Raw genomic sequence first — 55,727 nt, 5'->3', positions numbered from 1 at the left:
GCATTGGCGCCGGTCAGCGGCTTCAGGTAGCCCATCGAGGTGCCGGCCCGCCCCCAGCAGAGGTGGGTCTCCACCTGCTCTGTCGGGCCAGCATCGCCCTGCCCCGCGCCATTGGACTGCCCGGCATTGACGATGGCCACCAGGTCGTGCGGCAGGTTCGCCCGGCCCTTGCGCGTCACCGTCGCATCAAAGGTGAGGCGAATGGCAGACCCCGAACTGGTCCAGGTGGTGTTCGGCGTCACGACGCTGTTGTCGTTGGAGACATAGCCCCACTGGAAGTCCGTCGGTGCGGAGCCGGCCGTGTCCGTGGCAATAACGTCCTTGCCATAGAACCCGATGTAATCGGAGGGCGTGACGGCCAGCGCCAGATCCTCGAATACGTTGTATCCCGCGACCGCCTCCAGAACGAGGTAGTCCTGCCGGTAGAAATACCCGTCGGAAGCCGCCAGCGCATAGCGGCTGATGTAGATCTGTCCGGCCGCGACACAGTAGGCCTCGACCTTCTCGAGGGTGCCGCCGTACTCCATGGGCGTGCCGACCATGAGGGTCTGTCGGTCCATGGCCGTCGTCACGGCGAGGCTTTCGAGATCGGTATCGGTGGCGCCCATCACGTAGGTCGTGTTGCTGGCCTCCTGGAAGTAGCGGTTGGCCTTGGGCGACTGCCGACTGTCGACATCTTCCACCAGCGCGTCGGTCACGCCGAGGACGTAGCTCTTGATGCCGAAGCCCACCAGCAGAGCGCCCGTGACGCTGCTGACCGAGGTGACTGCGCCCCAGGACTTGAGCGAGCCGCTGAACCAGGACGTGCTCGAGGCATTGGCATCGAGGGCGAGCGTCCCTGTCGGTACGGTGACACCGAGATAGAGCCCGGCCGCCACCTCCATGTCGATCACGTAGTCGGTGATGCCTGCCGTGGCCTCGATCTCGATCACGGTCTCGCCCTGATCGAAGTTGTTCGAGTCGCCATCGCGCACGAAGGTCGCCACAGAGATCGTGGCATCGGCATTGAGCAGGATCCTGAAGAGGCTGAAGGTGGTGTCCTCCGCCACCGCCCTATTGAGGATCACCGTGGTCACCGCGGCCCCGTCGGACGTATAGCCAGCCGCCATGTCCGGCTCACCGTAGTAGGTGAAGGTCGTCTCGGTGAAGTCGGCGAGGGTCTTGTTAAAGACCTCCAGCGGGACGTAGGCCTCGCCATCATCGCCGCCGCTGTCATACTCGCTCGCCAGCACGAACTCCGAGGCATCCATGGCGGCCGCCGTCCCGAGGTCCGCCGCATTGGCCTTGAGGCCGACGGTCTCCGCGAGCGCGGCGAGCGCCGCATCCACCTCGGTGGCGACGGCGGCGGCATCGGCCTTTGCGCCCTGCGCAGCAGTGGCGAAGGCCTCGGCGTTCTCGCCCGCCGCCGTGCCCAGATCCACGATCTTGCCGGAGGTGTCGGTGTAGGTGTGGAAGGCCTTGATGGCATAGATCAGGGCCACGTTGCGCGGCCGGGTCTCGGCGTCGCCGGTCGCCTCGATGATCGCGGGATCGCCGGCGAAGTAGCCGGAGATATTGTCCATGCCGGCGAGGTTGTTGACCACGGCCGGCGCATCGGTGGTGCCGCCATCCTGCCCGCCGAGAATGCGGTGGCTGTGCGCCTTCAGCGTATCGTCCTGCGCGGAGCCAAAGGTGCGGCCCGCGTCCACGCCCCGGCCGTCATCCCAGCCCCGGATGAACTCGCCGCGCAGATCGGCCAGCAGCGGATCGCCATTGCCATCCGTTCCCCAGACCGAGCCGCCCTCGATCAGCAGCTGCCGCAGGTCGGGCATGTCGCTGGTCACCGCCCGGCCATCCATGGGCAGCCAGCCCTCGGGCACGGCGGTCGAGGCAAAGGGCATCACCGCCCCCACCGGCACCAGCGCCCCGCCCATGTCCTGCTGCAGCGCATGCACCGCCTCCAGCGCGGTGGCGCTCTCGCCGAGCGCCTCGTCGAGGAAAGTGGAGAGCGCCGCCAGCTGCGGCGCGCCGGACTGGGTAAACCAGCTGAAGAGCGCCTGCGCCCGGGTGGAGAAGGTGGCCGGATCGCCCGCCGTGGGCAGGAGCCCCGCATAGGGCGTGAAGTCAGGCACGGACATCAGGAGACTCCCATGATGGTGAAGGAATATTCGTATTCGTCGGGGAGATCCTCGGCCCAGCGGACCGGGCCCAGGATCCCGTAGTGGATACTGCTGGCGCGGCTGAGTGATCCCACGCCCGCCACCAGCGAGCCCGAGAGCCGGTCCAGCTCGGGCTTCACCCGGTTCCAGTCGCTGAGCGGCGTGACCACGCGGTAGTCCATCTCGACCCGCGTGGGCCCCTTCGCCAGCGTCAGGGTACCGTAGTCGTTGAAGCTGTAGCGCGAGCCCGCGATCGAGCGGCCCTCGGTGCTGCCCACCTGCGCGTCCCCGATGTAGATGCGCTCGCCCAGGAAGACCTCGCCCAGCGAGACCGAGGCCCCCTGCAGCGCAATGACCATGCGCCGGGTCGAGCCCGGGATCTCCAGGTTCACCAGCTTGTCTGCGGCCCCGGTGGTCGCGGCAAAGAACCAGGCCCACCAGTCGGCCACCTCGCGGCCGGACATGTTGGTCTCCGCGTCGAGCAGGATATTGCCCGCGACATCGAAGCAGATCAGCCGCACCGCGATGGCCGAGACCCCGAAGAGGATCAGCGTGTCGATCCCCTCCACCCCGCCGATGTCGAGGATCACAGGGTTCACCGCGGCATCGATGCCGAGCACCGGGTCGAGCCAGTCGGCCGTGGCCTCGGGGTCCTCCTCCGCCGTCGTCGGATTGCTCAGCACCCCATCGAAGCAGGCAAAGGCATTGGTGTAGCGGTCGAAGATCCAGCGCGCCGAGACCACCGACTGGTCTTCCTCCAGCGGGTCGATCCCGAGATTGTCGGCGATGGCCGACTGATAGATCCGGTGATCCCGGATCACCCGGGCGTTCAGGGCGTATGTCGTGGCCGCGTCCCAGGCCTCCGCCTCATCCTCGGGCAGCGAGGTGGTGACCTGGTCGAGGGCGGGGGCGTATTCCCGTGCGATGTACATGGCTCAGAACTCCCGCACCGTGGGCGTGCCATAGGCGTCCCATTGCTCCATCAGCGTCACCAGCCGGCGCAGGGCCGAGGTCTGGGCAGTGTCGCCCTGGCTCAGCTGGCGCACCGCCGTGGCCAGCGTCACGCCGGCATCCCCCCGCGCCAGCAGTTCGGCGCCATAGCCCCGGGCCTCGGCCACCGCCGCCAGCCGGGCATCGAACTCCGAGGCGTAATAGCTGCCGAGATCGAAGGCCCCGGTCAGATCGGAGATCCCGCCCTCGACCTCGGCGAAGAGATCCGAGAGCGAGAGCAGCGCGGCATAGGTCTCCCGCCCGCTCTCGGTCATCAGGTCCTGCCCCATGACCAGCTCGCGGAAGGCCTTGGCCGTTGCCGGCACCGCGAGGCCCAGATCGGCAAAGGCGCTCTCCAGCGCGTCGCTCGCCATGTCGAGCCGCTCGGCATCGCTGTAGAAGGTGGCGAGGAAGCTGCTCAGCTGGCTGGAGAGCGTCTCCACCCCGCCGGAGATCTCGGTGAGGCTCTCGGCCGCCGCGGCCATCTCGGCCACGGTACCGGTGAAGCTCTGCCCCAGCGGCTCCAGCATCGCCTTCAGCGTCGCCAGCCCCTGCAGTTCCTCGAAGCTGACGTCGGCCATGGCGCCGGCCACGGCATCGGCATAGCCTTCGAACCAGGCGGACACCTGTTCGGCGATCTCCTCCTCGGTCATGTCCCGGGTGTCGATCTGCGCGAGCCCGTAATCCACGCCCGCGATCATCGCCTCGGAGACATCGAGGCCCACGGCGGCGAAGGTGTCCCGCAGGCTCTCCTGCACGGTGGCGAGCTGCTCCTCGAGCGCCGCCTGCAGCTCCGCATCGAGCGCCTGGACCGAGGTGCTGGTGCTGCTGATCAGCCCCCAGAAGGAAGACTTGCGGATCGTCTCGAAGCTGCCGGCCGAGAGCCCGCCGTCCTCCACCCCGAGCTGCAGGCCGGCGCCCAGCAGCTTCTTCGAGGAGAAGCCCTTGAGCAGGCTGGTGACGGCCGTGACCGCGCCGAGGATCGGCATGGCCGCCGTCACCGCGCCGCCGATGCCGGCGAGCAGCCCACCCGAGGAGATCCCCGAGAGCGCCGAGGTGATGCCCGAGACCGAGCTGGCCAGCCCGCCGGTGATGGCCGCCACCCCGCCGCCGCTGGCGCTGAGCGCGCCGGTGATCAGGCTGCTGAAGCTGTTGCCGGCAGTACGGGCAATGCCCGAGGTCAGGCTCGACAGGGCGCCGGCGGCATCGCCGGAGCCAAGCGTGGCCAGCGCGGTCTCGAAGCTCGCGCCCAGCCCCTGCGCCACCTTGTCCACCTCCTCGGCGGCCGTCTTCACCTGCTTCAGCGCCGAGCTGCCGCCCTTGCCGAGACTGTCGAGATCGCTCTCCAGCTCCGTCACCGCGCCGCCGGTGTCCTCCAGCGCGGCGGTCACCCCGGCGGTGGCGTCCTGTGCCCCCTCGGCGCTGTCGGCCCCCTCGTCGAAGGTCTGCGTCATCGCCGCGCGCAGCTCGGTGACCGCCGCAATCGGGGCGGTCAGCCCCCGGGCCAGCGCGGCGTTCCGATCCTGCAACCCGGCGATCCCATCCTGCACCGCCGTGAGCGCCGCCTCGGTCTCGTAGACCGAAGCCCCGGCCGTGATCGCGGCATTGCTGATCTTCACGAAGGTCCCTTCGAGCGCCGGGATGCCGCGCATCTCCTCGGCCACGCCGTGCAGGAAGTCCGCCCAGGTGCGCTGCAGCGCCAGGATCATCTTCATGAAGCCGGCCTGGATGCCGGTGAAGGTGATCGTCATCTTGTTCTTCAGGATCTCGCCGGCATCGCCGATGCGCGCGAAGACCTCCGAGCCCACCTCCTTCGCGAGATCCATCGCTTCGCCAAAGCCGCCCAGCCGGTTGATCACGCCCTTCAGCTTAATCCCGATATAGACGGCACCGGCCGCCAGGGCGGCAAAGCCCGCCACCGTCAGCCCGATGGGCGAGGCAATGGCAACGATCACCGGCAGCAGCGTCGAGACGGCGCTCGCCATGCCGGCCACCGCCAGCAGCGCCGGGCCGAGGGCCGCGGCCACCGCCGCCCCGATCACCGCAAAGCGCTTCACCTCGGGCGAGAGGCCCTGGAAGGCCAGCGCCAGCTCCGAGACATGGGTGGCAATCCCGGCCATGACCGGCAGCACGATGGCACCCACCTGTTCCATGGCATCGCCTATGTCCATCATCGCCGCCTGGATCTGGCCCGAGGGCAGATCCCGCAGCGCCTGCGCCTGCCCGCCGTATTGCTTCTCCAGCTCGGCCAGCATCAGCTCCTGGGCGCCGGCGGCATCGCCGACCTTCACCATGGCCTTGATCTGGTCCTGCTGCTGTTTGGTGAAGCTCACCCCCACCCGGGTCAGCGCCGAGAGTCCCTCGGCCGGCGCGTTCAGCGCCTTGCCCAGCATCACCGTGGCGCTCTGCAGGTCCTGCCCAAGGGCCGCCGACATGTCGAGCGCCATGGCCTGGGTCCGCGCAAAGACATCGCCGGAGATATTGCCGAAGGTCAGCAGGTTCGAGGTGACCTTGCCGAGGATCTCCTCGTCGCCGAAGAGCGAGGTCCCCTGCAGCTGGCTCGCCATGGCCTGCAGCTCGGCCGAGGTGTAGCCCGCCGCCGTGCCCATCGAGGCCAGCGCCGCATCCACCTGCGCCACCGCCTCCGCCTGCACCTTCTGCAGGTCCATGGCCTGCTTGCCGAGTGCCACCAGCGGCGCGGTGAGCACCAGCGACATGCGGGCGCCCACCTTGCCGAGGTCCCGCGCCATGGACCGGAAGTCCTTCTGCATCTCCCGCATCCGCAGGGTGGCATCATCCGCGCCCTTCTGCAGCTGCGCGGAGTTCATGCCGAGATCGATGCGCAGCGCGCCGATGAGACCGGAGAACATGGCCTAGAGGCTCCTTGAAGTCGAAGGGGATTGGCCCGGGCGCCCTGTCGCGGGCGCCCGGCTCCTTGCAATCCGGTGTCGGAAGTAGGCGCGGATCTCGGCATCGCTGGAGCCGCGCGGGGCCCGGCCCCGCAGGAAAGCCTCGGGCTTGGGGAAGGCCTTCGGGCTGTTGACCGCCAGCAGCACCAGCTGGCCGAGGCTGTAGGTCGCCGCCCGCTGCTGACGCAGCGCCCGCTCCTGCCCGAGCAGCACCCCCGAGAGCACCAGGTCGATCTGGCGCAGGGTCAGGTGGCCGAAGCGGTCATGGTCCTGACCGGCGGCCACCCATTGGCGGATCAGCTCTTGCCAGTCGTGCTGGCGGTCGGAGCGGCGGCCTGCGCCGCTGCGGCGTTTCCCGCCGTTTCCTTTGCCGTCTCCTTTGCTTCGGGGAAGGCCAGTTTGATGGCCGCGGCGATCTGCTGGCCCACGGCCTGGAAGCCGCAGGCATCCATCGCCCGCCCCGCCTCGCGCAGGGTGGCGCCCTCCTGGTGCTCGATCAGCCCGGCCCAGAGGATCGTGCGCAGCACCCGCATCGAGAGCCGCCCCGTCTCCGCGCCCTGCAGCGCCTCGGCCACCGAGGTGAAGGGCTTCTGCGTCTCCTCCTCGTAGGCACACATGGCATTCGTCGTGAAGGCCAGCTTCCAGCGTTCTGCGCCGTCCTTCGAGGTCAGCGTCACGTGGTTCATCGTCGTCATGTCGGGATCCTTCCTGCAGATCAGGCGGCGGCGGTGAACTCGGTCTCGCCCGAGGTCTTGCCGGAGATGGTGAAGGTGGCGTCGCTGTCGATCTGATCGAGGCCCGCGACCTCGACCACCGGCGTGATCACCAGGCAGTCGAAGGCGTCGCCGTTCTCCAGCGTGATGCGGTAATGGGTGCCGCCCGCCCGCGCCTCGTCTTCCTTCGCCGCCGCGAACCCGGCCGAGGTATAAAGGCAGGAGATCGACAGATCCCCGGTGTCGGCAAAACCCTCGCCGTACTCGTGGATCTTCGACGGGCTGTCGAGCGTCGTGCGCTGCCGCGTCGACTTGCTCAGCGTCGGCACGGAAACACCCGTCACCTTCGCAACGGGGGTATAGCTCACACCGTCCGCAGAACGCGCGACGGTGCCACCATAAAGCTCGGTCTCACCGGCCATGGGGTATCCTTTCTCTCAGGTATGACTGTCACCGCGCCTGTCGCGCGGCCTTGCGCCGGGCCCGCGCCACGGCCTTCTCCACCTCGACCGACATCTCGTCCTGGATCTGGTCGAAGATCTCCTGTTGCGTCTCGTCCCACGCCGGCCGCGCATGCGGCTGCGGGCCATGGTGCGCGTTGCCAAACTCCTGTTGCAGCCCGGCGGGGTCATCCGTGCCGGCATAGACATAGACGTCATCCCGACCCGCCTTCCGCGCCCGGCGCGCCTGGCGCTTCGTCAGCCGCGTGCCGACGCCGTAGCTCGTCTCCAGCTCACCACGGGAGCCACGCGGGGCCAGGTCATTGGCCCGGTCGGCAAAGATCTGGGCCGCCCGCTTCAGCACCCGGCGCAGGATCGCCCGGCGCCCGGTGTACCTGGGCAGCGCCTTCAGGGCCTCTTCAATCTCCCTGCCGCCCTTGAACTCCATCTTGATCATGGCGCCCGCCACCGGGTCCGGAAGTCGGCCGAGATCCGGATCGGCATGCCCTCCGACTGGGTGTCCCGGGTGCTGCGATGCGACAGCTGCAGGATCGCCAGGAAGCCGCCGCCGCGATAGCCATGCAGCAGCCCGTGGATGCCCTCCGCGATCACCTTGGCTTGCGCATAGGTTGCCGCATAGACATCCACCTGCACCCGCCCCGTCACCACCTGCGCCGCCCCGTCGAGCGTCATCGCCGCCACACCATCGATCCGGGTCAGCACCACCCCAGGCCAGTCCCGGCCTTGCGGGTGCGTGCCCCAGTTCACGTTCTCTGTCGGCAAGAGGTCGAGGCTCTGGATCAGGGCCCGCAGCTCAGTCTCCATCCGTCCCCTCCAGATCCATCCGGGCCACGGCGGTGACTTCCAGCTCCCGCGCCCCCAGTTCCCTGATCCCGGTGATGTGGAAGAGACGCCCCCGCTCCAGCAGCCGGTCCTTCGGGGTGATCCCCCGCGTGAAGCCGGTGGCCCGGACCACGAAGCGCGCCACGGTGCTGGCCTCGGTGAAGCCGGTGCTCGCCCGCTCCTGGTCGCCGACATCCCGCCGGCGGCCCCGGATCGGTGCGCCGTGATCCTGCCAGACCCGTTCCAGCTCCAGGCCATTGTCGATCTCGACCGCCCGCCGGATCTGCAGGATGCGATCGAGATGCCCCAGCCCCACCATCAGCCGAGATCCCGATGCGGGGCGAGCAGGCTGACCACACCGAGCGGCAGCGGGCGCTGCGTGATCTCGCTCACCGCCTCGCGGTTGCGATACCAATGCGCCACCAGCAGCTTCACCGCCATGAGGCAGCCCTCCGGCCAGGCGCCCGGCAGCTCTGCGTCGAGATTCCGACGCAGGTGATCCTGGACATGCGCCTCGGCCACCCGCTGCAGATCGCCAAGGAGCAGATCATCGTCGGCGAACTCGACCGCCTGGCAGTGGCGCTTCACCTCCGCGAGGGTCAGCTGGCTCACGTCTTGGCGGCCTTCTTGTCCTCGCCGTCAGTGGGAGCAGCCGCAGCCTGCAGCTCGGCCACCTGGGCCTGCAGCGCGGTGAACTCCACCTCTCGCGCCGCGGCCTCCGTGTCGGCCATGTCCAGCGCCTCCTGCAGCGCAAGCGCCCGCGCCTCCGCCACCGCCACCGGGTCTACCGGAGCGGGCATCGAGGCCAGCGCCTCCATCTCCGCGGCCTCCTTCTCGATCGCCTCGCGCGTCGTCTCCACGGCAACGCCGCGCTGCTGCAGGGAGGCCGCCACCGTGCGGTGCGCCGCATTGCTGTCGTCGAAGGCATAGGCCACGCCCATGCGCAGCGTGCCGAGCGCGGTCTTCTGGGTCCGGGTCAGTTTGAGGAACATTGTCCGTCCTTTCTCAAAGAAAAAGCGGCCCCGAAGGGCCGCCCATGTCTGCGCATCCGATCCCGGATCAGGCGAAGGTGAAGTCGCCGGTGACCAGCGCCGAGGGCCGCTTCACCGCCAGCGCCAGCCGCTTCGAGCCCTTCATGGTCTTCATCCCGTCCACGAAGTTCGTGCCGTGCTCGCTGGAGATCAGCACCTCGTTGTCCTGGCGGTCATAGATCGTGGCCGCCATCAGGAAGTTGCCGGTCATCCATTCCCCCGCCGAGTGCGACAACGTCGGCACCACGTCGAGGCCCCAGAGCCGCGGCGTCGCCTGCTCGTTGGGATTGCCGAAGATGTAGCGGCCCTGCGTGTCCTTCAGCAGCTCGATCGCCGCCCAGTCGATCGGGTGCAGCGTGATGCCGTTGGCCGCGTAGTTCGCCAGCGCCACCTGCAGCAGCCCGAGCCGCAGCCGGTCGATGCGGGTGGTGTTCGGCAGGCCGGCGGCTGCGGCGAAGGCCGTGGCCGCGGTGATCAGGCCGGTCAGGTTCTGGCCCGTGCCATCGCCCGCCAGCACCTGCGCCTCCTCCTCCAGGTCGAGACCGTAGCGCAGCTCGCCGTCGATCTCCGCCTGCAGCTGGCCCGCGTCCGCCAGCGCCTCGTCGGAGATATGGGTGACATGGGTGATCTTGCGCACATTGGCCTCGGCCTGCGTCCAGCCATAGCTCGATTCCGGGGCCGCCGCGCCTTCCGCCGTCATGCCGGCGCCATTGGTCCGCGTGGTCTGGCGCGCGAACTTCACCACGTCGCTTTCCGTGCTGGCCTGCATCAGCAGGGCGCGGATCGGCAGCCGCTGGCGCGGCATGCTCACCACCGAACGGTCCTCGGTGGGCCAGATCAGCCCCCCGCCCGAGCCGGTCGCCGTGGTGATCGCATTGCTCGGACGCAGCAGCAGGTTGCCCTGCAGCCCGCCCGACACATAGGCCTTGAGGCTGTCGTGGCCGGCGATCTCCTGCCCCACGGTCTGCGCCGCCTGCGGCCCGCGTCGGCCGCTCTGCGCCACCTCCTGTTCCAGGTCGAGGTTGCGGGTCTCCAGCGCTTCCAGCTTGCCCTCCAGCTTGTTCACCGCCCCCGAGAGCTCGTGGAACTGCGACAGTGCCTTGTCGGCCGAGGCCTTGGTCTCGGCCGTCAGGTCGCCGGTGGTCTTCGCCTGCTGCAGCGCCTCCTCGGCGGTCTTGCGCACGTCACCGCCAATCCGCTCCAGCTCGGATTTGACCTGCTTCAGGAGGGCCTCGGTCGTGCCCGCCGCCTCCATCCGGGGGGCGCCAATCACGGCCGCCGGCACAGCGGCAGCCAGCGCGGCCAGCGAGGCCGCGTTCGTCAGATGTTTGCTCATGATGATATCCTCAGAGAGACTTTGCGTGATGCAGGAGGCTTTCCAGCTCCTGCGCGAGGTCGGCCGCACCCGGCGGGCCGTCCGGGGCAGCGCCAGGCTTGCCCGATTTGAGCGCGCGCAGCAGATCGCGCGACGCGGCATTGGAAAGGCCGGCCCGGCGGGCCAGCAGGTCGAACTTGCGCTCCGCCCGCATCGAGGCGGCCGCGCCCTCTTCCGGCATCTGGTCAACCAGGTCCGCCGGCAGGAGCGCATCGGCAAAGCCCTGGTCGACGGCGCCCTGCCCGCCGATCCAGGTCTCGCGGTCGAGCATCGCGGCAAGGCTCGCGCGGTCGAGACCGGTGCGGCTCGCGTAGATGTCCACCGCCATGTCATCGAAGGGGCCGAGCCAGTCCGCCACCTCGCGCAGCGCATTGCGATCGCCCGCCGCCAGGATCCAGGTGTTGTGGATCATCAGCCAGCCGGCCCGCGCCACCCGCACCTCGTCCCCCGCCATGGCGATGATCGAGGCCGCCGAGGCGGCGATGCCCAGCACGTTCACCGTCACCACCTGCCCGTGCTCGCGCAGCAGGTTGTAGATTGCCAGCCCCTCGAAGTAGTCGCCGCCCGGCGAGTTGATGTTCACCGTCACCGGCCGGTCGCCGATCGAGCGCAGCGCCGCCGCGATCCGCCGCGCCGTCACCCCGTCGCCCCAGAGGTCCGCGCCGATCGGATCGAGGATCGAGATCGAGGCCTCGCCCCCCTCGCCCGCCGCCCGCACATCCGGGCTCCAGCGCTGCAGCGCCCGGGGCGAGAGGTCGCTCTGCACCCCCGGTCGCGCGCCCATCTCCACCTTCGGCAGGCTCCGCTTGCTCATTGCTCTGTCTCCTTTCCAAGAGTGTCCAGCGGCGCCGTCGCGATCTGCGCCCGCAGCTCGTCCGCCGCCCCGCCCCGGCGCGGCAGGTTCAACTTGTCCCGGCCCTCGTCGCTCGACATGATCCCGGCCGCGACCATCTTCGACAGGAAGTCCCCCTTGGCCTTGCTGTCCATCTGCAGCATCGCCTCGCGGTTCCATTCCACGAACCACCGCCCGCGCTGCGCCGCCGGCACCAGGTCTTTCAGGATCCGGCTCTCCAGCCGGCGCAGCAGCGGATTGATGCCCGTGCGCAGCCAGGCCATCATGATCGCCTCCACCCCGGTGCCCCACATCGTTTGCCCCTGGCTCGCATGGCCGATCACCACCGGCGGCGTGCCGAACCAGCGGCAGACATCCTCGACCTGGAAGCGCCGCGTCTCCAGCAGTTGCGCATCCTCGGGGTTCATCTGCAGCTGGCGGTACTTGAGCCCCGCCTCCAACGCCATCGTCTTGCCCGCGCGGTCGCTCGACACATAGGTCTCCAGCATCGCGCCCAGCTGCTGGCGCTGCTCCGGCGTCAGCGTCTGATCACTCTCGATCACCCCCGAGGGCATCATGGCGTTGGAGAACACCCGCGCGGCCGTCTCGTCGGCCGCCAGCGCCGAGCCGAAGCTCTGCACCCCGAACTTGATCGCGCTCATGCCGATCCCGTCGCCGCCGCCGAAGCCCCGCACGTGGAAGACCTTCTCGGGCGGCAGCACATAGCTGCCCCCCTGCTCGCTCACGTGGTAGTCGAACCGGCCATCGGCCCGCCGCCGCGGCGAGACATTGAAGAGCGGCCGCAGCCCCACCAGGCGCGGCCCGATGAAGAGCCGTTCGGAATAGGCGTTGCCCTGCAGCAGCAGATGCGCCACCTGCGCCTCCCAGAACTCCATCGAGGTCAGCCCCGCGCAGGGCGAGACCGTCAGCACCTGGGCAAGATCCGCCTCGATCCGCGCCCGGCTGCCATTGGCCTGGCGCTCGTAAAGGCTGACCGGCAGCGCGCCGATCAGCTCGGAATTGCCCTTCACGCAGGCCCAGGCCGCCGAGAGCGAGAGCGTCGAGGTCGCCGAGACCAGCTTGCCGGCCTTGCTCGTCCGCCCGGCCCAGCTCCAGGGCTGCAGCGTCGACAGGCTCTCCCAGCCGGTCTCTCCCTCGGCCAGCGCCTGCCGCACCCCGCGCAGCGCGCCCCGCATGGCCAGTCCCAGCCGGCTCATACCGCCATCACCGGGCTCGACAGGAAGCCCGAGAGATCCCGGCGCACCGCCTCGGGGTTCAGGCTCATCAGGTAGGCGGCATCGAAGACCGCCATCAGCGGGTCGATCTTGCCCGCGCCCGAGACTGCTTTCGTCACGATCACCGCGTTTCCTCTCGCTTCCGTCTTTGCATTGCCCACGCTCCAGGCCAGCAGCGGCTGGTTGCAGTGGCGCAGCGATCCGTCGAAGAGCTTGCGCTCCACCCCCTTGATCGCCCCGTTCAGCTTGTAGCCCTGGGTGACGCTCGCCAGCGTGTCATGGGGCACGCCCGCCAGCTGCAGCGCGTCGACGATCGCCGCCACGCCCTCGGGGTCGAGCCCCACGCCGCCGCGCTCCGGCAGCAGCCCGGCCTCGTGCACCTTCACCACCAGGGCCACCAGCTCCTCGATGTCCTGCGTCGGCGCCGTGCAGATCGTCAGCGCATCCTCGCGCTCGAGATCCCTCAACCGCTCCGCGATGCTCTTGCGCCGCTCCAGCACAACCTCGTGCGCCCAGCCGGCCGCCCAGGCCTGCCAGCGCTTCGTCTCCCGATGCCGCCCGATGATCGCCATGCCCAGCAGGTCATCCATGCCGCCGCCGTCGATCCCGATCGTGCAGACCTCCGACGTCTCCAGCAGCCGGTCGAGATCCAGCTCCGGATCCGCCGCCTTCTGCCAGTAGTTCGCGCCCACCCAGCCGCCGAGGTGATGGCCGAGACCGATCTGGATGTTGAGGTGCTGACTGGCCCAGCGGGCCAGCTCCTCCGGCCCGGTCTCCACCGCCTTGCGGAACTCCGGGATCAGCCGCTCGATCGTGATCGACCGCCCGAGGTTCGGCAGCACCGCCGCCCAGGTCCCGGGATCCTTCCAGGGCTGGTGCTTCGCCCCCTGCAGCCGCTCCGGGAACTCGTAGAGCACCGGCAGCATGCGCACATCCTCGGTGATCACCCCGTCCCGCACCTTGCGCGCATACTCCAGCTCGGCCTTGAACACCCCCTGCGGCGGCACCTCGCTCTGCGTGGTGATGATCACCAGGAGAGACCCGGGGTTGGTGATCATCCCGCCCCGGATCTGGCCGATCACCCGCGTCGCATAGTGGCGTTCCGCCATCACGTGCAGCTCGTCCAGGATCGCGAAGGCCGGGATCCCGCCCGTGGTCACCGCCGGGTCGAAGCTCGTGACCTTGCAGCGCGCATTCAGCGGCCGCCCGGTCACCGGATCGGGGTAGATGTCCGTGATCTGCTTCTTGTGCTCATCCACCTTGAAGCGTTTCGAGAGCCACTCGTCCGCCTCGATCATCCCCTGCATCTGCCCGAAGCAAGTGTCGGCCACCGATTGCGTCGGGCCCACCACGATCCCGCGGATGTTCGGGGTCGTGTTCATCTGCAGCGCAATCAGCCCGATGCAGGCTGCCAGCGTCGTCTTCGTGTTCTTCTTCGGCACCAGGGTGAAGATCTCCCCCACCTGCCGCACCCCCGTCTCCCGATCAACGGAGCCGAAGGCCGCCCGCACGATGTCCCGGGCCCATTCGCCGGCCACCGCGCCCATGGTCGGCTGGCCCGGGATGTCCGGCACCACCAGCTTGTCGAAGAGCTCGACCGCCACCTCGCCCAGGTCCGCATCGAGCGCCAGCGCCGGGATCGGCGTTGCCCCCGCCTGCAGCTTCTCCCACCAGTCCGGGCAGGCTGCCCAGCTGAGATCGCTCACTGCCGCCGGCCCGGGCCGTGGATCCGGCTGTAGAGATCGCCGTACTCGGCCGCGGGCTTCGCCGCCTCCTGCAGCCGCTGTTCCTTCTTGCCGAGCGGCGCGCTCTTGCCGTCGCCCTCGGCCTCCTTGCCGGCCCCGCGCTTCGGCGCCGGCGGCGCCACCCGGTCGAGCCGCTCCTGCAGCTGCCGGATGCTCGGCGCATGGCCCTCGCGTACCCGCCGCAAGAGCACGTCCAGGCACATGCCCTCGATCATCAGCAGCCCCGCTTCCAGCTCACGGGAAAAATACTTCCGAAGCGTCTTCTCATCGCAGCCCAGGGCCTGGGCGATCATCGCCTGGGACCAGCCTGCCGCCGCACGGACGGCAACAAAGTCCTGATTTTCCTTGTCTTTCTTGAAGACCGGGCGGCCACGACGATCCCGCAGCGGCTGGATCGGATTGCCAAAGAGGTCCACCGCCGGGCGCTCGCCCGCGCTTTCGTCACTCATCGGGAAAAAAATCTCTCGCTGTAACTGACGCCGGTCTTCTCGCCCCGCGTCTCATGACTTTGAACCCACCCCCTCCCCCTTGCGGGGAGAGCCCGGGATTACCCGTGGCGGGCGCGCTCTTCGCGCTGCTTCACGCTGTCGTGCCAGGCCTTCGACACCGACTGCAGGTTCGCCGGATCCCAGAACAGCCGGGCATCGCCCCGGTGCGCCTCGATGTGATCGACCACCGGGCTGTCCGGCGCGCCCAGCGGCCCGACCAGCGCCACCCCCGTCTGTCGGCAGGTATAGCCATCCCGCGCCAACACCTGCAGCCGCAGCTCAGACCACCGTTTGGTGTTGTACCACCGGCGCCAGGGCATCAGCTGCGCCCGCACGCGGTTCTGCGCCCGCACATCCGACGGCGCAGGCCCCAGCTTCCGCCCCGCAGGTGCGAGGCGACCGGGAACGGTCTTCAAACGGGACATCGGGAAGGCTCCAAAAGAAAACGCCCGGCAGCGGGATCTCCGCTCCGGGCGCAATTGGGTCGAGGGCAATATGTCAACGGTTTGGTGTTCTCGTCAAGCCGGTTTCTTCCATGGCGTCGGTGGCGGCATGCGTTCGGTCACCTGGTGCGCCGTCAGACCGCCGTAGAGCCGGAAGGTATCGCGCAGCTCCAGAAGCGCGCCCCACCAGCGCAGGTAGCCCCGTCGCGCGGCGGCCACCTCGGCCGGCGTGTCGATCAGCACAATGGGACAATACCGCAGATCCGCCGACCGCTCCCGGCCCCGATGCAGGTACCGAACGACACCCGCGCTCGCCGTCCTGGCAAAGGCGCCGTACTGGCAGTTCCGCCACTCAAGCGGCTTGACCCGGGCCCGCGCCCCCTCGCGCCAGTCCGGCGCCCGACCGGCCCGCGCCAGCTCCGCGATCGTCAGGGCCATCTGACGGCCGCCATGCCCCACCGGCAGCGCCGCCAGCGCCGAGGCCACCGCATCCGCATCCGGGTGAGGCTCCGACCGTCCACCGCCATCGACGCGGCAGCCCAGCCGGGCCCGTTCGATCATCACGTATTCCATCCCGAACGACGGCCGCGCCGGCGCGCCCAGATCTGCCGCCTCGTCCAGATCGATCGAGGCGAACTCACGCTGGAAGGCCCATTCGATCAGCTCCAGGATCGAGACCTCACGCTGCGCGGGCCGCCCCTGCGGCAGGCGGATGGGTTGCTGCATGGTCATGCCCCTGCTCCCTTGGCGCCCGAGACCAGCCGATCGGCAAGGGCTTCATCCCGGCGGTACTCGGCCAACCAGCTTTCCTCCGCCGCGTCCAGGGCACGGCCGCGGTCCAGCCGGTCGCAGAGCCGCATCCGCCGGTCTTCGAGGTCCGTGGCCCGCAACGAAATCGCGCGCTTCTCGCCGTCGTTCATCGGCGGGCGATGCTTCTGCAGCCAGAACCGCAGCTCGGCCACCAGCCGCCCGGCCTCCTGGGCCCTGCGCCCGGCCTCGCTGCCGAACCAGCTCGCGATCCCCGGCATGTCCTCGATCGAGCGCGGCTGCGCCAGCTGGGCATAGGCGATGAATGTCGCATGCTCCGGCCAGAACCGCTTGCCACTGCCCTCGCCCTTCGTCCGCATCGTGGCCAGCATGCGACCGCTCAGGTTCGCGTCGCTCAGGTAGCTCAGCTCGTCCGCGATCCGGTCCAGCTTGCGCCGGCCCTCCTGCTCCGTGACGCCCCGCGGGAACCGGAACCCGATCTCGCTCAGCGGCTCCAGCAACAGGCGCCGGACGCGGTCCCGCTTCGTCTCAGCCTTCGCCCGCTCGGTGGTCTGCTCTTCCGTCATGGTTCACCCTTTTCTCAGCCCATTGCCGAACAGCTCCGTCCGGCAATTCCGTCTCAAGTTCAGGTGCCATCGGTGCAGGTAGGGTGTTTTGTATTTTCCTGTTTTTTCTTGTCTTGTCCTGTAGGGCAATGACACCAGAAGGACCAAAAAAACAGGTGTCATCACACCCATCATGACAGTCAGATGACTGTCATCATGACACCATATGACACTCTCTTCAGTCGCCCCTGGCACTGCCCCCGGAGGTCCCGAGGCGATGAACATTGCCTGCGAGCCCGGCCACCTCTTCCAGCGCCAGCCGCACGTTGTCCTCGGTCACGTAGAGATTGCTGGTGTCGAGATACTCGGCCACGCCATGCACGATCATGTCCGATTCCCGGATATGCTTGGCCACCTTGAGCGCCGCCAGCTTCTTCCGAACCCGGCTCCGCACCTGGGCCAGCCGTCCGGCCTCCCGCGCCTGGTCCCGGCCGGATTTCCGCCGGTGCATGTCTACCGCGATGTCGGCAATGACCGGGTGCCCCAGCCTGACATTCCTCGCCCGGCTCCGCCCACCATCATCATCAACCTCAACTGGCTGCCAACCATAGAGGGCCCCATCCCGCACCGCGCGCCATCCCGCAATGTCCGGGCCGAAGCGGGCCAGCTGCGCCAGCTGCACGTCGTCATCCGGCAAGGTTCCCGCCGGATCCTGCTTGAAGCTTTCCGACCACAGGATCAGCGCGGTTGCGATGTCGCCGCGCCGGCCCTCGGCAATAGCATGGGCCACGAACCCCGAAGTCAGCAGCCGGTTGATATAGAGTGGGATCCAGTCGTGGTTCGACAGCGTGTCGCCCCAATGCAGGGGATACCACCAGGTCTCGCTGACGGGCGTCGCCCCCGCGTTCAGGGTCATCCCTTCACCCGCTTGAGCACACGCGGGCCGACCGCCTGCTCAATCCCCGTCAGCCGTTTGCCGAACTGCTCGGCTCGTTCGATCTCGGCGGTCAGCGCAACCACCTGCTGCTCACAGGCCACCAGGGCCGCCCGGGCCGACGTCAAAAAGCCGCTCACCTCGCCGGAAAGCGCCGCCATGTCCTCGTTACCACCAGCAGCGCCGAAGAGCTCTTCGCGCAGTTCTGCGACCCAGCCCGGCATCACCCCCAACACATCTGCTACCGTGTCGTCGGTATCGCCGTGCCGGTAGCATTCGTGTTCCACGTCGTAGACATCGCGCAACAGGTCGATGATCTCGCGCTTCTGCTCCTTGCTGGCCACCCGCGGCTTCGCCGACGCGGCCTGCCCCGTCCTGGTCTTTACGTCGTTCATCTTGCCTGCCTTTCTTTTGGCCTCGCAGGTCGGGCAGCGCAGCCGTTTGCCGATGAAGCTCCAGCCAAGCCGCTGGAGTTTCACGACGGCTTGCCCCTGCCCGTCCACACCATGTTTGCCGTGCATCGCCGGGATGATCTCCTCACGGAGACACTCGTCGCAAATGCAGCTCAACCGCGACTGACCACGGTCGCCACGCACCGGGGTGAAGCTCATGGTCGCCCCCGTTCGGGCGTGGCGCCCTGGGGCCCCGGATGCATGCCGCTCCACCGGCAGGCATGGGCCAGACGCTGTTCCATCGCCTCCAGGGCCCCCGGCTCGCGTTTCGCGGCCTCGATCGCCTCAAGCGTGGCCGTCCCGTCGAAGCCCGCCAGCGCACAAATCATGTGGAAGTCGCGCCCGCCGATCCAATCGCCGCGGATCGGCGGCGGCGTCCAATTGGCGCCGCGCGTCACCGAACCGGGGCGCAGCAGATCGCCGACGGCCCCCCGAAGACAACTCGCCAGGACCGCCTGCCACAGCCGCGCGCAGGCATCGTCGTCCGCCGGGTCATGCCGGCCGTACCAATCGGACGGCCACGGCATGCGGGTGTTCTGTGGGTCACTGGGAGATACCTGATCAAGCATGGCGTGCCTCCTGCTGGAAGTGTCGGGAAGGGTTGGGAGCCGAGGTCATGCGGCGCCCCGCTTGAAACTCGTGGCCTCCGCGCGACCGCGCAGATGCACCAACGTGGAGCCGGTACGCTCATGAGCCTCTGCCAGTTCCTTGATCGCGCGTGCCAGGACAACAGGATCGTCCGCATTGGCCTCGAAGTCTGCCAGCGCGGCTACGGCCTCGGAGGACTCGATCATCACCTCGATATGGCCGACCAGTTCGGACCGGGCTGCGTGCCCGCTCAGCTCGCGGGACCGCATGTTGGCGAAGGGATAGTTGCCCGTCGCGTTCTCAAGGGCGCGGACCCAGGAATAGGGAGCCTCAGCATGCCCGTTCTGAACCTTCGACACAGTGCCACGCGACACCGCATGGCAGACAGAGGCCTCGATGGCCGCCGCAGCGGCATCAACGCCACCAACGGTCTTCACCAGCTCGGCAAACATGTGCGTCAAAAGCTGACCGTGCATCGGGAAACCCCTTTTCCTTATTGAGCGCCGCGTAGTGCGCTATGTTTTCAGCAGAAGAGCGATCTCCGCAGCCGGGCGCATATGAGCTCGTCCACAGAACAGGGTCATGATGCATCTCCGCTGGCCAAAGACTTCGCAGTACGCGAAGCACCGGAGCGTTCAGGGCGTGGTGCTTGGCGAAACAGGTGCTCAGGCACCACAGCTCCAATCTCTTCGCACCAGTCGCGACACGCGAAGTACCAATGGGCCGGAAACTGGTTCTTGGATACCGCTCGGGTCACAACCTGCGAAGTGTGCCCCAATTCACGTGCAAATCGGGCTCGTCCGACACGATCCAGAAATGATGAAACGGTTTCCAACTGCTCTTCCATACCCGCCATAACTACGCATTTTGCGTAGCGTGTAAATACGCAAAATGCGCAGTGAAGCCTCTTTCGAAAGGGGTACAATGCCCTCCATGCTAGAGGAACTCGAAGATAAACGTGAAGCAGTAGGGGCACGCCTGAAACGGGTGCGCCACATATTGGGCTATGAAAAAAAGGAGTTTGCCGAAAAGGCAGGCCTCACCATGCAAACATACGGGCCATTCGAGAATGGCTCTAGAGATCTCTCGCTGCAAAGCGCGAAGAAACTTCGCAAAACCTACGGCTTATCCCTTGAGTTCCTGTATTTTGGAAAGACCGACGATCTGCCCACCAGGATCTCCAAAGAACTCTGATCGAGCCCCTCGGTAAGTTCTTCCCAAAAGTCTAAACTCATACCTGATAGTCTGCGTGCTTCCTTCAGCAGCGCCAATCGCCTCGAATCGTCCATAGCTTTCGCATTCCCTTTGTGCTCGAGTCTTGAATGTTCTTATTATGTTCTCACTTCGTTCGATAGGGGGTTGCGCGCCTAACTACGCATTTTGCGAATTTTCCGGTTGAACTCCGCATTTTGCGTAGTAACATTTCCCCATCTCTATGATGGAGCAACCGATGCACTCACAAGTTCTTTTGCGCTGCCACGCGCAAATCCTGACCCCTGAAATCTTCGCGCGCTATCCGTCGGCCATGTTGGCGAATTGGGCGCACGCAAAAGAAGCGCATGGTCACCCCATCACGTCCGAGCGGCTACAGCGACTAAAGCCCAGACATGTCATAACGGGGCCGGGCCGCGTACACACGTTGGGCCAAGCCATGCCAGCCAGTATCACGCCGGCACAGCCCGAGGAGCACCTCCGGATCAAGCGCCTGATCGCTGATGCCTGCGCGCGGCGGCGTACATTCTGATCGAGGGTGCCCCCTATCACCGCAATGAAGCCCCCTTCCCGAAGCACACCAGCTACCTCAGGAGCCTATCGTGATGACATTCCTTTCGCACTGCAGCACCGAGGAGCCTGCACGGGTGGCAGAGCAGGAGGAAGCACGTTGACTGTAGTTCAAACGACGCCCTCGCGCATGACCCACACGGTTCCGACCGAAGTCGCGGTCGAGGCGCGTCCACTGGCATACGTCAGGGCCAGCACTCTTGCCGGCCTGCTTGATGTATCGGAGACAACAATCTGGGACTGGACCAGGCGCGGCATCCTTCCTAAACCCAAGAAGCTATCCGACGGCGCGACCAGGTGGAAATGGTCCGAGGTTGAAAAGCGGCTCGACAGAGGCCACGATCAGGCCGAAGATGCTGATCCCATTCTTAGGGCAAGCCGTGGCAGGTGACATCAGGCTCGAACGCTATGTTCAGCGCAAGCTGGCCAGAGGCAGGGAATACTTCTTCTTCCGCGTCGTCAGGAAAGGGAACGAGACCAGGCTTCCTCTGCCGCATCCGTTCGAACCCGAGTACCGTGCCGCCTACAATGCCGCGCACTACAAGATCTTTGGCACCACCCCCGGCGAGTTCGAAAGCCAAACGGCAATCACCCGGCTGATCCGGGACCATCGCGACAGCAAGCGCTACACCGGCCTCCCCAAGAACAGCCGTCTTTTGCGTGACTATGCGTTGGATCTCATGGCCGAACGCTGGGGCGCTTTTGACGCCACCCAGATCCGGCCGATCCATGTTCAGGCGGTCTATGACAGTCTCGCAGATCGCCCCGCCACGGCGAACCGACGCCTCGACGACATGAGCGCCGTCTTCTCCTGGGGGCGCACAAGGGGCTTCGCAGACGAGAACCCATGCCACGGTATCGAGCGCGTCCAGAGCGAAGAGAGTTATGAGCCGTGGCCCGCCGACAAGCTGGAGATCCTTTTCGAGAAGGGCAAGCGCGAGATCGTCAAGGTCGCAATCGTCGCCACTTACACCGGCCAACGGCGCGCCGACGTGCTTGGTATCTCCGACAGTCAGATCCAGGACGGCGTCTGGCACGTCACTCAGGGAAAGACCGGGAATGCCGTGCCAGTGCCTCTTCATCCTCTCGTTCTGGCTATTCTCGAGGACGAGCGGACCTCCAGGCGGACGGCTGGCATAGTCGACCCGCGCCGCCCGCTGCTCACCAACAGCCGCGGCAAGCCCTGGACCGCCAGCGGCTTCGGCGCCAGCTGGCGGACAGAGTTGATCCGCCTGCAGCTCAAACCGAAAAGAAAAGAGGACCTGGAGGCTGGAGAGTTCCGCGCCACGATGCATGGCCTGCGCCACACGAACGCCACGGCGATCGCAAACAGCGTCGCGCGCTCACCTGAAATTTTCGGGGGGATCGAGAGGGTCCAGGCGATGCTGGGCCACCTCTCCAAGCGCATGTCCGAGCACTATGCGCGGCGCGCTGAGGTAGAGCACATGAATCGCGAAACCATGTTGCTGTTGCCCGATTTTGGGAAACAACCTGCGTGGATTGGGAAACATCCAGATAGCGAAACTGCTAAGTAGTTGATAATGGTGGGTGATGAGAGACTCGAACTCCCGACATCTTCGGTGTAAACGAAGCGCTCTACCAACTGAGCTAATCACCCGCCGGTGGACCCTCTACCCCAAGGCGGGAACAGGACGCAAGAGTTGAAATGACGAATCCGCCCCTCATCGTCTTCACCGACCTCGACGGCACCCTGCTCGATCACGGCAGCTACAGCTATGACGCGGCGCTGCCCGCGCTCAACATCCTGAAATCCCACGATATCCCCGTTGTCCTCGCCTCGTCCAAGACCGGGCCCGAGGTCGCGGCATTGCGCGAGGAGCTGGGCCTCTCCGCCTCGCCCGCCATCGTCGAGAACGGCGCGGGATGGCTGGCCGCCGGGGCAGCGCCCGAGACCGAGGGCGAGGATTACCGCCGCCTTCGCGCCGCCCTGGGCCAGCTGCCCGCGGATCTGCGCACGGCCTTCACCGGCTTCGGCGACATGGGCCCCGAAGGTGTGATGGAGAATGCGGGCCTGCCCGAGGCCAGCGCCCGCATGGCCTGTCAGCGGGCCTTTTCCGAGCCGGGGATCTGGTCCGGCAGCGACACCCAGCTCGAGGCCTTTCTGGCCGCCCTTACCGCCCGGGGCATCACCGCCCGTCGCGGCGGGCGCTATCTCACGCTCTCCTTCGGGGGCACCAAGGCCGACCGGATGGACGAGATCGCCGCACTTTTCGGCAGCCCCGATACCGTGGCCCTGGGCGATGCGCCCAACGATGTGGAGATGCTGGAGAATGCCACACATGGCGTCATCATCGCCAATCCGCATGCGACGCCCCTGCCCGACCTGCCCGGCGAGGCCGCGGGCCGCATCGCACGCAGCAGGAAAATCGGCCCCGAAGGGTGGAATGAAATGATGCTGGCGTTACTATCAAGGTACGGACTTACCTAGAACAGGAGTTTCAGGTGGCAGACTTTCACCAGAACGGCAATATCGCCACCATCCACAATCTTCGCACCCGCTCGTCCGAGGATCTCGGCCGCGAGCTGGCCACCTTTGCCTCCAGCCGCAAGATCAGCCTGGTGCTGCCCTCGCTCTATTCCGAGCTCGAGGGCGACGCCCTGCCCAACATCCTGAACGAGCTGAAGGATGTGCCCTATCTCCACCGCATCGTCATCGGCCTCGACCAGGCCAACGAGGAACAATACCGCCACGCGCGCAAGTTCTTCTCGGTGCTGCCGCAGAACCACGTGGTGATCTGGAACGACAGCCCCCGGATGCTCGAGATCCAGAAGCGGCTGGAAGAGCTGCGCCTTGGCCCGATCGAGCCCGGCAAGGGCAAGAACGTCTGGGGCTGCCTCGGCTTCCTGATCGCCTGCGCCGACAGCTCGGTGGTGGCGATCCACGATTGCGACATCGTCACCTACGAGAAGGACCTGCTGGCGCGGCTGGTCTATCCGGTGGCCAACCCGAATTTCTCCTACCAGCTCTCCAAGGGCTATTACGCCCGGGTCGGCGGCAACAGGATCAACGGCCGGGTCAGCCGCATGCTGGTCTCGCCGCTGCTGATCGCGCTGAAACGCACCATCGGCGACCGCGATTACCTCGATTACCTGCGCGCCTTCCGCTACCCGCTCTCGGGCGAGATGGCGATGCGCATGTCGGTGCTGCCCGACCTGCGCATTCCCTCCGACTGGGGGCTGGAAATCGGCGTCCTGTCCGAGGCCTGGCGCAACCTGGCACCGAAATCCGTCTGCCAGACCGAGATCGCCGACAACTACGACCACAAGCACCAGGACCTCTCTGCCGAGGACAAGACCAAGGGCCTCAGCCGGATGTCCATCGACATCTGCAAGGCGATCTTCCGCAAGCTGGCCGCCGATGGCACCACCTTCAACGAGGAGATGTTCCGCACGCTGAAGGCCACCTACTACCGCTCGGCGCTGGACCTGCTGGAAAGCTATTACGACGACGCCAAGGCCAATGGCCTCTACGTCGACCGCCACACCGAGGAAACCGCGGTGGAGCTCTTTGCCGAGAACATCATCGAGGCCGGGCACATCTTCCTCGACAAGCCCTCCGAGACGCCCTTCATCCCGACCTGGAACCGGGTGCATTCGGCCGATCCCGACATCATGCCGAACATGCTCAAGGCGGTGGCCGAAGACCTGAAGGAATATACCTGAGCGCCGGGCGGCCCGCTCTTTCCGCCGCGTCTTTCTGAAGGAAGATGAGTATTTGGGGAAAGATGAAGAAGCAGCGCGAGAGGCCGGAGCGAAGGCGTGAGGCCCGCGCCTCGCCACCCGTACTTGAAGAAAGATGAAGAAAGGGCGCCGCGGGATCCTCTCCCGGGGCGCCCTTTTCCCTTGCACGCGATCTCCGACCGGGCTCTTGTCCGCCCCGGTTTCAGCCCCGGTTGGTGATCCAGCGGCACTGGTAGGGCGCAAAGGGGATCGGGCCGCCATCGGGGCTGATCGGCTCGCCGCTCAGCAGGTCCACCCAATCCTCGCCGTCGATCAGGTTGATCTGCATCGGCTCGATCTCCAGTTCGGTGGCCGAGACATTGTGCAGGGCAAAGATCGACTGGTCGCGGTCGAGGCTCTGCCGCCAGAGCCCGAAGATCCGGTCGTCGAGCTGCAGGGTGAACTGGGTCGCATTGGGGTGGAAGCCGCGCTGGCGGCGGCGGATCCCGATGCGGCGGCGCATCTCGCCCAGCACCACGTGCTGGTCCGTCTCCGGATCTTCCAGCAGGCCCAGCAGGGTGTCGTAATCCCAGCGGTGGCGATTGATCGCCCGGTTGTGGCCGGATTTCTCCACGCCGTCCTGGTCGTTCGGGCTGGCCAGCAGCGAGTGGATGTAGAAGGCCGGGATGCCCTCCAGCGCCATGACGAGCGTCTGCGAGGCCAGGAAACGCGCCACCTGGTACTCGTCCGGGCCCTCGAATGTGCCCTTCATGGCCTCGAACCAGGTGATGTTCAGCTCATAGGGCGCCTCGCCCCCACCGGGCAGCGCGCGCATGCTGACGCGACCGCCGAAATCGCGCATGCATTGCACCACGTGGTCGGTGTCTTCCTGGGTCAGGATGCCCTCGGCGGGGCGCATGCCGATGCCGTCGTGCGAGGCGGTGAAGTTCAGGTAGGCACAGCCCAGCTGCGCCGGTGGCATGGATCCCTGCCAGCGGATCAGGTTGCGCGCCGTGCCCGAGAGCATCGCGTGCAGCACCAGCGGCGGCAGCGAGAAATTGTAGACCGCATGGGCCTCGTTGCGGTTGCCGAAATAACTCAGGTTCTCCTGGTTCGGCACGTTGGTCTCGGTCAGCAGGATGATCGGCTCGGCGGCGAAATCGGCAAACAGCCGCATCAGCCGCACGATGGCATGGGTCTGCGGCATGTGGATCGACTTGGTGCCGATCTCCTTCCAGATGAAGGCCACCGCATCGAGGCGCACGATCCGCACGCCGTTGTCCACGTGCAGGCGCATCACCCGCAGGAATTCCGCCAGCACCTCGGGGTTGCGGAAGTCGAGGTCGACCTGGTCATGACTGAAGGTGCACCAGACGTGGCGCTCGCCATTGGCGGTGTCGACCTTGCGCAGCAGCGGATGGGTGCGCGGGCGCACCACCTCGCTCAGGTCGTCCTCGGGCGAGGCCTCGAAGAAGAACTTGTCGTAGGGCGGATGCCCCTGCCGGTAGGCATTGAACCAGGACGAGGAACTCGAGACATGGTTCAGCACCAGGTCCGACATCAGCAGGAATTCCGAGCCGATCCGCCGGATGTCCGACCAGTCGCCCAGGATCGGGTTCACCGCGCGGTAGTCCGTCACGGCAAAACCGTCGTCGGAGGTATAGGGAAAGAACGGCAGGATATGCACGCCGTTGATCGTGCCCGAGAGCTGGTTCGTCAGGAAATCCCGCAGCAGGTCGAGCGGCTTGTGCACGCCGTCGATGATCGAGTTGCCATAGGTGATCACGAGGGAATCGCGCTCCGACCACTGCCGGTTGCCCGGCACCCGGCCGCGCTTGCGCCGGGTGGCCCCCTCTGGCCAGAAGGCCTCGGCCAGCAACCGGGAAACGGTTTCGGTGTCGTGATCCGGGTAGATCTGCCTGACCAGCGAATCCAGCTTGTTTTGGAAGGTCGAGGATAGCTCTTGCGACATGAGGAAAGTGCTCCGGTCAGGTACAACCGACTTTCCAGAATATGGGCCGAGTTTCAAGCGCCCGATCCCGCAGGCGCCCAGGATTGATCCGCTTCGCCTCTTCTTGTTGGCGTAAGTGGCATATCCGTGTCACCCGTCGCCGGCAGAAACGGCCCCGAAAGGCCCCGATGCCCCCCAATAGTGCCAAATCCTGCCTGCCGAGCGCAGGCCATGCCGCAAAAATCCGCGCCGCGCCATGCGTGGTGCCTGCCCCGGATCGGCGCCCCACTCGGCCCCTCGCCCGCGGTCTACGGCTCAGACGGCCTCGTAGAAACTCGTCAGCAGCGCCATGGCCGCGGGCAGGCTGTCGCGTTGCGCCCTCGCCCAGAAGGCATCGGAGCCGAGATCCTCGAACCCCTCGAAGCCGCTCAGCGCGGCCTCCTCGACATTGCGGAACCCCATGGTCCAGCCGGGGAACATCCGCCGCTCGCTCGGCCCCTCCTCCAGCACGATCACCGAATGATGCCGCCGGTCCGTGCTGATCCGGTACCAGACATTCTCCAGCGCCGCGTCAGGCCCTTCCAGGATCTGCAGGAAATTGCCCCGCCCCTGCTCCGGCAGCAGCCGGTAGACCAGCAGCCCCGAGATGCCGTCGCGGGCATTGCAGGCCCGGCTGTGCGACAGCAGCGACGACAGTTCCTCCTCGGTCATCGGCGCCCGCGCCTGGCTGACGTAAATCAGATGTTTCATCCGCATTCCTCCTTGTTGCGGCCACAGGCCTTTTGCCCCGTTCCTTTTGCTCCGTTCCTCTTGCCCTGCCGAAACGGAAAATAGCGAGACCGGCGCGACATCCGCAGATGCCGCGCCGGGGCGCCCGCCCGGTGTCTTGCAGGGTGGTCCGGGCAGCGCATGGGCGGGCGCGGGTCCTCCTCCGCGCCCGGTCCCGCCGGCAGCTCAGGCCACCTTGGCCAGAAGTTGGTCGAGCGAGGATTTCGCGTCGCCATAGAACATCCGGGTATTGTCCTTGTAGAACAGCGGGTTCTCGATCCCGGAGTAGCCTGTGCCCTGGCCCCGCTTCGACACGAAGACCTGTTTCGCCTTCCAGACCTCCAGCACCGGCATCCCCGCGATCGGACTGCCCGGATCCTCCTGCGCGGCGGGGTTCACGATGTCGTTCGAGCCGATCACGATCACCACGTCGGTGTCGGGGAAATCCTCGTTGATCTCCTCCATCTCCAGCACGATGTCATAGGGCACCCTTGCCTCGGCCAGCAGCACGTTCATGTGCCCCGGCAACCGCCCGGCCACCGGGTGGATGGCGAACCGCACGTCCTTGCCCGCCGCCCGCAGCTTGCGCGTCAGCTCGCTCACCGCCTGCTGCGCCTGGGCCACCGCCATGCCATAGCCCGGCACGATGACGATGCGGTCGGCCTCTTCCAGCGCCGCCGCCACGCCATCGGCATCGATGGCGATCTGTTCGCCCTCGATGGCCGCCGCCGCAGCCCCCGCGCCGCCGAAGCCCCCCAGGATCACCGACAGGAAATGCCGGTTCATCGCCTTGCACATGATATAGCTCAGGATCGCCCCGGAAGAGCCCACCAGCGCCCCCACCACGATCAGCAGGTCATTGCCCAGCATGAAGCCCGTCGCCGCCGCCGCCCAGCCCGAGTAGCTGTTCAGCATCGAGACCACCACCGGCATGTCCGCGCCCCCGATCGCCAGCACCAGGTGCGCGCCCAGGACGAAGGCCACCACCGTCATCAGGTAGAGTGCCCAGTGCACCTCCGGCGCGCCATGCCCGCCCAGGTAGACGAACATCAGCAGCACCGAGGCCAGCAGCATGCCACCGTTCAGCAGGTGCCGCCCCGGCAGCACCAGCGCCTTGCCGTCAAGCCGCCCGGCCAGCTTGCCATAGGCCACGATCGAGCCGGTAAAGGTCACCGCCCCGATGAAGACCCCGAGGAAGATCTCCACCTCGTGGATCGTCCGCTCTGCCGCCGGCAGCCCCTCGGGCGGCACCAGTGCCGAATTGATCCCGATCAGGACCGCCGCAAGGCCCACGAAGCTGTGCAGCGCCGCCACCAGCTGTGGCATGCCCGTCATCTCGACCCTCAGCGCCACCACGGCCCCGATCACCGTGCCCACGATCAGCGCGATCGCCAGCGCCAGGTCCAGCGTCACGCCGGGCCCCGCGATGGTCGCCCCCACCGCAAGCGCCATGCCGATGATGCCGTACCACACGGCAGTCTTGGCGCTCTCCTGGTTCTTCAGCCCGCCCAGCGACAGGATGAACAGAACCACCGCTGCAATATACGCAGCCGTCTGGAATTCAGATGTCATGTGTCATCCCCCCTCAGGATTTCCGGAACATGGCCAGCATCCGGCGGGTCACCATGAAACCGCCGACGATGTTGATCGTGGCGATGCTCACCGCCACGAGGGCCAGGATCCGCGCCAGCGGCAGGTCAAACCCCACCTGCAGCAGCGCGCCCAGCACGATGATCCCCGAGATCGCGTTGGTCACCGCCATCAGCGGCGTGTGCAGCGAATGCGCCACCCCCCAGATCACCTGGAATCCGACAAAGACCGCCAGGACGAAGACGATGAAATGCTGCATGAAGGCCGAGGGGGCGAATTGCCCCACCGCCGCCATCAGCAGCGCCCCCGCCCCCAGCAGCAGCCATTGCCGCCGGCCCGCAGCCTTGCGCGCGGCCAGCTCCTCGGCGGCCTTTTCCTCGGGCGTCTTCTCCGGTGCGCGCGGCTTGCTGGCGGCAATCGCCTGCACCTTCAGCGGCGGCGGCGGAAAGGTCACCGCGCCCGCATGGGCCACGGTGGCGCCGCGGATCACGTCATCTTCCATGTCGTGATGCGCCACCCCGTCCTTCTCCGGCGTCAGGTCGCTCAGCAGGTGGCGGATGTTCGTGGCATAGAGCTCCGAACTCTGCGCCGCCATGCGCGAGGGAAAATCGGTATAGCCGATCACCACCACGCCATTGTCGGTCTCGATGCGCGCATCGGCCTCGGTCAGGGCGCAATTGCCGCCCCGTTCCGCCGCCAGGTCCACGATCACCGATCCCGGCTTCATCGCCGCCACCATGTCCTCGGTCCAGAGCTCCGGCGCCGGCCGCCCCGGGATCAGCGCGGTGGTGATCACGATGTCCACCTCCGGCGCCAGCTCGCGGAACCGCGCCAGCTGCGCCTCGCGGAACTCCGGGCTGGACGGCTTGGCATAGCCGCCGCTCTCGGCCCCGTCCCCCTGCGCCTCCTCGAAATCGAGATAGACGAACTCGGCGCCCATGCTCTCGATCTGCTCGGCCACCTCCGGCCGCACGTCAAAGGCCAGGGTGATCGCGCCCAGCGAGGTCGCCGCCCCGATCGCGGCCAGCCCCGCGACACCGGCGCCCACCACCAGCACCTTTGCCGGCGGCACCTTGCCCGCGGCGGTGACCTGCCCGGTAAAGAACCGGCCGAAATTGTTGCCCGCCTCGATCACCGCGCGATAGCCCGCGATATTCGCCATGGAAGAGAGCGCGTCCATCTTCTGTGCCCGGCTGATCCGCGGCACCATGTCCATCGCCACAACCGTCGCGCCCCGCGCCGTCAGCCGCTCCAGCTGGGCCTCGTTCTGCGCCGGATAGAAAAAGCTCACCACCGTCTGGCCACGCCGCACCTGGCCTTCCTCCAGGTCGGTCAGCGGCCGCACCTTGGCCACGATATCCGCCTCCGCCCAGAGGCTCGCGGCATCGGGCAACACCGTCACCCCCACCGCGCGATAATCGTCGTCAGAGAACCGCGCCCGCGCGCCGGCCCCGCTCTCGATCAGCACCTCGTACCCCAGTTTCGCGATGTCCTTCGCGGACTTCGGGGTCAAGGCGACCCTGGCCTCGCCCGGCGAGACCTCTCTCGGCACACCGAATTTCATCGGATCTGCCCTCCCTGATTGTTGCGTTGATTCAGCTTGTTACTGGTTTCATGAAGGCGAAATCACAGCCCTCGTCGGCCTGCATCACCTCGGTCGCATAGAGCCTGTCATAGCCGCGCCGCCGGTCGGCCGGTACATTGGTCGTCACCCAGTCCGCGCGCCGCCGCTCCAGCTCGCCTTCCGCCACCAGGAGCTCGATCCGGCGCTCCTTCACCGACAGGCGGATCCGGTCGCCATCCCGCACCAGGCCGATCACGCCCCCCACCGAGGCCTCCGGCGTGACATGCAGCACGATGGTCCCGAAGGCCGTGCCCGACATCCGCGCATCCGAGATCCGCACCATGTCCTTCACGCCCTTTTCCGCGATCTTGCGCGGGATCGGCAGGTAACCCGCCTCGGGCATGCCGCTGGCGCTGCGCGGGCCGGCATTCTGCAGCACCATGAAATCGTCCTCGGTGATGTCCAGGTCCGGGTCGTCCACCCGCGCGGCCAGGTCCTCCAGCGAGGAGAAGACCACCGCCCGCCCCTCCTTCTCGAAGAGCGTCGGATCGGCGGCCGAGCGCTTCAGGATTGCCCCCCGCGGCGCCAGGTTGCCGAACAGCGCCACCAGCCCACCCTGCGGCTCCAGCGGCTCTTCCGCCCGCGCGATCACCCGGTGATCCACCCAGCCCTCGTCGCGTTCCAGCCGGTCGCCCAGGCTCTCGCCCGTCACCGTCAGCGTGTCGAAGTGCAGCAGCGGCTTCAGCTCGCGCAGCACCGCGCCCACGCCGCCCGCAAAGAAGAAATCCTCCATGTAATTCTGGCCCACCGGCTTCAGGTTCACCAGCACCGGCGTGGTGTCCGACAGCTCGTTCAGCCGCTGCAGCGACACCGGGATGCCAAGGCGCCCCGCCACCGCCGTCAGGTGGATGATCGCATTGGTGGACCCGCCCAGGGCCAGCAGCACCCGGATCGCGTTCTCCACCGATTTCCGGGTGATCACCTGGCTCGGCCGGATCGGGTTGGCGATCATCCGTGCTGCCACCCGGCCGGATTCCTCGCCCGCCCTCAGGCGGTCCGCATGCACCGCCGGGATCGCCGCCGTGCCCGGCAGCGACATGCCCAGCGTCTCGGCGATACAGGCCATGGTCGAGGCCGTGCCCATCACCGCGCAGGTGCCCGCCGTGGTGGCCAGCCGCCCCTCGATGTCGTTGATCTGCTCGGTCGTAACCTCCTTGGCGCGGTACTTCGACCAGAACCGCCGGCAGTCCGTGCAGGCCCCCAGCCGTTCCTCCTGGTAGCGCGAGGTCATCATCGGCCCCGCCACCAGCTGCACCGCCGGCAGGTCGGCCGAGGCCGCGCCCATCAGCTGCGCCGGTACCGTCTTGTCACAGCCCCCCAGCAGTACCACCGCATCCATCGGCTGCGCCCGCACCATCTCCTCGGTGTCCATCGACATCAGGTTGCGGAACTTCAGCGAGGTCGGCGACAGGAAGACCTCGCCCAGCGAGATCGTCGGAAACTCGATCGGCAAACCGCCTTCGAGCAGCACGCCGCGCTTCACCGCCTCGACCAGCTCGGGGAAATGCCGGTGGCAGTTGTTGAACCCCGAGAAGCTGTTGGCGATGCCGACGATGGGCTTTTTCAGCACCTCGCGCGAATAGCCCATCGAGGAGGCAAAGGAGTTGCGCAGGTAGACCGAGAAATCCCGGTCGCCGTAATTCGTCAGCCCGCGCGACAGGCCCCGGTCTTCGCTATGGTCGCTCTTCTCGTTCATGCGGCACCCCCAAGGCGGATCTTCACGTATTTCGCATCCAGGTAATCATGGATGCCCAGGCTCCCGCCCTCGCGGCCCATGCCGCTCTCCTTGATGCCGCCAAAGGGCGCCTCGGCGGTGGCCAGCAGCATCTCGTTCACGCCCACCATGCCGCATTCCAGGTCTTCATAGGCCCGCGTCGCCGTGCTCAGGCTGTTGGAGAACACATAGCCCGCAAGGCCGAAGGGCAGCGCGTTGGCCCGTGTCATCACCTCGTCGTAGTCGTGGAAGGTGGTGATCGGCGCGATCGGGCCAAAGGGCTCCTCGGTCATCACCATGGCCTCGTCCGGCACCCGGCCCAGCACCGTGGGCTCGATGAAGAAGCCCTTGTTCGATCCCGCCGGCGCCTTGCCCCCGGCGAGCAGCTCGGCCCCCCGCTCGACCGCGTCGCGGGTCATCAGCTGGATGGTCTCCAACCCGCGCCGGTTGGCCATCGGCCCCACCTGCACGCCCTCCTCCAGGCCCCGCCCGATCTTCAGGCCCCGGGCGATCTCTGCAAAGCGCCCGGCAAAGGCCTCGTAATTCTTCTCGTGCACGTAGAACCGCGTGGGCGAGATGCAGACCTGCCCGCAGTTGCGGAACTTCGTCGTGGCACAGACCTCGGCGGCGGCCACCGGGTCGAAATCGTCGAAGATCACCACCGGCCCGTGGCCGCCCAGCTCCATCGAGACCTTCTTCACCCCGTCCGCGGCCAGCCGCAGGATCTCCTTGCCCACCGGCACCGAGCCGGTCAGCGACACCTTGCGCACCACCGGCGAGCGGATCAGCTGTGCCGCGATCCGGCCCGAGGACCCGGTGACCATGTTCACCACCCCCGCCGGGATGCCCGCGTCATGGCAGGCCTGCACCAGCGCCGCGCAGGAGGCCGGGGTCTCGCCCGCCGGTTTCACGATGATCGAACAGCCTGCCCCCAGCGCCGCCGCGATCTTTCGCGCCGGCAGCAGGGCCGGGAAATTCCAGGCCGAGAAGGCCGCCACCACGCCCACCGGCTGATAGATCACCGCCATGCGGCTGTCGGCGGTGCGGCTCTCGATGATCTGGCCGTAGATCCGCTTGGTTTCCTCGGAATACCATTCGAACTGGTCGGCGGCCCCGCCCACCTCGCCCTTCGCCTCGGCCAGCGGCTTGCCGGTCTCCAGCGACATCAGCGTGCCGATCTCTCCGGCCCGCTCGCGCAGCAGCTCGGCCACCCGCCTGATCTTCGCCGCCCGCTCCCAGGTGCCGGTGTTCTTCCAGATGCGAAACCCCTCGCGCGCGGCGGCCAGCGCGTCTTCCACGTCGCCTTCCGTGGCCACCGCCACCAGGCCCAGGGCATCCTCGGTCGCCGGGTCGGTCACCGGCTTGGTGGCCTTGTCCGAGGCCGGGCGCCAGTTGCCGCGGATATAGAGATTGAGATCGTGATACATGTTGTCCTCCCTCGGGGTGTCAGTCGCGGTGTCAGTCGCGGAATTTGTCCCGCGCGCTGCGATGCGCGCTCAAATCGGGCGCCTCAGATCCGGGCCTGCAGGTACCTGTCCTGCACGTCCTCGACCCAGTTGCCGACGTTCCAGCTGCCATAGGCTCCCATGCCGCCCAGCGGGTCGCGGCCGGCATAGACGGGGATATGCAGCAGGCTCAGCCCGGGATGGGCAAAGCCCTCCTCAAGCGCCGCGGTCAGGCTCTCGCGCGTGGTCCCGGCCCAGAGCGCCTTCACCCCGCTCACCGCGCCGGCCATGGCGACGTAATCCACCGCCACCGAGTCGTTGGTGCGGAACGCCTGCCCGTACTGGTTCAGCTGCAGGTCGGTGATCGCCGCCATCCGCCGGTTGTCGAACAGCGCCACCATGCCGCGCACCCCGTGCTCGACCGCGTCGATCAGGATCTGCGGGTTCATCATGAAGGAGCCGTCGCCGGTAAAGGCGACGCCATAGGGTGCCCTGCGCATCCCCGCGAGGCCCAGCAGAGCCGAGGCGGCAAAGCCCATGTAGGAGGCCCCGGTCTCGGTGATCGACTGGTTCGGCGCGTCGTCCTCGACGATCTGAAACCCGTTGGCCTGCACGTCGCCGGCGTCAAAGAACTTCACCGCGCCGCGCGCCTTTGCAAAATCCGCCACCGTATGGATCGCCGCCGGCTGGGTCAGCACCGGCTGGCGCCAGACCTCGTCCATCAGCGGCGCGCCCCCGGTGCGCGCGGCCTTGAAGGCCGTCCATTCGGCCTTCTTCGCCTCGCAGGCCCGAAGCCACTCGGTCCGGCCCTCGCGCCCGGTCTCCTCGCCCAGCGCCGCCAGCAGCCTGTCGATCACCGCGGTGATGTCGCCGGGCAACGCCGTGGTGCGGGCATAATGCTGCAGGTCGTCCAGGTCGCCGTTGATGTTCAGTACCGCCTCGGCCTTCGGGTATCCGATGCCCGAGCAATCGGCCTGGCAGACCCCGCGCGAGCCGATGAAGATCACCGCCTCGGCCTCCTCCATGGCATGATTGCCGCTGATCGACCCCTTCGAGCCGCCGACATGCATGTTCTGCACATGGGCGTCCGGCATCACCCCGGTCGAGCCCGGCGAGAGCACCACCGGCGCGCCGATCCGGCAGGCCAGCCGGCGCACCGCCTCGGCATGGGCCCGGGTGCCGCCGCCGGCCTTGATCACGATCCGCGCCGGGCCGCGCAGCAGCGCGACCGCCGCGTCAAGCGCCGCTCCCGGCGCCGGCACCACCGCCGGCACCACCTGCCGCCCCGGCAGCGTCTGCAGGTTCACCGTGGTCACCTGCGGCTGGGTGTTGATCGGCGCCAGGATGTAGAACGGCCCGGCCTTGTAGGGATGATGCACGCAGGCCGTGCCCCGGCGCATGCATTCGCGCAGCGCCTCGGGCGTGTGCAGCACATAGCTCTGCCCCATCAGCGCGCCCATCTGGCCAAAGAGCCCCTGCTGCGGCTTGGGGATCTGCTGCATGTTGTAGCCCTCGCCCCGCGTCGTCTCGTCGCCATAGACGTGGTACACGCCCACCCCGTTCGAGGCCGCGGCCAGCGACCCCGCCATGGCCTGCAGCCCGCCGGGCCCGATCGAGGTGACCACCGCCGGCGTCCGTCCCGTCAGCCAGGCATGGGCGGTGGCGGCATGGGCCATCTCCACCTCGTTGCGACAGTTGATGACGTCGAGCACGCCCTCCTCCTGGTAGATGCGCAGCACCTCGCCCAGGTCGGTCGAGCCATGTCCGAAGATCGCGAACCAGGTCCGCACCCCCTGTTTCAGCAACCCGGTGATCAGCGCCTCCGAGAGCGTCATCTCCACCGTCTCCTGGCCGGCGTAGACCTCCTCGAAGGGCTGCACCGCCAGGCGTATGGCGCGGGTGCGGATGACGTCTTCGCCGGGGGCGGCCTGTCTGTTCTTGTCGAGCATCATGCATTGACCTTCTGTTGGGAGGATTTCCTCAGCCGCAGCTCGCTGATCGCCTGCAGGGCAATCACCACCACGGCCAGCCCGAGGAAAACCAGGGCTATGGGGGAATGGAAGAAGATGGAGGGGCTGCCGTCCGACAGCATCATCGCGGTGCGGAACTCGTTCTCCATGGTCGGGCCGAGCACCATGCCTAGGATGATCGGCGTCAGCGGCACCCGCAGCGAGATCAGCACGTAGGCCAGCACCCCGATCACGCCCATGGCGTAGATGTCAAAGGCCGAGTTGCGGATCGAGTAGGCCCCGATGGCACAGAGCACCAGCACCGCGACCGAGAGCAGCTCGCGCGGGATCTTCAGCACGTGCACGAAGAGGCGGATGCCCGCCAGCTGCAGCGCAAGAACCCAGACATAGGCGATCACCACCGCCACATACATGCCATAGACCTCGCCGGCATGGTTCATGAACAGCGCCGGCCCCGGCATGATCCCGTGCACCATCAGCCCGGCCAGCACGATGGCCGTGGCCGGATCGCCCGGGATGCCCAGCGACAGCAGCGGGATCAGCGTGCCGCCGGTCACCGCGTTGTTTGCGGTCTCCGGGGCGATGACGCCGTCGATGTTGCCCTTGCCGAAGCTGGCCTTGTCCTTCGAGGTGCGCCGGGCGTGGTCATAGGCCAGGAAGGAGGCGATGGCGCCGCCCGTCCCCGGGATCGCACCGATCCCCGTGCCCATCGCCGCGCAGCGCAGCATCAGCCAGCTGCGGCCGAACAGCATCCTCAGGCTGGGCAGCTCGGCCCGCACCCGCGACACCCGGTTGGCCCTGGTCTCCATGTGGCCGCTGCAGGCCTCGATGATGAAGGGCACCGCGAAGAGGCCGATCATCGCCACCAGCAGGCTGACGCCCTGCAGCATGTTCACCGAGCCGAAGGTCATCCGCGGCACGCCCTCGATCTGGTCGAGGCCCACGGTCATGATCATCAGGCCCAGCACCCCCGAGATCAGCCCCTTGATCATCGAGCCCCCGCAGAGGCCGCAGATCGTCGACATCCCGAAGAGCACCAGGGCAAAGATCTCGGCCGGGCCGAAGCCGATGGCCAGTTTCGACACCAGGTTCACCGAGACCATCATGATGATCAGCGAGAACAACCCGCCGAAGACCGAGGTGATCACCGCCGTGCCCAGCGCGATGGAGGCCTTGCCGTTCTGGGTCATCGGATAGCCGTCCAGCACGGTGGCAGCGGCCGAGGGCGTGCCCGGGATGCCCAGCAGGATCGCCGAGACCGAGCCCCCCGTCATGCCGCCGATATAGGTGCCCAGCAGCAGCCCCGTGGCGGGCACGCTGTCCATCGAGAAGGTGATCGGCAGCGCCAGCGCCAGCGCCACGGTAAAGGTCAGCCCGGGGATCGATCCGAAGATCAGCCCCACCAGCGTGCCCAGGCCCACGGCCCCGATGGCCCAGGGTGTCAGGGCAAGGCTTGCGGCTTGCAGAAAGAGGTCCATGTCATCCTATCCCAGATTGATCCAGCTGCCGGAGGCCAGGTAGATGCCCATGAGCTTCTCGAAGATCAGCCAGCAGCCGATGGTCAGCCCGAGCGTCATCCCGGCCAGCAGGCGCGGCTTGCGGATACGCAGATTGACGATCATCACGCTCAGCACGACCAGCGGGGTCGCCAGCAGAAAGCCGATCTTTTCCAGCAGGAAGCCGTAGGCGCAGACCTCGATCAGCACCAGCGCGGCAGGGATCCACTGGATCTTGCGGCTTTCCGGGATCTCGTCCCCCGAGGGGGCGGTCATCCCGCTGTTGTCGGTGTCACGTGTCGCGGAATGATAGAGCAGCAGCCCCGACAGCCCGACGAGGATCACCCCGAAGGCCAGCGGAAAGGCGCGCGGCCCCACCGTACCGGGATCGAAGGCGGGAGGGACGGTGACCCATATGGCCCAGGTCCAGGCGATGCCGACACCCATCAGGATCAGTGCCAGCACCATGTCCTTGCGTCGATCGGTCATGGTTCGTCCCTCCCCCCGGCTCACTTCCTCGCCATGCCCAGCTGGTCGAGCAGCTGGGCATAGAAGGCATCATCGCTGGCGATCAGCGCGCCGAACTCCTCCGGGCCCATGTAGGCCGGGGTAAAGCCGACGTTCTCCGCCGCGCCCAGGAACTCCTCGCTCTCGGTGGCGGCCTGCACCGCGGTGGCCAGCTTCCCGACCACCTCCGGCGACATGCCCGCCGGCCCCGCAAGGCCGCGCCACATGGTGATGTCCACGTCCACGCCCTGCTCCTGCGCGGTCTTCACCTCGGGCAGCACGTCGATGCGATCGGCCCCCGTCACCGCCAGCACCGCCAGGTCGCCGGTCTCCATGTAGGACTTGAACTGACCCGGCCACTGGATCGCCGCGTCGATGCGCCCGGCCATCAGCTCCACCGGGGCCTTGCCGTCGCCATAGGCGATATAGTTCACCTTGTCCCCGATCCCCATGGCATCGAACAGCGCCGCCGAGGCGAGATGGGTAAAGCTGCCCTTGCCGGAAATCCCCACGCGCAGCGGGTGATCCGCCTCCATCGCGGCGGCCTTCAGGTCGTCGAGGCTGCTCCAGCCGGTCGCGGCATTCACCGCCAGGGCCGGTGTCTCCACCGAGACCCGCGCGATGGGGGTAAAGGCGGTATAGTCGAAGGGCACCCGCCCGGTATGGGTCGCGGTATTGATCGAGTTCGAGTTCCACACGATGGAATAGCCATCGGCATCGCTGCTCTCGACGTGGGAATAGCCCACCGCGCCGCCGCCGCCCGGCCGGCTCACCGGCACCACCGGATTGCCCAGCTGGTCCGACATCAGCTCGCTCAGCATCTGTGCGATGGTATTGGCCGTGCCGCCGAACAGCACCGTCATCTCCACCGGGCGTTCGGGATAGGCGGCCTGCGCCGCCGGCGCGCCCAGCGCCAGCATCCCGGCCAGCACCCCGGCCAGCACTCCCGCCTTCACTCCCGCCTTCACTCCCCTCGTGGCCAGGCGGCCCAGGGCTCCCGGCATCACCGTTCTGATCGTCATGTCTTTTCCTCCCTTTTGGCTAAGTTGTCAGGTCGCCGCCGGTCTCCTCCTCCGGATGCGCCCCTCTTCAATTGCTCAGGTGGTTTCCTTCCTTCCCTGCATGCGGGCACGTTCCTCCCGGTTGTGCCTCTTGATCATTTCCCTGTCCGGCTGGTGCTCGCGCAGCGCCTTCAGGATCTTCTCCGGCGTCGCGGGCAGCGATTTGATCCGCACCCCGATGGCGTCGTAGATGGCATTGGTGATCGCCGGCGCCGTCGGCACCAGGGCCGGCTCGCCGATCCCCTTGGCGCGCAGCGGGCTGGTGGGGTCCTCGTCCTCCACGATGACGCAGTTGATCTGCGGCACGTCCAGCGATGTCGGCAGGATGTACTTGGCAAAGCCGTGGGTCGTGGCATGGCCGTCGACGGTGATGTATTCCTCCATCAGCGCCTGGCCCAGGCCCTGCACCACGCCACCCTCGATCTGGCCCTCGACGCCGCGCGGGTTGATCGCGCGGCCCACGTCATGGGCGGCCCAGATGCCCAGCACCTGCACCTCGCCGGTCCAGGTATCCACCTCGACCTCGGCCACCTGGGTGCCAAAGACATAGGTCTGCCAGGGGCTGCCCTTGCCATCCACCGGATCAAGGCCGGTGCCATGGGCGGTAAAGCTCGCCGAGCCCACCGGCACCACGCCGCGCGCCTTGCAGATCGCCACCGCGTCCGACATCGACATGCGCTTGTTGGTGTTCTCGGCCCAGAGCTCGCCGTTGAAGGCGCGCAGGTCGCCCACCGGCACCCCCCAGTGCGCCGCGATCTGCTCGAACAGCACCTTGCGCGCCTCCCGCGCGGCCAGCGCCACCGAATTGCCGATCATGTAGGTCTGCCGCGTCGCCCCGGCATGGGCCGCCTCGGGCGAGCGCGCGGTGTCGTTGTCGCCGATGGTCACCTCCTCGGGGCGGGTGCCGGTCTCCTCTGCCGCCACCTGCGCCAGCACCGTCAGGATGCCCTCGCCGATCTCCGTCACCCCGGTCACCACCTTCACCGTGCCACCGTCGTCCAGCTCGGCCCAGGCGCCGGCACGGTCGATGGTGGCGGTGCGGGCAATCCCGTACCAGCTCGCGGCCATGCCCCGGCCGCGCTTGTGCCGCGCGCCCGCGGGCGCCGTCTGCGGATCGCTCATCACGTTCATTCTGCTGCCTCCGTTGGTGTGGGCGCCGGTGTGGGCGTTTGTCTCGCCTGCGCCGCACGGGCACCGCCCGTCTCGGCCAGGATCCGCGCGCCCAGGGTGCAGGGCTTGCGGGTATCCGGCCCGCCCATGTCGCCGCGCGTCGGGCCGCGCATCTCGGGCACCCCCGGCTCCCAGCGGCTGGCGCGTTCCGCCGCCGCCAGCACCAGGTCGAGCGAGGCCCGGTCCAGCCGGTGCTGGGTGTGGGTCAGCGAGCCCTCGCGGTACATGTTCACCCGGCGGATCTCGAAGGGATCGAGGCCCAGCGCCTCCGCCGCCATGTCCATCATGCTCTCGGTGGCAAACTGCGCCTGCATCCCGCCAAATGTCCGAAAGGCCCCCGAGGGCGTGTTGTTGGTATAGACACAGCGCGTGTCCACCTGCAGGTTGTCCACCTCGTAGGGGCCGCAGGACAGGATCGCCGCCTTGCGCATCACCCCCTCGGAGCTCATGCCATAGGCGCCGCCGTCCGACAGCATGTCGAACTTCACCGCCGTGATCCGCCCGTTCCACTTCAGCCCCATGCGGTATTTCACCCGGCTCGGATGCCGCTTGGCCGAGGCGACAAGGCTCTCCTCGCGGGTAAAGTTCAGCTGCACCGGCCGCCGGGTGTGGATCGCCGCCAGCGCCAGCATCCCCTGATAGATCATGTCCTCCTTGCCGCCGAACCCGCCGCCCACCGGCGACATCACCATGCGCACCTTGTGGATCGGCAGGCCGAGGATATCGGCCAGCATGTGGCGGTGATGGGTGATGTTCTGGCTGGGGCTGTGCACCGTCACCACGTCGTCATGATCGACAAAGGCCACCCCGGCCTCGGGCTCCAGGTAGGCATGTTCCACCTGCTGGGTCGAGAATTCGTCCTCCAGGATCAGGTCCGCCTCGGCAAAGCCCTTCTCCGGGTCGCCCTTGCGCAGCGGGATATGCTTCACCAGGTTGTCGCCGGCATGATCGTGGATCACCGGCGCGCCCTCCTTCAGGGCATCCTCCGGGTGATAGATCCCCGGCAGCACCTCGTATTCCACCCGGATGGCGTTCACCGCCCGCCGCGCCGTCACCAGGTCCTCGGCCGCCACGCAGGCCACCGCCTCGCCGACATGGCGCACCTTGCCGCGCGCCATCACCGGCTGGTCATGCACGAAGACGCCGAAACCGTCGGTGCCCGGCACGTCCGCGGCGGTCAGCACGCATTCCACCCCCTCCATGGCCTCGGCCTCCGAGGTGTCGATCGACAGGATCCGCGCATGGGCATGGGGGCTGCGCAGCACCTGCATCTGCAGCATGTCCACCATCCGCATGTCGGCGGCATAGCGCAGCCGCCCCGTCACCTTCGATGGCGCATCGATCCGGCGCACGTTGTGGCCGATGAAGCTGGTGCCCAGGGCATCGTCGTTGTCCAGCGTCGCCGGATCCGCCCGGCCCGCGATCACGTCGCGGGCGATCTCCACCGCCTCCAGGATCTTGGTATAGCCGGTGCAGCGGCAGATATTGCCGCCCATGCGTTCCTTGATCTCGTCGATATCGGCCTCGGGGTTCTGCCGCAGGCAGTTCGTCGCCGCCATCACCATGCCCGGAATGCAATAGCCGCACTGGCTCGCCCCGGTCTTGTGAAAGGCCTTCTGCACCGGGGTCAGCGGCCCGGTGCCGGCCAGCCCCTCGACGGTCTCGATCACCGCGCCCTCGGCCCGCGCCGCCGGCATCAGGCAGGATTTCACCAGCTTGCCGTCCACGAAGACGCTGCAGGTGCCGCATTCGCCGGCGCCACAGCCCTCCTTGGTGCCCGTCAGGTTCAGATCCTCGCGCAGCATGTCCAGCAGCCGCTTGTCGGCGCGGATGGTCTTCTTCACCTTCCGCCCGTTCACCTCGCAGTTCAGCGTCAGGTCAGACATTTGCAATCTCCTCCAGATGTTCGGTGCTCTCGCGGTCGGGGCGGTTCTCCAGCGCCTCTTCCAGCGCCGCGCGGACGAAATTCACCACCACCTCGCGGCGGTATTCCAGCCGCGAGCGCGAGGCGACCATGTCGGCCGCGCTCACCGCGGCCCGCGCGATGAGATCGCTCCCGGTCTTCTCGCCCCGCAGCATCGTCTCGATCGCGCCGAGGCGCATCGGCCCCGGCCCCACCCCGCCAAGGGCAAGCCGCACGTCCTCGAAATAGGCGCCTGCCGGGTCGGTCTTGACCAGCGCCGCGCAACAGGCGACCGAGATCACCAGCGAGCGCCGCTGCCCCACCTTCTGGAAGGCACCGCCATAGCCGTGGCAGCAGTCAAGGCTCACCCGGGTGACGATCTCGCCCTTCTCGATCCGCGTACGGCCGGGGCCATGGATGAACTCGATCACCGGCATGCGGCGGTGGCGGATCTCTCCGCCCTCCAGCCGCGCCAGCTCGATCTCGCCGTTCAGCGCCACCACCGGCGGCGTGCCATCGGCCACCGGCGAGGCATTCACGAGGTTCCCGGCCAGTGTCGCCACCTCGCGGATCTGGTCGTCGGCAAACCAGATCGCCGCATAGGGCATGCAGGGCAGCGCCCGGCGCAGCGCCGGCTGGGTCAGGAAATCCTGGTAGACGGTATTGGCGCCCAGGTGCACGCGCCCCCTGGCAAAGTCGTGGCCGCTCAGCTCGGCGACATTCGACAGGTCGATCAGCGCCGGCAGGTGCACATCCCCGGCCCGGCCATCCCGGGCCCAGGGAAACAGGTCCGTCGCCCCCGAGACGAGCCGGCTGCCCTCCGGCACCTCGGCCCAGAGCGACAGCGCCTCCGCGAGGCGCGTCGGGCGGTGATAGTGGTCATAGGTCAGCATGGCTCGTCTCTCTCCTCCGGGAGTCTCGTGGGGCTTCACGTGCACTACACGTGGGGCTGGCTTGCTCGGCGGCCCTACTCGGCAGCCAGGCGGCCGGCCTCTGCGTGTCGGTTCTTCACCACCACCTTGATGGCATCCTCGACCCGGTCCTTGGCGTAGCGAAGCGCCTCCTGCAGGTCTTCCATCTCGAAGGTGTGGGTGTGGATCAGCGTGGCGTCGAAGCGCTTCTGCCGCATGAAGGCCTCGGCGCGGTGGGTGGCCGTCTTGCCCTCGCCGCGGATGCCGTAGAGGTAGATGTTGTTGCGCACCAGGTAGGCCACGTCGACCTCCGGGCTCGATCCCGGAAACGCCGCCAGGCAGATCTTGCCGCCGCGGTTCAGCATCTGCGCCGCCTCGTTCACCGCCTGCGGCGCGCCCGAGCATTCCACCACGTAATCCACGCCCTTGCCGCCGCTCAGCTCCTTCACGCGCTCCACGACATCCTCGTTGCGCACGTTGATCACGTGATCCGCGCCCAGCTGCCGGCCGATCTCCAGCCGGTTGTCGCGCGTCCCGGTCAGGATCACCGGCTGCGCGCCGAGCGCCTTGGCCACCGCCGCCCCCAGCAGGCCGATCGGCCCGGGGCCGGAGACCACGACGCTCTCGCCCGCGACCAGGCCGCCCAGCTCGGTCAGCCCGTACATGGCGGTCCCGGCGGTGACGACCAGCGTCGCCTCCTCGTCGGTCATGCTGTCGGCCACATGCACCAGGGTGTTGATGTTGTTCACCGCGTATTCCGCAAAGCCGCCATCGGTGGTGAACCCGTTGGCGCGGTGGCCCTTGTCCACGTCGCCATAGTTCTTGCCGTAATTGTGGCACGAGGTGTACATGCCCTGCCGGCAGCGCTTGCACTGGCCGCAGCCCGCATGGATCTCCACCGTCACCCGCTCGCCGATGGCGTATTCATCCACGCCCGGTCCCAGCGCCACCACCGTGCCCATGTACTCGTGGCCGGGGGTGAAGTTCTTGTTGAACGGATCGCCGCCATGGATCTGCGCCGGCGGGCCGTGGTGGATGATCTCCAGGTCGGTGGCACAGATCGCCACCGCGTCGATCCGCACCAGCACCTCCGCCTTCTTCGGCGCTGGCACCGGCTTCTCGGCCAGCGTCAGCTCGCCGGGATCGCCCAGCACCCAGGCCTTCATGGTTTCCGGGATCGGGAAATCCGGGTCTGTCGTCACGTTTTCGGGCAGTGCCATTGAGCTGTTCCTCCGTTTGCTGTCAGGCCCCGGACCGCTGCGCGGTCTCGAGTTTTCGTGAAAATTCATGGCCGGCGTTGATCATCTCGCCGGTCAGCATCCCGCGATAGGTCTCGCTGGCCATCGCCTTGGGGATCGAGACCGAGATCGCCCCCACCACCGCCCCCGCGCCGTCGCGCAGCGAGGCGCCGATACAGAAGACCCCCTCGCGGAATTCCTCGTCGTCGATCGAATGCTTGCGCCGCCGCACCAGCCGCAGCTCCTCGACCAGCCCGCTCAGCGAGGTGATCGTGCGCTCGGTATAGGCGTTCAGCCCGTTGGCCGAGATGAAGCGCACCAGCTCGGTATCCGGGATCCAGGCCAGGATCGCCTTGCCGGTGGCCGTGGCATGGGCGGCCCCGATCTTCTCAAGCTCGTCCGGCTCCGCCAGCCGCCCCTCGGGATCGGCAAAGCTCAGCTTGGTCAGCAGCGAACTGCCCGACATCACCGCCATCTGCACGCCATGGCCCAGGCGCCGGCCCAGGGCCTCCAGCGGCTCGCGCAGCATGACCGCCGGATCCCGCTCGCCCTCCGAGAGCTCGTGCAGGTCATGCAGCCTGGTGCCCAGGATATAGCCCCGGTTGCGCCCCACCTTCCTCAGGTACCCCCGCGCCACCAGCGTCGTCGCCAGGTGGTGACAGGTCGAGGTGTTCAGCCCGCTGCGCGCCGCCAGCATCGACAGCGGCAGCCCGTCCGGCTCCTCCGCCAGGATCTCCAGCAGGTCGAGAGCCCGCTCCACCGACTTGATGGTGCGCAGCCCGCCGCGGCCGGCCGCTTCCGCCGGAGCCCCCGGGACGGCTCCCGACAGGGCCCCCCCCAGGGCATCGGCCCCGGTTGTGGCACCGGTCTCCGGCCCGTCCCCGGGCCGGGCTGCATCGGGCAAATCGATCCTGTCCTCGCCCGGCATCATCCCGGGCAAGACACGACCTTGCGGCGTGATCTTCATGACAGTGGTTCCTCCGGCCTCAACCTTCGCGCTAAGGGAGAGTCACCGCAAGAAATTTTGGTATCGTCGGAGTGTTTCCGACATGGTGAAATGGACGTGGATTTTTCCCAGTGTTTTCAATGCTGCGCCTGCAGCACGCCCGGCGCCGCTCCCGCACCGCCATCGCACCGGCCCCGCACCGGCCCCAGCCCCGGCCCCAGCCCCGGCGCCAAACCGCCGCCCCCATCGATCCGCCACAGTGGCACCGCCTCACGGGCACCACCTCGATGATCCCGCGCCACGCCCCACCCATTTTCTTGTTCCAAATATCCCCGCCGGAGGCCGCGCCCGACCGGGGCGCGATCCCTCTCCCTGTCCCGCCACTGCCCGCAGATCGGGCAGCCGGCGCCGAAAGATCCCTCCCCGGCACAGCTTTCCCTTGACCGGCCCCGGCGTCATTTCCTAACTGGCATACAAGTATCCCAAGACTCACAGGAAGACCCAAATGACCGAAACAGAGCAGGCCACCCGCTCCGATCTCGCGGCCGTCTACCGGCTGATTGCCCATTTCGGCATGGACGATCTCATCCACACCCATGTCTCGGCGCGCCTGCCCGGTGAACCCGAACACCTGCTCATCAACCGCTACGGCGACCTCTTCCGCGAGGTCACGCCCGACAGCCTCGTGGTGATCGACCACGAGGGTCACCAGGTCCGCGGCCAGCAGGTGCCGGTCAATACCGCCGGCGTCGTGATCCACACCTGCATCCACGAGGCCCGCCCCGAGGTCGCCTGCGTCGTGCACACCCATACCCCCGCTGGCGTCGCCGTCAGCTCGCTGGCCGAGGGGCTGCTGCCGCTCAACCAGACCGCGCTGCTCTTCCACGACCGGCTCTCCTATCACAGCTTCGAGGGCATCGCCCTCGACCGCGACGAACAGGTCCGCCTGGTCGAGGACCTGGGCACCAACAACGCGATGATCCTGCGCAACCACGGTCTGCTCACCGCCGGGCGGACCATCGGCGAGGCCTTCTCGCTGATGTACAACCTGGAAATGGCCTGTCGGATCCAGCTCCAGGCCCAGGCCAGCGGCCGCGAGCTGGTGCTGCCCGAGCTGGCCGTGCGCGAACGCACCGCCGCCCAGTACGATGCCGATCCCGATGGCTCGGCACTGCTGGAATGGCAGGCGCTGCGCCGTCTCGCCGACATGGCCTTCGCCTGAGGTCCGGCCCCTTGCGCATCCTCATCGCAGATCCCCTCGCGGCCTCGGCGCCCTTCATGCACGACTTCAGCCTTGCCTTACAGGATGCTGAATTAATTGACGTAAGTGACGAACGCCTGCCCGAATATCCGCCGGCGGATGCCCTCGTCGCCTGGGCACTCCCGCCTGCGCTCGAGGCCCTGCCGCAGGGCCTGTGCTGGCTCTGCTGCTTCGGCGCCGGCACCGATGCGCTCGAGCGCGACCCCCGCGTGCCGGCCCATCTCGGCGTGCAGCGCATGGTCGATACCGGACAGGCCGAGCGCATGGCCGATTACGTTCTCTTCTGCGCCATGGCCCGGCAGATGCGCGACCAGGACCGGCTGATCGCCCAGCAGGCGCGGCAATGGCAGCCCCATGGCATCACCCGCGCCACCCGCGCCGATGTCACCGTCACGGTGCTCGGCCTGGGCGAGATCGGCAGCCATGTGGCCAGGCGGCTGGCGGCGGCGGGCTTCACCACCCGCGGCTGGAACCGCACGCCGCGCACCCTGCCGGGCGTCACCTGTTTCGGCGATGCGCGGCTCGCCGAGGCCCTCGACGGCGCCGATGTCCTGGTCAACCTGCTGCCGCTCACGCCCCGCACCGAGGGGATCATCGACGCCGCGCTGCTCGCCCGGCTCGCCCCCGGCGCCTATCTCGTCAACACCGGCCGCGGCCGCCATGTCGAGACGGGCGACCTGATCGAGGCCCTCGACAGCGGCCGGCTCGGCTGTGCCTGGCTCGATACCTTCACCGTGGAACCGCTGCCCGGAAATGCGCCGCTCTGGGCGCATCCGCGGGTCCGGATCACCCCTCATGATGCCGCCATGCCCACCCCTTTGGGCATGGCGCAGGCACTGGCGCGGATTTTGTCCGCGCCCCCTGCCCCCCGCTCTTGACACGACTCGCAGGGAACGAAAGCATACTGGTATGCAAGATGCACTTTTCACCCCGATCGAAACCGGAAGCCTGCGGCGCGACACCATCGCCGGGCGGGTGTACCTGACCCTGCGGGAGGCGATCCTCACCACCCAGCTGAAGCCCGGAGAGAAGATCTCCGAGCATTCGGTGGGCAAGTGGCTCGAGGTCAGCCGCACCCCCGTGCGCGAGGCCTTCGGCCGGCTCGTCGACGAGGAGCTGGTCGAGGTGACGCCGCAATCGGGCACCAAGGTCTCGCGGATTTCCACAGACCGCGTGCGACAGGCCGTCTTCGTGCGCACCACGCTCGAGAGCGAGGCCGTGGCCCGCGCCCGAGAGCGCCTCGACCACGACATCCTCGACGAGCTGGAGATCTCCCTGCGCCGGCAGCAGCGGCGCCTGGGCGAAATCACCACCGTCCAGCATTTCCGCAACGATCAGGCCTTTCATTCCGGCCTGATGACCGCCCTCGGGTATGGCAACGTCTGGCGCGCGGGGCAGCATGTCGCCGCCGACATGACGCGCATCCAGTTCCTGATGGGCACCAACCCCAAGCACCTGAGCGACATCCTCGACGATCACGCGACCGTCGTGGACCTGCTTCAGAAAGGAGACATTGCCGCGGCCGCCGACAGGATGCGAGAGCACCTGTCCAACGCGGCCTCGGACATGGCGAACTGCCAGAAGGCAAACCCGGATTTCTTCGTGGCCGACTGATCCGCCCGCGAAATCCGCAAGCTGCAGCACCCCCACCCCGCAACGGGCCCGCCAGGCATGGCAGGCACCGGCCGGAGAGGTCTTGCGGCCAGACAGCGATGCGCATGCCGCGGTGCCCCGGCGCCGCCGCATGACCTGCGCCCGGTCTCCCGGTCGCACCGCCCCCATCCGGGCGAACGAAGGGTCGTGCCCGGCGCTCCGCTGCCGGGGGCGGCAGGACCTCAAACAAGAAACAACAGGGAAAGACAGCAATGCGCAAACAGACATTCGGCCAGGACGCCATCCAGATCGCGGTGGAGAAACTCCGCACCGGCCGCATCGGCCGCCGTGAATTCATCGCCGGCCTCGCCGCCATGGGCGTCACCGCCACCGTCCGGCCCACCGGCGCCCGGGCCGCCGGCGCCCAGGAGATCGTGCTCTGCAACTGGGGCGGCGCCGCCATCGATGCCTTCCGCGAGGCCTACGGCGATCCCTACACCGAGGCCACCGGCATCAAGGTCGTCGTCGACGGCGCCGGCCCCTCCACCGGCTCGGTGCGTGCCATGGTCGAGGCCGGCAACGTGATCTGGGATGCCACCGACGGCGGCATGACCGATGCGGCGGTGCTCGGCGCCGGCGGCTTCGTCGAACCGATCGACTATGCCATCGTCGACAAGAGCCGCGTCGGCCCCGGCATGACCTCCGACTACGGCGTTGCCAACTACACCTTCTCCAACGTGCTGACCTACGACAAGACCGCCGTGGGCGACGCCGCGCCCCAGAGCTGGGCCGATTTCTTCGACTTCGACAAGTTCCCCGGCAAGCGCACCATGTGCAAGTGGATCCAGGGACAGCTCGAGGCCGTGCTGATCGCCGATGGCGTCAAGCCCGAGGACATGTACCCCCTCGACGTCGACCGCGCCTTCGCCAAGCTCGAGCCCTATCTCGACGAGATGATCTTCTGGGAATCCGGCGCCCAGTCGCAGCAGCTGCTGCGCGAGGGCGAGGTGGTCATGGGCAACCTCTGGCACACCCGCGCCAACCTGCTGCGCAAGGACAACCCCGACATCGACTGGACCTGGAACGACCAGCTCATCTTCGCCTCCGCCTGGTCCGTGCCAAAGGGCAACCCGGCCGGCGAGGCGGTCTTCGACTTCATCAACGCCTCGCTCGAACCCGAGGGGCAGATCACCCTGCTGCGGCTGATGGGCAACGGCCCGTCGAACCCCGCCGCCCTCGATCTGATGACCGAGGAAGACCTGGCCGTCTACCCGATGGCGCCCGATCACATGGGCTCCGCGCTGATGGTCTCGGCCCAGTACTACGCCGACAACGAGGCCGAGCTGCAGAACCGCTTCCTCGACTTCATCTCCCGCTGATCTGCCCCCCGCGGATCACGTCCGGAGATCGCCGGCCCCCTGCTCCCGGGGGCCGGCACCTCACCAAAGCCCCGGAATACCCCATGCCCTCCAAGCGCTCCCCCAAGTCATCATGTCCAGTTTGACCCGATGGGCGATCGGGCTGACGGTGCCCGCCGCCGCCCTGATCATCGCCTTCTACCTCCTGCCCATCCTGCAGGTGCTCGGCCTCAGCTTCACCGAACCCACCCCGGGCTTCGGCAACTACGTCGAGATCGCCACCAACCCGGCCATCCGCAGGGTGCTCGTCACCACCATCGCCGTCACGGTGCCCACCACCGTGCTCACGGTCACCTTCAGCTACATCATCGCGCTCTCGCTGGTGCAGATGGGCGACCGCCTGCGCCGCCTGGCCATGTTCATGGTGATGATCCCCTTCTGGATCTCCGTGCTGGTGCGCGCCTTCGCCTGGATCGCCATCCTGCGCCGCAAGGGCGTGCTCAACTCCACCCTCGACAGCCTCGGCGTGATCGATCAGCCGCTCTCGCTGATCTACAACCGGCCCGGCGTGATCATCGGCATGGTGCACTACATGATGCCCTTCGCCATCCTGCTGCTCTACGCCAACCTGTCGGACATCGACCAGCGCGTGATCCAGGCCGCCCGGTCGCTCGGCGCCCGCAAGTGGACGATCTTCTCAAAGGTCTGGCTGCCGCTCTCGATGCCGGGCCTGGCCGTGGCCACGCTCTTCGTCGTCATCTTCTCCTTCGGCTTCCTGGTCACCCCCGCCCTGCTCGGCGCCGGCAAGGTGCTGATGATCGCCGAATACATCTCGGTGCAGATCTCCTCGACCCTCAACTGGGGCGTCGCAACCGCGCTCTCCACCGCCATGCTGGTGGTGATCGGCCTGCTGATCGCCCTGGTCATGCGCCACCGCGCCGTGCGCGCCGCATTCGAGGGCAGCCAGCGATGAAACCCGTGATGCGACATCTCGAACGGATCGTGCCGAAGGTCCTCACCTGGGGGCTGCTGCTCTTTCTCTTCCTGCCGATGCTGGTGGTGATCCCCGTGGGCTTCACCGACCGCTCCTATCTCTCGATGCCGCGCGACGCCTGGTCGCTGCAGCATTTCGAGAGCCTGCTCGACATGCGCGACGGCTGGATCCCCTCGATCCTCAGCTCGCTGGTGCTGGGGCTGATCACCGCGCTGCTCACCACCGCGGTGGCCGCGGCCTTCTGCATGGGCGCCTGGCTGCGCGCGGGCCGCTGGCCCTCGCTGATCCGGGTGCTGCTGCTCTCGCCGCTGATCGTGCCGCCGATCATCTATGCGGTGGGCATGGTGCGCCTCTGGTCCAGCCTCTCGCTGCTCGACACCTGGGCGGGCACCGCCATCGTGCACATGACCCTCGCCATGCCCATGGCGGTGCTGGCGATCAGCGCGGCCCTGTCGAACCTCGATCCCCAGCTGGTGCGCGCCGGCCGCTCGCTCGGCGCCCGCCCGGGCACCATCGTGCGCCACGTGATCCTTCCCAACATCCGCGCCGGCCTCGCCGCCAGCGCCGTGCTCAGCTTCATCGTCTCCTGGGACGAGATCACCGTGACCCTCTTCATCACCAGCCGCAACATCGTCACCCTGCCGCGCCGCATCTGGACCTCGATCAACGACAACGTCGATCCCGCCATCGCCTCGATCGCCACGCTGATGCTGGCCGTCACCGTGGTGGGGCTGCTGATCCGCATGCTCTGGTGGGACCGCCGCGCGGCCCCCCCGAACCCGAAAAACTGACCCCATCCCGACCGGACGGGCCCGCCCCCGCGGCGGCCTGCCCGGTCCCGACCTCCCCCTGATCCTGCAAGACAAAGGAAAGATCATGACCGCAACTGCCACCGCTCACACCCCCGCGATGAGCGAACACGAATACAAGGAAGCCAAGTTCTTCCAGACCTTCGGCTCGCACCCCAAGCCGGGCTTCACCGACATCGAGGAACAGACCCGCGTCTGGGGTCAGCCCTGGGGCTGCACCTCCGACGTCGGCCGCCTGCGCACCGTGCTGATGCACCGCCCCGGCGAGGAACTGGGCGTGGTGCGTGACGTGCCGATGCCCGAGGTCGGCGGCTACGGCGACCCGCAGAGCGGCTGGTACTGGATGGGCAAGACCCTGCCCGACCTGCCCGCGATGCAAAAGGCCCACGACGATCTCACCGCGCTGCTGCGCGCCGAGGGCGTCGACGTGGTGCTGGTCGACAAGGCCGCGCCCGGCGCGATGAAGCAGGTCTACTGCCGTGACAGCGTGATCTCGGTCAAGGGCGGCGCCATCGTCACCCGTCTCGCCCGCCAGGTCCGCCGCGGCGAGGAGCTGCCCGTCACCCGCGCGCTGGCCAATGCCGGCTGCCCGATCCTCGGCACCGTGCACGGCGAGGGCGTCTTCGAGGGCGGCGGCTTTGCCATCATCGACGACAAGACCGCGGTCTGCGCGCAATCGGTCGCCTGCAACGCCGAGGGCGTGGCCCAGGTGGAATCGATCCTCGCCTCCGTCGGCATGGACCTGATCAAGCTGCCGATGCCCGGCTACCGCATCCACATCGACGGCAGCTTCATGATGGTCGACGAGGAAACCGCGATCATCAACATCAACGAGCTGCCCTACTTCTTCATCGAGTACCTCGAGAAGCGCGGCATGCGCCTGATCGAACTGCCGCCCGAGGACAATGCCTTCTCGCTGAACTGCCTCGCCGTGGCGCCCGGCCGGGTGATCATGCACGCCTCGCGCACCCCGCGCCTGGCCGAGCGCATGGACGCCGCCGGCATCGACGTCCTCACCGTCGATTACGAGGCCGTCGAGCTCGGCGGTGGCGGCATCCACTGCTCCACCTCGCCGCTGGCACGCGACGCGATCTGACATGCCTGACCTCAGCATCCAGACCCTCGGCAAGTCCTACGGGAAGGTGCGCGCACTCTCGGACATCTCGCTCGATGTCCGGGAGGGCGAATTCGTCACGCTGCTGGGGCCCTCGGGCTCCGGCAAGACGACGCTGCTGATGTCGGTCGCGGGCTTCACCCAGCCCGACGAGGGCCGCATCTTCCTCGGCACCGAGGACATCACCGACATGGAGCCCGAAGACCGCGATTTCGGCTTCGTCTTCCAGGGCTACGCGCTCTTTCCGCACATGAGCGTGATCGACAACATCGCCTTCCCGCTCCGGGTGCGCAAATGGGACAAGGCCCGGATCCGCGCCCGGGTCGAGGAAATGCTCGCCCTGGTCGGCCTCGAGGCCTATGCCCGGCGTCAGCCCCGCGCCCTCTCCGGCGGCCAGCAGCAGCGCGTGGCCCTGGCCCGCGCGCTCTCCTTCGGGCCGCGGATGCTGCTCCTCGACGAGCCGCTCTCCGCCCTCGACCGCCTGCTGCGCGAGACCATGCAGCGCGAGCTGAAGCGCCTGCACCAGCAGACCGGCGTCACCTTCCTCTATGTCACCCACGACCAGGAGGAGGCCTATGCCATGTCCGACCGCATCGCGGTCTTCGAACATGGCCGCCTGGCCCAGGTCGGCGCCCCGAGAGAGATATATGCAAGCCCCGCCAACAGCTTCGTGGCCAGCTTCCTCGGCGGCAACAACCTGATCGAGGTCGCCTGCGAGGATGGCCGCCCGGTGCTGCTCGGCAGCCCGCTCGACGTGCCCGGCGAGGTGCCGCAATTCGATGCCGCGGCCCATGTCCGCGAGGGTCGCGCCACCTCCTGGATCCGCCCCGAGGCCCTGCACCTGGGCGAGGCCGCCCCCGGAGAGCTGACCCGTCAGCTCACGGTCGAGGATGTCTCCTTCATCGGCACCGGCGACCGCATCGTGCTGCGCGCCGACGATGGCCAGGAAATCCTGCTGCTCTCCCATGACGGCCGCACCGCCGGCCTCGCGCCCGGCACCCGCGTGCCGGTCAGCTTCCGCCCCTCCGACCTCGGCTTCCTGCCGATCTCCCAATCCTGAAGAGACCCCGAATGACCCTTGCCCTCCGCCCCGCCGCACCGCCCGCCTTCGAGCCCCTCGGCGCCCAGCCCCTGCTGCCCGCCGAGACCTTCGCCGCCCGCTGCGACGCGGCCCTGGCGCGCGCCGGCACCGACTGGCTCGCCGTCTATTCCGACCGCGAGCATTTCGCCAACATCCGCTTTCTCACCGGCTTCGATCCCCGCTTCGAAGAGGCGATCCTGCTGCTCGGGCGCGGCGGCGAACGGCTGATCCTCACCGGCAACGAATGCGTCAGCCACGCCGAGCTCGCCCGCCTGCCCGGCGTCTCCCCCGTGCTCTGCCAGTCGCTCTCGCTCATGGGCCAGGACCGCACCCTCGCCCCCAGCCTCACCGCCGTGCTGCGCGACTGCGGCCTGAAGCCGGGCCAGACCGCCGGGCTGATCGGCTGGAAATACCTCGAACCCGAGGAATGGGACGGCCCCGAACCCACCTATTTCCTGCCCGCCTACGTGGTCGACTGCTTCGCCCGTGTCCTCGGCGGCAGCGCCGCGCTCAGCGATGCCGGCCGGGTGCTGAACAACCCGCAGGACGGGCTGCGCGCCATCGTCGACGCCGATCAGATCGCCGAGGCCGAATGGGCCGCCACCCGCTCCAGCCGCGCCGTCTGGGGCATGGTCTCGGGCTTTACCCTGGGCGACAGCGAATTCACCGCCGCCGGGCGCATGGGCTATCAGGGCGACGCGATGAACTGTCACCCGATGTTCTCCACCGCCGCGCCGGGCAGCACCGTCTACGGCATGCGCAGCCCCACCGCCCGCTTCCCCGCAAAGGGCGACGGCGTCTCCTGCGCGGTCTCCTACTGGGGCGGCCTCAGCGCCCGCGCCGGCCTGATCACCGATCACGACGAGGCCTTCCTGGCCAAGGCGCTCGGCTATTTCGAGGGGCTGATCACCTGGTACGACACCGCCCGCATCGGCGCCACCGGCGGCGAGATCGACAGCGCCGTGCGCGCCACCCTGGCCCGCGCCGGCCTCGAGTCCACGCTCAACCCCGGGCACCTCACCGGCCACGACGAATGGAGCCACAGCCCCATCCGCCCCGGCTCGACCGAGGTGATCCGCTCCGGCATGCCCTTCCAGGTCGACGTGATCCCCACGCCGCTGCCCGCGGGCCAGGCGCTCAACTGCGAGGATGCCGTCACCTTCGCCGATGCCGCGCTGCAGGCCGAGCTGACCGGGAAACACCCCGAGATGATGGCCCGCTGCGCCCGCCGCCGCGCCTTCGTCCAGGACGTGATCGGCGTCACGCCCCATGCCGACGTGCTGCTGCTTTCGGATACGCCGCTCTGCCTGGCGCCCTTCTGGCTCTCCGGCGATCAGCTCATCGCCCGCGCCTGACGCGGCCCCGCCCGTCTGACGGTCGGGGCGACCCGTGCAAATCCGTGCAGGTCGCGCACCTCCGTGCCTCACCGCACGAAGGTGCGCCAATGCGGCAAGCGCCGCCGCACCGACGTGTTACCGACGCGATACCGACGTAATACCGACGTTGGATTCCGGCCTTTTCAGCCACTTGCAAAAACGCACAACCAGGGGCATCGCGGCCTCCTCAGCGGGTCCAGTAGCCCGCGCATTGCATCTGCTTGCGGTCCAGCCCGCGTGCCGCCAGCGCCTCGCGCGCCTGCCGCGCCTCCTGCCGTTCCGCGGCAAGAAACACCGCCGCCCGGCCCCGCTCTTCCGGCAGTTCCAGCGCCGCCAGCGCGGCCAGGGGCTCGGCCCCGGCGTTGCGAAATTGCCACGTGATCTCAATACCTTCCGGCGCCTGCAGCGGCTGCACATCGGCGGCCTGCGGCACGATCAGCACCGCCTGCCCCCGGGTATCGGCCGGCAGCCCCTCCAGGATCCGCGCGATCACCGGCACCGCCGTCTCGTCGCCCACGAAGCCCATCCAGGGCGCGGGCTCCGGCCCGGTGCCGCCGCCCGGCCCGGTCATCGCCACCGTGGTGCCCGCCATCACCCGGTCGCTCCACTGCGTGGTGCGCCCGCCCTGGTGGCGAAACACGTCAACCTCCGCCCGCACACTCCCGTCCCCCAGCGTCTCGACGCGGCGCAGGGTGTACACCGGCATGTGCCAGGCCGCGGCCCCGCCCGGCCATTCCGTGGTGCCCCGCGGGCCCAGCACGGGCCAGTCCGCCCCCTCGGGCCCGAACAGCAGCCGCACGTGGTGCCCGCCGGTGGAAAATCGCGCAAGATCCCGACCTTGCAGGGTTATCCGGCTATAGGACGGGCTCAGGCGCCGCACCTGCGTCACCTCGGCCAGCCCCATGTTGGCCGGCCGCTGGCCCTGCAGGGCGTCCTGCCAGGTCAGCCGCCCCTCCGGCACGTCCAGCCAGGCCGCCAGCATGTCGCGATAGGCCTGCAGATGTGCCTCCGAACCGGCCTGCAGCCGCAGCGCGCTGCCCCCGTCCCCGGCCGGCGTCACCACCAGCGCCCCGCCCTGCAGGCTCAGCCGCCCGGTGGCCGCATCCCCGCGCCAGTCCATCTCGAAGGCCCGCGCCTTCTCGATCAGCCCCTCCGACACTTCCGCATAGGGCGCGGCCACATGGGCAGCCGCGCGGCAGGCGCAAACATCGGAGGCGGCATGGGAGGTATCGGCGGACATGGGGCGTCTCCGGATGATTTGACTTCTCCGACTTTTATTGTCAGGAATGTTCGGTCTCCTCAAGTCCCCCTCATGCCCCAGTCACAGATTCCCCAGTCACAGCCTTCCCAGTCGCAGCTGCCCCGCCCCGCGCCGGATTTCCGGCCCCGGATGCAGGCGCGCACCCGTGGCCTGGCCTCGGTGGCACCGCTGCGATTTCGCCGCCTGTCGGGCGCGGTGGCGGACTTCTGGCAGGTCTCCGGAGAGGGCGGCGCCGAGGGGTTCTACCTCTCGCCTGATCCCCGGCTGGTGGTCTTCGTCGGCGACCATACCCCCGGCCTCGCCATGCACGCGGCCCCCGACGGCCCCGGCCGGATCGGCACCCGCGCGCTCTTCGTGCCGGCCAACGTGCCGCTCTGGAGCCGCCTGCCCACCGCCCAGAACCTGGCCCATGTCGATTTCCACCTCGACATCGCCACCCTCCGCCGCCGGGTCTCGATGACCAGCGGCCTCACCCTGCCCGGGCACACCGTCTTTGCCGCCGACGCCCCCGACCTGCGCGCCCTGGCACGGCTCGCCGCCAGCGAGATCGCCGCACCGAGCCGCGGCGACCTGGTGCTCGACGGGCTGTTGCAGGCGCTGCTGGGCGGCGTGCTCCAGCCCGGCACCGACCTGCCCGATCCCGGGCTTTCCGAT

General features: G+C 67.8%; 53 protein-coding genes and 1 tRNA gene (2 of these 54 only partly in view). 14 read left to right on the top strand and 40 right to left on the bottom strand.

Annotated features, from left to right (window positions below; translation table 11 throughout):
- The 23 genes from AC0WR5_RS07795 to AC0WR5_RS07685 all read right to left on the bottom strand — a co-directional run.
- Positions 1-2,117, bottom strand: the 5' portion of a protein-coding gene (locus AC0WR5_RS07795) for a phage tail protein (protein WP_475867980.1). 976 nt of this gene lie to the left of the window's left edge; the window shows 2,117 of its 3,093 coding nt (coding positions 1-2,117); its start codon is at positions 2,115-2,117; its stop codon lies off the left edge, out of view.
- Entirely contained in the window at positions 2,117-3,070 is a 954-nt protein-coding gene (locus AC0WR5_RS07790; protein ID WP_475867979.1) for a hypothetical protein, read from the bottom strand. Before AC0WR5_RS07790 ends, AC0WR5_RS07795 begins: the two co-directional genes overlap by 1 nt.
- Positions 3,071-3,073: 3 nt before the next feature.
- Positions 3,074-5,998, bottom strand: coding sequence for a phage tail length tape measure family protein (locus tag AC0WR5_RS07785; RefSeq protein ID WP_475867978.1), 2,925 nt, complete (start codon positions 5,996-5,998; stop codon positions 3,074-3,076).
- 3 nt (positions 5,999-6,001) lie between these two features.
- Complete coding sequence (locus AC0WR5_RS07780) at positions 6,002-6,322, bottom strand: hypothetical protein (RefSeq protein WP_475867977.1); 321 nt, start codon at positions 6,320-6,322, stop codon at positions 6,002-6,004.
- 11 nt (positions 6,323-6,333) lie between these two features.
- Complete coding sequence (locus AC0WR5_RS07775) at positions 6,334-6,732, bottom strand: hypothetical protein (protein ID WP_475867976.1); 399 nt, start codon at positions 6,730-6,732, stop codon at positions 6,334-6,336.
- Between the two features lie 20 nt (positions 6,733-6,752).
- The gene (locus AC0WR5_RS07770; protein ID WP_475867975.1) at positions 6,753-7,172 is read right to left on the bottom strand and encodes a phage tail protein; all 420 of its coding nucleotides are present in this window, start codon (positions 7,170-7,172) and stop codon (positions 6,753-6,755) included.
- Between the two features lie 28 nt (positions 7,173-7,200).
- Positions 7,201-7,647, bottom strand: a complete 447-nt coding sequence (locus AC0WR5_RS07765; protein WP_475867974.1) for an HK97 gp10 family phage protein — start codon at positions 7,645-7,647, stop codon at positions 7,201-7,203.
- Positions 7,644-8,015 (bottom strand): tail completion protein gp17, encoded by a 372-nt coding sequence (gp17, locus tag AC0WR5_RS07760; RefSeq protein WP_475867973.1) that lies wholly within the window; start codon positions 8,013-8,015, stop codon positions 7,644-7,646. Before gp17 ends, AC0WR5_RS07765 begins: the two co-directional genes overlap by 4 nt.
- Complete coding sequence (locus AC0WR5_RS07755) at positions 8,005-8,352, bottom strand: phage head completion protein (protein ID WP_475867972.1); 348 nt, start codon at positions 8,350-8,352, stop codon at positions 8,005-8,007. Before AC0WR5_RS07755 ends, gp17 begins: the two co-directional genes overlap by 11 nt.
- Positions 8,352-8,645 carry a head-tail connector protein gene (locus AC0WR5_RS07750; protein WP_475867971.1) on the bottom strand — a complete coding sequence of 98 codons (294 nt, stop codon included), beginning with the start codon at positions 8,643-8,645 and terminating at the stop codon, positions 8,352-8,354. The genes AC0WR5_RS07755 and AC0WR5_RS07750 overlap by 1 nt, the downstream gene beginning before the upstream one ends.
- Positions 8,642-9,025, bottom strand: coding sequence for a hypothetical protein (locus AC0WR5_RS07745; protein WP_475867970.1), 384 nt, complete (start codon positions 9,023-9,025; stop codon positions 8,642-8,644). Before AC0WR5_RS07745 ends, AC0WR5_RS07750 begins: the two co-directional genes overlap by 4 nt.
- Positions 9,026-9,092: 67 nt before the next feature.
- Positions 9,093-10,400, bottom strand: coding sequence for a phage major capsid protein (locus AC0WR5_RS07740; RefSeq protein ID WP_475867969.1), 1,308 nt, complete (start codon positions 10,398-10,400; stop codon positions 9,093-9,095).
- Positions 10,401-10,410: 10 nt separating this feature from the next.
- The gene (locus AC0WR5_RS07735; protein WP_475867968.1) at positions 10,411-11,253 is read right to left on the bottom strand and encodes a head maturation protease, ClpP-related; all 843 of its coding nucleotides are present in this window, start codon (positions 11,251-11,253) and stop codon (positions 10,411-10,413) included.
- Positions 11,250-12,488, bottom strand: a complete 1,239-nt coding sequence (locus tag AC0WR5_RS07730; RefSeq protein ID WP_475867967.1) for a phage portal protein — start codon at positions 12,486-12,488, stop codon at positions 11,250-11,252. The genes AC0WR5_RS07735 and AC0WR5_RS07730 overlap by 4 nt, the downstream gene beginning before the upstream one ends.
- Positions 12,485-14,212, bottom strand: coding sequence for a terminase large subunit (locus AC0WR5_RS07725; RefSeq protein WP_475867966.1), 1,728 nt, complete (start codon positions 14,210-14,212; stop codon positions 12,485-12,487). The genes AC0WR5_RS07730 and AC0WR5_RS07725 overlap by 4 nt, the downstream gene beginning before the upstream one ends.
- On the bottom strand, positions 14,209-14,700 hold the full coding sequence (locus tag AC0WR5_RS07720) for a hypothetical protein (RefSeq protein WP_475867965.1): 492 nt from the start codon (positions 14,698-14,700) through the stop codon (positions 14,209-14,211). Before AC0WR5_RS07720 ends, AC0WR5_RS07725 begins: the two co-directional genes overlap by 4 nt.
- A gap of 98 nt (positions 14,701-14,798) precedes the next feature.
- On the bottom strand, positions 14,799-15,164 hold the full coding sequence (locus AC0WR5_RS07715) for an HNH endonuclease (protein ID WP_475867964.1): 366 nt from the start codon (positions 15,162-15,164) through the stop codon (positions 14,799-14,801).
- 93 nt (positions 15,165-15,257) lie between these two features.
- Positions 15,258-15,914, bottom strand: coding sequence for a hypothetical protein (locus AC0WR5_RS07710; protein ID WP_475867963.1), 657 nt, complete (start codon positions 15,912-15,914; stop codon positions 15,258-15,260).
- Positions 15,911-16,516, bottom strand: a complete 606-nt coding sequence (locus tag AC0WR5_RS07705; RefSeq protein ID WP_475867962.1) for a hypothetical protein — start codon at positions 16,514-16,516, stop codon at positions 15,911-15,913. Before AC0WR5_RS07705 ends, AC0WR5_RS07710 begins: the two co-directional genes overlap by 4 nt.
- Before the next feature lie 217 nt (positions 16,517-16,733).
- On the bottom strand, positions 16,734-17,411 hold the full coding sequence (locus AC0WR5_RS07700; RefSeq protein ID WP_475867961.1) for a DUF1376 domain-containing protein: 678 nt from the start codon (positions 17,409-17,411) through the stop codon (positions 16,734-16,736).
- A complete protein-coding gene (locus AC0WR5_RS07695; protein ID WP_475867960.1) occupies positions 17,408-18,040 on the bottom strand; it encodes a hypothetical protein in 633 nt (210 codons plus the stop codon). The genes AC0WR5_RS07700 and AC0WR5_RS07695 overlap by 4 nt, the downstream gene beginning before the upstream one ends.
- Positions 18,037-18,450: a hypothetical protein gene (locus tag AC0WR5_RS07690; RefSeq protein WP_475867959.1), complete on the bottom strand. Its 414-nt coding sequence runs from the start codon at positions 18,448-18,450 to the stop codon at positions 18,037-18,039. The genes AC0WR5_RS07695 and AC0WR5_RS07690 overlap by 4 nt, the downstream gene beginning before the upstream one ends.
- Before the next feature lie 45 nt (positions 18,451-18,495).
- Positions 18,496-18,945: a hypothetical protein gene (locus tag AC0WR5_RS07685; protein ID WP_475867958.1), complete on the bottom strand. Its 450-nt coding sequence runs from the start codon at positions 18,943-18,945 to the stop codon at positions 18,496-18,498.
- A 457-nt stretch (positions 18,946-19,402) separates the two neighbouring features.
- On the opposite strand from AC0WR5_RS07685, the gene AC0WR5_RS07680 reads away from it, so the two are divergent.
- Together AC0WR5_RS07680 and AC0WR5_RS07675 are read left to right on the top strand one after the other, a co-directional pair.
- Complete coding sequence (locus AC0WR5_RS07680; protein WP_475867957.1) at positions 19,403-19,663, top strand: helix-turn-helix domain-containing protein; 261 nt, start codon at positions 19,403-19,405, stop codon at positions 19,661-19,663.
- 941 nt (positions 19,664-20,604) lie between these two features.
- Positions 20,605-21,786, top strand: coding sequence for a tyrosine-type recombinase/integrase (locus AC0WR5_RS07675; protein WP_475867956.1), 1,182 nt, complete (start codon positions 20,605-20,607; stop codon positions 21,784-21,786).
- 7 nt (positions 21,787-21,793) lie between these two features.
- Here AC0WR5_RS07675 and AC0WR5_RS07670 read toward each other — a convergent pair.
- Positions 21,794-21,869: transfer RNA gene (locus tag AC0WR5_RS07670), tRNA-Val, on the bottom strand.
- 48 nt (positions 21,870-21,917) lie between these two features.
- Here AC0WR5_RS07670 and AC0WR5_RS07665 point away from each other — a divergent pair.
- Together AC0WR5_RS07665 and AC0WR5_RS07660 are read left to right on the top strand one after the other, a co-directional pair.
- Complete coding sequence (locus AC0WR5_RS07665; RefSeq protein WP_475867955.1) at positions 21,918-22,700, top strand: HAD-IIB family hydrolase; 783 nt, start codon at positions 21,918-21,920, stop codon at positions 22,698-22,700.
- Between the two features lie 14 nt (positions 22,701-22,714).
- On the top strand, positions 22,715-23,935 hold the full coding sequence (locus AC0WR5_RS07660; RefSeq protein ID WP_475867954.1) for a glycosyltransferase family protein: 1,221 nt from the start codon (positions 22,715-22,717) through the stop codon (positions 23,933-23,935).
- A 220-nt stretch (positions 23,936-24,155) separates the two neighbouring features.
- On the opposite strand, the gene AC0WR5_RS07655 is transcribed toward AC0WR5_RS07660, so the two are convergent.
- From AC0WR5_RS07655 to AC0WR5_RS07585, 15 genes are all read right to left on the bottom strand, one after another.
- Positions 24,156-25,904: a sugar phosphorylase gene (locus AC0WR5_RS07655; RefSeq protein WP_475867953.1), complete on the bottom strand. Its 1,749-nt coding sequence runs from the start codon at positions 25,902-25,904 to the stop codon at positions 24,156-24,158.
- Between the two features lie 294 nt (positions 25,905-26,198).
- Positions 26,199-26,633: a BLUF domain-containing protein gene (locus tag AC0WR5_RS07650; RefSeq protein ID WP_475867952.1), complete on the bottom strand. Its 435-nt coding sequence runs from the start codon at positions 26,631-26,633 to the stop codon at positions 26,199-26,201.
- Positions 26,634-26,837: 204 nt separating this feature from the next.
- Positions 26,838-28,223, bottom strand: coding sequence for an NAD(P)(+) transhydrogenase (Re/Si-specific) subunit beta (locus AC0WR5_RS07645; RefSeq protein WP_475867951.1), 1,386 nt, complete (start codon positions 28,221-28,223; stop codon positions 26,838-26,840).
- Positions 28,224-28,236: 13 nt separating this feature from the next.
- Entirely contained in the window at positions 28,237-29,805 is a 1,569-nt protein-coding gene (locus AC0WR5_RS07640) for a Re/Si-specific NAD(P)(+) transhydrogenase subunit alpha (protein ID WP_475867950.1), read from the bottom strand.
- Between the two features lie 31 nt (positions 29,806-29,836).
- Positions 29,837-31,561 (bottom strand): IlvD/Edd family dehydratase, encoded by a 1,725-nt coding sequence (locus AC0WR5_RS07635; protein WP_475867949.1) that lies wholly within the window; start codon positions 31,559-31,561, stop codon positions 29,837-29,839.
- Positions 31,558-33,006, bottom strand: a complete 1,449-nt coding sequence (locus AC0WR5_RS07630) for an NAD-dependent succinate-semialdehyde dehydrogenase (protein WP_475867948.1) — start codon at positions 33,004-33,006, stop codon at positions 31,558-31,560. Before AC0WR5_RS07630 ends, AC0WR5_RS07635 begins: the two co-directional genes overlap by 4 nt.
- Positions 33,007-33,089: 83 nt before the next feature.
- Positions 33,090-34,976, bottom strand: coding sequence for a thiamine pyrophosphate-dependent enzyme (locus AC0WR5_RS07625; RefSeq protein WP_475867947.1), 1,887 nt, complete (start codon positions 34,974-34,976; stop codon positions 33,090-33,092).
- Positions 34,973-36,472, bottom strand: a complete 1,500-nt coding sequence (locus AC0WR5_RS07620; RefSeq protein ID WP_475867946.1) for a tripartite tricarboxylate transporter permease — start codon at positions 36,470-36,472, stop codon at positions 34,973-34,975. Before AC0WR5_RS07620 ends, AC0WR5_RS07625 begins: the two co-directional genes overlap by 4 nt.
- A 6-nt stretch (positions 36,473-36,478) precedes the next feature.
- Entirely contained in the window at positions 36,479-36,979 is a 501-nt protein-coding gene (locus AC0WR5_RS07615) for a tripartite tricarboxylate transporter TctB family protein (protein WP_475867945.1), read from the bottom strand.
- 20 nt (positions 36,980-36,999) lie between these two features.
- The gene (locus AC0WR5_RS07610) at positions 37,000-38,019 is read right to left on the bottom strand and encodes a Bug family tripartite tricarboxylate transporter substrate binding protein (RefSeq protein ID WP_475867944.1); all 1,020 of its coding nucleotides are present in this window, start codon (positions 38,017-38,019) and stop codon (positions 37,000-37,002) included.
- Positions 38,020-38,094: 75 nt separating this feature from the next.
- On the bottom strand, positions 38,095-39,189 hold the full coding sequence (locus AC0WR5_RS07605; RefSeq protein ID WP_475867943.1) for a xanthine dehydrogenase family protein molybdopterin-binding subunit: 1,095 nt from the start codon (positions 39,187-39,189) through the stop codon (positions 38,095-38,097).
- Complete coding sequence (locus AC0WR5_RS07600; RefSeq protein ID WP_475867942.1) at positions 39,186-41,114, bottom strand: molybdopterin-dependent oxidoreductase; 1,929 nt, start codon at positions 41,112-41,114, stop codon at positions 39,186-39,188. The genes AC0WR5_RS07605 and AC0WR5_RS07600 overlap by 4 nt, the downstream gene beginning before the upstream one ends.
- Positions 41,107-42,024 carry an FAD binding domain-containing protein gene (locus AC0WR5_RS07595; RefSeq protein WP_475867941.1) on the bottom strand — a complete coding sequence of 306 codons (918 nt, stop codon included), beginning with the start codon at positions 42,022-42,024 and terminating at the stop codon, positions 41,107-41,109. The genes AC0WR5_RS07600 and AC0WR5_RS07595 overlap by 8 nt, the downstream gene beginning before the upstream one ends.
- A gap of 74 nt (positions 42,025-42,098) precedes the next feature.
- Positions 42,099-43,262 carry a zinc-dependent alcohol dehydrogenase gene (locus AC0WR5_RS07590; protein WP_475867940.1) on the bottom strand — a complete coding sequence of 388 codons (1,164 nt, stop codon included), beginning with the start codon at positions 43,260-43,262 and terminating at the stop codon, positions 42,099-42,101.
- 22 nt (positions 43,263-43,284) lie between these two features.
- The gene (locus tag AC0WR5_RS07585; protein ID WP_475867939.1) at positions 43,285-44,247 is read right to left on the bottom strand and encodes an IclR family transcriptional regulator; all 963 of its coding nucleotides are present in this window, start codon (positions 44,245-44,247) and stop codon (positions 43,285-43,287) included.
- A gap of 445 nt (positions 44,248-44,692) precedes the next feature.
- On the opposite strand from AC0WR5_RS07585, the gene AC0WR5_RS07580 reads away from it, so the two are divergent.
- From AC0WR5_RS07580 to AC0WR5_RS07540, 9 genes are all read left to right on the top strand, one after another.
- Positions 44,693-45,448, top strand: coding sequence for a class II aldolase/adducin family protein (locus AC0WR5_RS07580; RefSeq protein WP_475868935.1), 756 nt, complete (start codon positions 44,693-44,695; stop codon positions 45,446-45,448).
- Between the two features lie 11 nt (positions 45,449-45,459).
- Positions 45,460-46,365: an NAD(P)-dependent oxidoreductase gene (locus tag AC0WR5_RS07575; RefSeq protein ID WP_475867938.1), complete on the top strand. Its 906-nt coding sequence runs from the start codon at positions 45,460-45,462 to the stop codon at positions 46,363-46,365.
- A 31-nt stretch (positions 46,366-46,396) separates the two neighbouring features.
- On the top strand, positions 46,397-47,101 hold the full coding sequence (locus tag AC0WR5_RS07570) for a GntR family transcriptional regulator (RefSeq protein ID WP_475867937.1): 705 nt from the start codon (positions 46,397-46,399) through the stop codon (positions 47,099-47,101).
- 251 nt (positions 47,102-47,352) lie between these two features.
- A complete protein-coding gene (locus AC0WR5_RS07565) occupies positions 47,353-48,459 on the top strand; it encodes an ABC transporter substrate-binding protein (protein WP_475867936.1) in 1,107 nt (368 codons plus the stop codon).
- 112 nt (positions 48,460-48,571) lie between these two features.
- Positions 48,572-49,411 carry an ABC transporter permease gene (locus tag AC0WR5_RS07560; protein ID WP_475867935.1) on the top strand — a complete coding sequence of 280 codons (840 nt, stop codon included), beginning with the start codon at positions 48,572-48,574 and terminating at the stop codon, positions 49,409-49,411.
- Between the two features lie 8 nt (positions 49,412-49,419).
- A complete protein-coding gene (locus AC0WR5_RS07555; RefSeq protein ID WP_475867934.1) occupies positions 49,420-50,223 on the top strand; it encodes an ABC transporter permease in 804 nt (267 codons plus the stop codon).
- Between the two features lie 85 nt (positions 50,224-50,308).
- Positions 50,309-51,337, top strand: coding sequence for a dimethylarginine dimethylaminohydrolase family protein (locus AC0WR5_RS07550; protein WP_475867933.1), 1,029 nt, complete (start codon positions 50,309-50,311; stop codon positions 51,335-51,337).
- Position 51,338: 1 nt separating this feature from the next.
- Positions 51,339-52,415, top strand: a complete 1,077-nt coding sequence (locus tag AC0WR5_RS07545) for an ABC transporter ATP-binding protein (protein WP_475867932.1) — start codon at positions 51,339-51,341, stop codon at positions 52,413-52,415.
- An 11-nt stretch (positions 52,416-52,426) separates the two neighbouring features.
- Positions 52,427-53,791, top strand: a complete 1,365-nt coding sequence (locus tag AC0WR5_RS07540; protein ID WP_475867931.1) for a hypothetical protein — start codon at positions 52,427-52,429, stop codon at positions 53,789-53,791.
- A gap of 208 nt (positions 53,792-53,999) precedes the next feature.
- On the opposite strand, the gene AC0WR5_RS07535 is transcribed toward AC0WR5_RS07540, so the two are convergent.
- Positions 54,000-55,052 carry a siderophore-interacting protein gene (locus tag AC0WR5_RS07535; protein ID WP_475867930.1) on the bottom strand — a complete coding sequence of 351 codons (1,053 nt, stop codon included), beginning with the start codon at positions 55,050-55,052 and terminating at the stop codon, positions 54,000-54,002.
- A gap of 150 nt (positions 55,053-55,202) precedes the next feature.
- Between AC0WR5_RS07535 and AC0WR5_RS07530 the strand changes: the two genes are divergently transcribed.
- Positions 55,203-55,727, top strand: the 5' portion of a protein-coding gene (locus tag AC0WR5_RS07530; protein WP_475867929.1) for a helix-turn-helix transcriptional regulator. 396 nt of this gene lie beyond the right edge of the window; only the first 525 of its 921 coding nucleotides appear in the window; it begins with the start codon at positions 55,203-55,205; its stop codon lies off the right edge, out of view.

Source organism: Pseudooceanicola sp. DL12 (genome assembly GCF_056270665.1).
Note: the sequence above shows the minus strand (reverse complement) of the source record. Positions and strands in the feature narration are given on the sequence as shown.

Excerpts from the sequence above, each read along its gene's own strand:
- AC0WR5_RS07690 (WP_475867959.1), bottom strand. The coding sequence starts at position 18,450 with ATGCTTGATCAGGTATCTCCCAGTGACCCACAGAACACCCGCATGCCG.
- AC0WR5_RS07680 (WP_475867957.1), top strand. The coding sequence starts at position 19,403 with ATGCTAGAGGAACTCGAAGATAAACGTGAAGCAGTAGGGGCACGCCTG.
- AC0WR5_RS07560 (WP_475867935.1), top strand. The coding sequence starts at position 48,572 with ATGTCCAGTTTGACCCGATGGGCGATCGGGCTGACGGTGCCCGCCGCC.
- AC0WR5_RS07625 (WP_475867947.1), bottom strand. The coding sequence starts at position 34,976 with ATGATGCTCGACAAGAACAGACAGGCCGCCCCCGGCGAAGACGTCATC.
- AC0WR5_RS07665 (WP_475867955.1), top strand. The coding sequence starts at position 21,918 with ATGACGAATCCGCCCCTCATCGTCTTCACCGACCTCGACGGCACCCTG.
- AC0WR5_RS07650 (WP_475867952.1), bottom strand. The coding sequence starts at position 26,633 with ATGAAACATCTGATTTACGTCAGCCAGGCGCGGGCGCCGATGACCGAG.
- AC0WR5_RS07685 (WP_475867958.1), bottom strand. The coding sequence starts at position 18,945 with ATGCACGGTCAGCTTTTGACGCACATGTTTGCCGAGCTGGTGAAGACC.
- AC0WR5_RS07765 (WP_475867974.1), bottom strand. The coding sequence starts at position 7,647 with ATGATCAAGATGGAGTTCAAGGGCGGCAGGGAGATTGAAGAGGCCCTG.
- AC0WR5_RS07585 (WP_475867939.1), bottom strand. The coding sequence starts at position 44,247 with ATGAAGATCACGCCGCAAGGTCGTGTCTTGCCCGGGATGATGCCGGGC.
- AC0WR5_RS07730 (WP_475867967.1), bottom strand. The coding sequence starts at position 12,488 with ATGAGCCGGCTGGGACTGGCCATGCGGGGCGCGCTGCGCGGGGTGCGG.
- AC0WR5_RS07635 (WP_475867949.1), bottom strand. The coding sequence starts at position 31,561 with ATGAACGAGAAGAGCGACCATAGCGAAGACCGGGGCCTGTCGCGCGGG.
- AC0WR5_RS07600 (WP_475867942.1), bottom strand. The coding sequence starts at position 41,114 with ATGTCTGACCTGACGCTGAACTGCGAGGTGAACGGGCGGAAGGTGAAG.
- AC0WR5_RS07570 (WP_475867937.1), top strand. The coding sequence starts at position 46,397 with ATGCAAGATGCACTTTTCACCCCGATCGAAACCGGAAGCCTGCGGCGC.
- AC0WR5_RS07705 (WP_475867962.1), bottom strand. The coding sequence starts at position 16,516 with ATGACGGAAGAGCAGACCACCGAGCGGGCGAAGGCTGAGACGAAGCGG.
- AC0WR5_RS07535 (WP_475867930.1), bottom strand. The coding sequence starts at position 55,052 with ATGTCCGCCGATACCTCCCATGCCGCCTCCGATGTTTGCGCCTGCCGC.
- AC0WR5_RS07770 (WP_475867975.1), bottom strand. The coding sequence starts at position 7,172 with ATGGCCGGTGAGACCGAGCTTTATGGTGGCACCGTCGCGCGTTCTGCG.
- AC0WR5_RS07720 (WP_475867965.1), bottom strand. The coding sequence starts at position 14,700 with ATGAGTGACGAAAGCGCGGGCGAGCGCCCGGCGGTGGACCTCTTTGGC.
- AC0WR5_RS07610 (WP_475867944.1), bottom strand. The coding sequence starts at position 38,019 with ATGACGATCAGAACGGTGATGCCGGGAGCCCTGGGCCGCCTGGCCACG.
- AC0WR5_RS07740 (WP_475867969.1), bottom strand. The coding sequence starts at position 10,400 with ATGAGCAAACATCTGACGAACGCGGCCTCGCTGGCCGCGCTGGCTGCC.
- AC0WR5_RS07790 (WP_475867979.1), bottom strand. The coding sequence starts at position 3,070 with ATGTACATCGCACGGGAATACGCCCCCGCCCTCGACCAGGTCACCACC.
- gp17 (WP_475867973.1), bottom strand. The coding sequence starts at position 8,015 with ATGGAGACTGAGCTGCGGGCCCTGATCCAGAGCCTCGACCTCTTGCCG.
- AC0WR5_RS07645 (WP_475867951.1), bottom strand. The coding sequence starts at position 28,223 with ATGACATCTGAATTCCAGACGGCTGCGTATATTGCAGCGGTGGTTCTG.
- AC0WR5_RS07785 (WP_475867978.1), bottom strand. The coding sequence starts at position 5,998 with ATGTTCTCCGGTCTCATCGGCGCGCTGCGCATCGATCTCGGCATGAAC.
- AC0WR5_RS07675 (WP_475867956.1), top strand. The coding sequence starts at position 20,605 with ATGCTGATCCCATTCTTAGGGCAAGCCGTGGCAGGTGACATCAGGCTC.
- AC0WR5_RS07565 (WP_475867936.1), top strand. The coding sequence starts at position 47,353 with ATGCGCAAACAGACATTCGGCCAGGACGCCATCCAGATCGCGGTGGAG.
- AC0WR5_RS07555 (WP_475867934.1), top strand. The coding sequence starts at position 49,420 with ATGCGACATCTCGAACGGATCGTGCCGAAGGTCCTCACCTGGGGGCTG.
- AC0WR5_RS07545 (WP_475867932.1), top strand. The coding sequence starts at position 51,339 with ATGCCTGACCTCAGCATCCAGACCCTCGGCAAGTCCTACGGGAAGGTG.
- AC0WR5_RS07620 (WP_475867946.1), bottom strand. The coding sequence starts at position 36,472 with ATGGACCTCTTTCTGCAAGCCGCAAGCCTTGCCCTGACACCCTGGGCC.
- AC0WR5_RS07655 (WP_475867953.1), bottom strand. The coding sequence starts at position 25,904 with ATGTCGCAAGAGCTATCCTCGACCTTCCAAAACAAGCTGGATTCGCTG.
- AC0WR5_RS07745 (WP_475867970.1), bottom strand. The coding sequence starts at position 9,025 with ATGTTCCTCAAACTGACCCGGACCCAGAAGACCGCGCTCGGCACGCTG.
- AC0WR5_RS07700 (WP_475867961.1), bottom strand. The coding sequence starts at position 17,411 with ATGACCCTGAACGCGGGGGCGACGCCCGTCAGCGAGACCTGGTGGTAT.
- AC0WR5_RS07710 (WP_475867963.1), bottom strand. The coding sequence starts at position 15,914 with ATGACCATGCAGCAACCCATCCGCCTGCCGCAGGGGCGGCCCGCGCAG.
- AC0WR5_RS07605 (WP_475867943.1), bottom strand. The coding sequence starts at position 39,189 with ATGAACGTGATGAGCGATCCGCAGACGGCGCCCGCGGGCGCGCGGCAC.
- AC0WR5_RS07735 (WP_475867968.1), bottom strand. The coding sequence starts at position 11,253 with ATGAGCAAGCGGAGCCTGCCGAAGGTGGAGATGGGCGCGCGACCGGGG.
- AC0WR5_RS07590 (WP_475867940.1), bottom strand. The coding sequence starts at position 43,262 with ATGGCACTGCCCGAAAACGTGACGACAGACCCGGATTTCCCGATCCCG.
- AC0WR5_RS07595 (WP_475867941.1), bottom strand. The coding sequence starts at position 42,024 with ATGCTGACCTATGACCACTATCACCGCCCGACGCGCCTCGCGGAGGCG.
- AC0WR5_RS07640 (WP_475867950.1), bottom strand. The coding sequence starts at position 29,805 with ATGAAATTCGGTGTGCCGAGAGAGGTCTCGCCGGGCGAGGCCAGGGTC.
- AC0WR5_RS07615 (WP_475867945.1), bottom strand. The coding sequence starts at position 36,979 with ATGACCGATCGACGCAAGGACATGGTGCTGGCACTGATCCTGATGGGT.
- AC0WR5_RS07755 (WP_475867972.1), bottom strand. The coding sequence starts at position 8,352 with ATGGTGGGGCTGGGGCATCTCGATCGCATCCTGCAGATCCGGCGGGCG.
- AC0WR5_RS07695 (WP_475867960.1), bottom strand. The coding sequence starts at position 18,040 with ATGAGCTTCACCCCGGTGCGTGGCGACCGTGGTCAGTCGCGGTTGAGC.
- AC0WR5_RS07630 (WP_475867948.1), bottom strand. The coding sequence starts at position 33,006 with ATGTATCACGATCTCAATCTCTATATCCGCGGCAACTGGCGCCCGGCC.
- AC0WR5_RS07775 (WP_475867976.1), bottom strand. The coding sequence starts at position 6,732 with ATGACGACGATGAACCACGTGACGCTGACCTCGAAGGACGGCGCAGAA.
- AC0WR5_RS07540 (WP_475867931.1), top strand. The coding sequence starts at position 52,427 with ATGACCCTTGCCCTCCGCCCCGCCGCACCGCCCGCCTTCGAGCCCCTC.
- AC0WR5_RS07550 (WP_475867933.1), top strand. The coding sequence starts at position 50,309 with ATGACCGCAACTGCCACCGCTCACACCCCCGCGATGAGCGAACACGAA.
- AC0WR5_RS07715 (WP_475867964.1), bottom strand. The coding sequence starts at position 15,164 with ATGTCCCGTTTGAAGACCGTTCCCGGTCGCCTCGCACCTGCGGGGCGG.